Origin of the sequence: Kitasatospora sp. NPDC085879 (assembly GCF_040686255.1) — a bacterium.
In the GTDB taxonomy this organism is placed as follows: domain Bacteria; phylum Actinomycetota; class Actinomycetes; order Streptomycetales; family Streptomycetaceae; genus Kitasatospora.
Window position 1 is genome coordinate 114,110 of sequence record NZ_JBFBJZ010000005.1, and the last position, 55,213, is coordinate 169,322.

General features: G+C 73.6%; 56 protein-coding genes (2 of these 56 cut by a window edge). 16 read left to right on the top strand and 40 right to left on the bottom strand.

The features are described from left to right. On the top strand, window positions 1–1,653 hold the 3' portion of the coding sequence (locus AB0P35_RS06125) for a 5'-nucleotidase C-terminal domain-containing protein (protein WP_363507150.1). Its footprint begins 168 nt before the window's first position; only the last 1,653 of its 1,821 coding nucleotides appear in the window; the start codon falls outside the window, past its left edge; it ends in the stop codon at window positions 1,651–1,653. A 64-nt stretch (window positions 1,654–1,717) separates the two neighbouring features. On the opposite strand, the gene AB0P35_RS06130 is transcribed toward AB0P35_RS06125, so the two are convergent. Further along, window positions 1,718–3,088, bottom strand: a complete 1,371-nt coding sequence (locus AB0P35_RS06130) for an aminotransferase class III-fold pyridoxal phosphate-dependent enzyme (protein ID WP_363507153.1) — start codon at window positions 3,086–3,088, stop codon at window positions 1,718–1,720. Between the two features lie 101 nt (window positions 3,089–3,189). Next, window positions 3,190–3,411, bottom strand: a complete 222-nt coding sequence (locus tag AB0P35_RS06135) for a DUF6296 family protein (protein ID WP_095876848.1) — start codon at window positions 3,409–3,411, stop codon at window positions 3,190–3,192. Between the two features lie 143 nt (window positions 3,412–3,554). Between AB0P35_RS06135 and AB0P35_RS06140 the strand changes: the two genes are divergently transcribed. Continuing rightward, window positions 3,555–4,454 (top strand): hypothetical protein, encoded by a 900-nt coding sequence (locus AB0P35_RS06140; protein ID WP_363507156.1) that lies wholly within the window; start codon window positions 3,555–3,557, stop codon window positions 4,452–4,454. Window positions 4,455–4,727: 273 nt separating this feature from the next. On the opposite strand, the gene AB0P35_RS06145 is transcribed toward AB0P35_RS06140, so the two are convergent. Then, a complete protein-coding gene (locus tag AB0P35_RS06145; protein ID WP_363507159.1) occupies window positions 4,728–6,032 on the bottom strand; it encodes an MFS transporter in 1,305 nt (434 codons plus the stop codon). A gap of 138 nt (window positions 6,033–6,170) precedes the next feature. On the opposite strand from AB0P35_RS06145, the gene AB0P35_RS06150 reads away from it, so the two are divergent. Next, a complete protein-coding gene (locus tag AB0P35_RS06150) occupies window positions 6,171–7,106 on the top strand; it encodes an ArsR family transcriptional regulator (protein WP_363507162.1) in 936 nt (311 codons plus the stop codon). Window positions 7,107–7,340: 234 nt separating this feature from the next. Here the strand turns inward: AB0P35_RS06150 and AB0P35_RS06155 are convergent, their stop codons facing one another. The 19 genes from AB0P35_RS06155 to AB0P35_RS06245 all read right to left on the bottom strand — a co-directional run bounded on the left by AB0P35_RS06155 (window position 7,341) and on the right by AB0P35_RS06245 (window position 28,631). After that, on the bottom strand, window positions 7,341–8,798 hold the full coding sequence (locus AB0P35_RS06155) for an aldehyde dehydrogenase family protein (protein ID WP_363507164.1): 1,458 nt from the start codon (window positions 8,796–8,798) through the stop codon (window positions 7,341–7,343). Between the two features lie 68 nt (window positions 8,799–8,866). Then, window positions 8,867–9,733, bottom strand: a complete 867-nt coding sequence (locus AB0P35_RS06160; protein ID WP_363507167.1) for a helix-turn-helix transcriptional regulator — start codon at window positions 9,731–9,733, stop codon at window positions 8,867–8,869. 298 nt (window positions 9,734–10,031) lie between these two features. Next, a complete protein-coding gene (locus tag AB0P35_RS06165; RefSeq protein WP_363507170.1) occupies window positions 10,032–11,492 on the bottom strand; it encodes a glutamate synthase subunit beta in 1,461 nt (486 codons plus the stop codon). Next, complete coding sequence (gltB, locus tag AB0P35_RS06170) at window positions 11,485–16,107, bottom strand: glutamate synthase large subunit (RefSeq protein ID WP_363507378.1); 4,623 nt, start codon at window positions 16,105–16,107, stop codon at window positions 11,485–11,487. Before gltB ends, AB0P35_RS06165 begins: the two co-directional genes overlap by 8 nt. A 480-nt stretch (window positions 16,108–16,587) precedes the next feature. Then, window positions 16,588–17,328, bottom strand: coding sequence for a VIT1/CCC1 transporter family protein (locus tag AB0P35_RS06175; protein ID WP_363507173.1), 741 nt, complete (start codon window positions 17,326–17,328; stop codon window positions 16,588–16,590). A 213-nt stretch (window positions 17,329–17,541) separates the two neighbouring features. Further along, window positions 17,542–18,474, bottom strand: coding sequence for a prolipoprotein diacylglyceryl transferase (gene lgt, locus AB0P35_RS06180; RefSeq protein ID WP_363507176.1), 933 nt, complete (start codon window positions 18,472–18,474; stop codon window positions 17,542–17,544). 125 nt (window positions 18,475–18,599) lie between these two features. Continuing rightward, window positions 18,600–19,433: a thioredoxin domain-containing protein gene (locus AB0P35_RS06185; protein WP_363507179.1), complete on the bottom strand. Its 834-nt coding sequence runs from the start codon at window positions 19,431–19,433 to the stop codon at window positions 18,600–18,602. Between the two features lie 74 nt (window positions 19,434–19,507). Beyond that, window positions 19,508–20,023 carry a MauE/DoxX family redox-associated membrane protein gene (locus AB0P35_RS06190; protein ID WP_363507182.1) on the bottom strand — a complete coding sequence of 172 codons (516 nt, stop codon included), beginning with the start codon at window positions 20,021–20,023 and terminating at the stop codon, window positions 19,508–19,510. Window positions 20,024–20,171: 148 nt separating this feature from the next. After that, window positions 20,172–20,438, bottom strand: a complete 267-nt coding sequence (locus tag AB0P35_RS06195; protein ID WP_363507185.1) for a hypothetical protein — start codon at window positions 20,436–20,438, stop codon at window positions 20,172–20,174. A gap of 231 nt (window positions 20,439–20,669) precedes the next feature. Then, window positions 20,670–21,479 carry a tryptophan synthase subunit alpha gene (gene trpA, locus AB0P35_RS06200; protein WP_363507187.1) on the bottom strand — a complete coding sequence of 270 codons (810 nt, stop codon included), beginning with the start codon at window positions 21,477–21,479 and terminating at the stop codon, window positions 20,670–20,672. A gap of 2 nt (window positions 21,480–21,481) precedes the next feature. Further along, complete coding sequence (gene trpB, locus AB0P35_RS06205) at window positions 21,482–22,729, bottom strand: tryptophan synthase subunit beta (protein ID WP_095877289.1); 1,248 nt, start codon at window positions 22,727–22,729, stop codon at window positions 21,482–21,484. A 208-nt stretch (window positions 22,730–22,937) separates the two neighbouring features. After that, the gene (trpC, locus tag AB0P35_RS06210) at window positions 22,938–23,744 is read right to left on the bottom strand and encodes an indole-3-glycerol phosphate synthase TrpC (RefSeq protein WP_095876861.1); all 807 of its coding nucleotides are present in this window, start codon (window positions 23,742–23,744) and stop codon (window positions 22,938–22,940) included. Between the two features lie 274 nt (window positions 23,745–24,018). Then, window positions 24,019–24,450, bottom strand: coding sequence for a DUF2752 domain-containing protein (locus AB0P35_RS06215; protein ID WP_363507190.1), 432 nt, complete (start codon window positions 24,448–24,450; stop codon window positions 24,019–24,021). Between the two features lie 126 nt (window positions 24,451–24,576). After that, window positions 24,577–24,834: an HGxxPAAW family protein gene (locus tag AB0P35_RS06220; protein ID WP_363507193.1), complete on the bottom strand. Its 258-nt coding sequence runs from the start codon at window positions 24,832–24,834 to the stop codon at window positions 24,577–24,579. A gap of 111 nt (window positions 24,835–24,945) precedes the next feature. Beyond that, a complete protein-coding gene (locus tag AB0P35_RS06225; RefSeq protein ID WP_363507196.1) occupies window positions 24,946–25,542 on the bottom strand; it encodes a TIGR02234 family membrane protein in 597 nt (198 codons plus the stop codon). Between the two features lie 34 nt (window positions 25,543–25,576). Continuing rightward, window positions 25,577–26,134 carry a Uma2 family endonuclease gene (locus tag AB0P35_RS06230; RefSeq protein WP_363507199.1) on the bottom strand — a complete coding sequence of 186 codons (558 nt, stop codon included), beginning with the start codon at window positions 26,132–26,134 and terminating at the stop codon, window positions 25,577–25,579. A gap of 1 nt (window position 26,135) precedes the next feature. Next, window positions 26,136–27,653 carry an anthranilate synthase component I gene (locus tag AB0P35_RS06235; protein ID WP_363507202.1) on the bottom strand — a complete coding sequence of 506 codons (1,518 nt, stop codon included), beginning with the start codon at window positions 27,651–27,653 and terminating at the stop codon, window positions 26,136–26,138. Window positions 27,654–27,722: 69 nt separating this feature from the next. Further along, window positions 27,723–28,097 carry a phosphoribosyl-AMP cyclohydrolase gene (gene hisI, locus AB0P35_RS06240; RefSeq protein WP_363507205.1) on the bottom strand — a complete coding sequence of 125 codons (375 nt, stop codon included), beginning with the start codon at window positions 28,095–28,097 and terminating at the stop codon, window positions 27,723–27,725. Window positions 28,098–28,151: 54 nt separating this feature from the next. Beyond that, window positions 28,152–28,631 carry a hypothetical protein gene (locus AB0P35_RS06245; protein ID WP_363507207.1) on the bottom strand — a complete coding sequence of 160 codons (480 nt, stop codon included), beginning with the start codon at window positions 28,629–28,631 and terminating at the stop codon, window positions 28,152–28,154. Window positions 28,632–28,754: 123 nt separating this feature from the next. Here AB0P35_RS06245 and AB0P35_RS06250 point away from each other — a divergent pair, with 123 nt between their 5' ends. Together AB0P35_RS06250 and AB0P35_RS06255 are read left to right on the top strand one after the other, a co-directional pair. Then, window positions 28,755–29,075, top strand: coding sequence for an MTH1187 family thiamine-binding protein (locus AB0P35_RS06250; RefSeq protein ID WP_095876866.1), 321 nt, complete (start codon window positions 28,755–28,757; stop codon window positions 29,073–29,075). 57 nt (window positions 29,076–29,132) lie between these two features. Further along, complete coding sequence (locus AB0P35_RS06255) at window positions 29,133–29,651, top strand: hypothetical protein (protein WP_363507210.1); 519 nt, start codon at window positions 29,133–29,135, stop codon at window positions 29,649–29,651. A 60-nt stretch (window positions 29,652–29,711) separates the two neighbouring features. Here AB0P35_RS06255 and AB0P35_RS06260 read toward each other — a convergent pair whose 3' ends face one another. Then, window positions 29,712–30,404, bottom strand: coding sequence for an ester cyclase (locus tag AB0P35_RS06260; protein ID WP_363507213.1), 693 nt, complete (start codon window positions 30,402–30,404; stop codon window positions 29,712–29,714). Window positions 30,405–30,535: 131 nt separating this feature from the next. Between AB0P35_RS06260 and AB0P35_RS06265 the strand changes: the two genes are divergently transcribed. Continuing rightward, window positions 30,536–31,183, top strand: coding sequence for a TIGR03085 family metal-binding protein (locus AB0P35_RS06265; protein ID WP_095876869.1), 648 nt, complete (start codon window positions 30,536–30,538; stop codon window positions 31,181–31,183). 133 nt (window positions 31,184–31,316) lie between these two features. Then, on the top strand, window positions 31,317–32,096 hold the full coding sequence (locus AB0P35_RS06270; protein WP_095876870.1) for a VOC family protein: 780 nt from the start codon (window positions 31,317–31,319) through the stop codon (window positions 32,094–32,096). Window positions 32,097–32,171: 75 nt separating this feature from the next. Here the strand turns inward: AB0P35_RS06270 and hisF are convergent, their stop codons facing one another. From hisF to hisD, 8 genes are read right to left on the bottom strand one after another with little or no spacing between them, the layout of a single operon-like run. After that, entirely contained in the window at window positions 32,172–32,942 is a 771-nt protein-coding gene (gene hisF / locus AB0P35_RS06275) for an imidazole glycerol phosphate synthase subunit HisF (protein WP_095876871.1), read from the bottom strand. Further along, window positions 32,939–33,337 (bottom strand): RidA family protein, encoded by a 399-nt coding sequence (locus AB0P35_RS06280; RefSeq protein WP_257019465.1) that lies wholly within the window; start codon window positions 33,335–33,337, stop codon window positions 32,939–32,941. The genes hisF and AB0P35_RS06280 overlap by 4 nt, the downstream gene beginning before the upstream one ends. 59 nt (window positions 33,338–33,396) lie before the next feature. Continuing rightward, complete coding sequence (gene priA / locus AB0P35_RS06285; RefSeq protein ID WP_095876873.1) at window positions 33,397–34,122, bottom strand: bifunctional 1-(5-phosphoribosyl)-5-((5-phosphoribosylamino)methylideneamino)imidazole-4-carboxamide isomerase/phosphoribosylanthranilate isomerase PriA; 726 nt, start codon at window positions 34,120–34,122, stop codon at window positions 33,397–33,399. 17 nt (window positions 34,123–34,139) lie between these two features. Beyond that, window positions 34,140–34,775, bottom strand: coding sequence for an imidazole glycerol phosphate synthase subunit HisH (hisH, locus tag AB0P35_RS06290; RefSeq protein ID WP_363507217.1), 636 nt, complete (start codon window positions 34,773–34,775; stop codon window positions 34,140–34,142). Window positions 34,776–34,808: 33 nt separating this feature from the next. Then, window positions 34,809–34,961: a hypothetical protein gene (locus tag AB0P35_RS06295; protein WP_218835804.1), complete on the bottom strand. Its 153-nt coding sequence runs from the start codon at window positions 34,959–34,961 to the stop codon at window positions 34,809–34,811. Next, window positions 34,958–35,551, bottom strand: coding sequence for an imidazoleglycerol-phosphate dehydratase HisB (gene hisB, locus AB0P35_RS06300; protein ID WP_095876876.1), 594 nt, complete (start codon window positions 35,549–35,551; stop codon window positions 34,958–34,960). Before hisB ends, AB0P35_RS06295 begins: the two co-directional genes overlap by 4 nt. A 6-nt stretch (window positions 35,552–35,557) precedes the next feature. Beyond that, entirely contained in the window at window positions 35,558–36,655 is a 1,098-nt protein-coding gene (locus AB0P35_RS06305; RefSeq protein WP_363507219.1) for a histidinol-phosphate transaminase, read from the bottom strand. After that, window positions 36,652–37,959 carry a histidinol dehydrogenase gene (gene hisD, locus AB0P35_RS06310; protein ID WP_363507221.1) on the bottom strand — a complete coding sequence of 436 codons (1,308 nt, stop codon included), beginning with the start codon at window positions 37,957–37,959 and terminating at the stop codon, window positions 36,652–36,654. Before hisD ends, AB0P35_RS06305 begins: the two co-directional genes overlap by 4 nt. Window positions 37,960–38,053: 94 nt before the next feature. On the opposite strand from hisD, the gene AB0P35_RS06315 reads away from it, so the two are divergent. The 3 genes from AB0P35_RS06315 to ybaK all read left to right on the top strand — a co-directional run bounded on the left by AB0P35_RS06315 (window position 38,054) and on the right by ybaK (window position 40,947). Next, window positions 38,054–39,631, top strand: a complete 1,578-nt coding sequence (locus AB0P35_RS06315) for an oxidoreductase (RefSeq protein WP_363507223.1) — start codon at window positions 38,054–38,056, stop codon at window positions 39,629–39,631. A 69-nt stretch (window positions 39,632–39,700) separates the two neighbouring features. Continuing rightward, window positions 39,701–40,429, top strand: a complete 729-nt coding sequence (locus AB0P35_RS06320; protein WP_095876879.1) for an LON peptidase substrate-binding domain-containing protein — start codon at window positions 39,701–39,703, stop codon at window positions 40,427–40,429. Window positions 40,430–40,452: 23 nt separating this feature from the next. After that, window positions 40,453–40,947 carry a Cys-tRNA(Pro) deacylase gene (gene ybaK, locus AB0P35_RS06325; protein ID WP_095876880.1) on the top strand — a complete coding sequence of 165 codons (495 nt, stop codon included), beginning with the start codon at window positions 40,453–40,455 and terminating at the stop codon, window positions 40,945–40,947. Between the two features lie 30 nt (window positions 40,948–40,977). Here ybaK and AB0P35_RS06330 read toward each other — a convergent pair whose 3' ends face one another. The 5 genes from AB0P35_RS06330 to AB0P35_RS06350 form a co-directional block, all read right to left on the bottom strand. After that, a complete protein-coding gene (locus AB0P35_RS06330; RefSeq protein ID WP_363507227.1) occupies window positions 40,978–41,685 on the bottom strand; it encodes a hypothetical protein in 708 nt (235 codons plus the stop codon). A 71-nt stretch (window positions 41,686–41,756) separates the two neighbouring features. After that, window positions 41,757–42,554: an ABC transporter permease gene (locus AB0P35_RS06335; protein WP_363507230.1), complete on the bottom strand. Its 798-nt coding sequence runs from the start codon at window positions 42,552–42,554 to the stop codon at window positions 41,757–41,759. After that, entirely contained in the window at window positions 42,551–43,576 is a 1,026-nt protein-coding gene (locus AB0P35_RS06340; protein WP_363507233.1) for an ABC transporter ATP-binding protein, read from the bottom strand. The genes AB0P35_RS06335 and AB0P35_RS06340 overlap by 4 nt, the downstream gene beginning before the upstream one ends. Window positions 43,577–43,655: 79 nt before the next feature. After that, window positions 43,656–44,435, bottom strand: coding sequence for a cache domain-containing protein (locus AB0P35_RS06345; RefSeq protein ID WP_363507234.1), 780 nt, complete (start codon window positions 44,433–44,435; stop codon window positions 43,656–43,658). A 16-nt stretch (window positions 44,436–44,451) separates the two neighbouring features. Next, complete coding sequence (locus tag AB0P35_RS06350; protein WP_363507237.1) at window positions 44,452–45,201, bottom strand: GntR family transcriptional regulator; 750 nt, start codon at window positions 45,199–45,201, stop codon at window positions 44,452–44,454. A gap of 120 nt (window positions 45,202–45,321) precedes the next feature. On the opposite strand from AB0P35_RS06350, the gene AB0P35_RS06355 reads away from it, so the two are divergent. From AB0P35_RS06355 to AB0P35_RS06370, 4 genes are all read left to right on the top strand, one after another. Further along, window positions 45,322–46,359 (top strand): ABC transporter ATP-binding protein, encoded by a 1,038-nt coding sequence (locus AB0P35_RS06355; protein WP_363507240.1) that lies wholly within the window; start codon window positions 45,322–45,324, stop codon window positions 46,357–46,359. A gap of 75 nt (window positions 46,360–46,434) precedes the next feature. Continuing rightward, on the top strand, window positions 46,435–47,622 hold the full coding sequence (locus AB0P35_RS06360; protein WP_363507381.1) for an ABC transporter substrate-binding protein: 1,188 nt from the start codon (window positions 46,435–46,437) through the stop codon (window positions 47,620–47,622). A gap of 8 nt (window positions 47,623–47,630) precedes the next feature. Further along, complete coding sequence (locus tag AB0P35_RS06365) at window positions 47,631–48,515, top strand: ABC transporter permease (RefSeq protein WP_363507243.1); 885 nt, start codon at window positions 47,631–47,633, stop codon at window positions 48,513–48,515. Window positions 48,516–48,539: 24 nt separating this feature from the next. Continuing rightward, window positions 48,540–49,355, top strand: a complete 816-nt coding sequence (locus AB0P35_RS06370) for an ABC transporter permease (protein ID WP_363507246.1) — start codon at window positions 48,540–48,542, stop codon at window positions 49,353–49,355. Window positions 49,356–49,365: 10 nt separating this feature from the next. Here the strand turns inward: AB0P35_RS06370 and AB0P35_RS06375 are convergent, their stop codons facing one another. Continuing rightward, window positions 49,366–50,544: an NYN domain-containing protein gene (locus AB0P35_RS06375; protein WP_363507249.1), complete on the bottom strand. Its 1,179-nt coding sequence runs from the start codon at window positions 50,542–50,544 to the stop codon at window positions 49,366–49,368. Between the two features lie 162 nt (window positions 50,545–50,706). Here AB0P35_RS06375 and AB0P35_RS06380 point away from each other — a divergent pair, with 162 nt between their 5' ends. Next, a complete protein-coding gene (locus AB0P35_RS06380) occupies window positions 50,707–51,468 on the top strand; it encodes a hypothetical protein (protein ID WP_095876890.1) in 762 nt (253 codons plus the stop codon). Between the two features lie 59 nt (window positions 51,469–51,527). Here the strand turns inward: AB0P35_RS06380 and AB0P35_RS06385 are convergent, their stop codons facing one another. Next, window positions 51,528–52,556, bottom strand: a complete 1,029-nt coding sequence (locus AB0P35_RS06385; RefSeq protein WP_363507253.1) for an aspartate-semialdehyde dehydrogenase — start codon at window positions 52,554–52,556, stop codon at window positions 51,528–51,530. Between the two features lie 434 nt (window positions 52,557–52,990). Next, the gene (locus tag AB0P35_RS06390) at window positions 52,991–53,866 is read right to left on the bottom strand and encodes a dihydrodipicolinate synthase family protein (protein ID WP_363507256.1); all 876 of its coding nucleotides are present in this window, start codon (window positions 53,864–53,866) and stop codon (window positions 52,991–52,993) included. Between the two features lie 72 nt (window positions 53,867–53,938). Between AB0P35_RS06390 and AB0P35_RS06395 the strand changes: the two genes are divergently transcribed. Further along, entirely contained in the window at window positions 53,939–54,838 is a 900-nt protein-coding gene (locus tag AB0P35_RS06395) for a LysR family transcriptional regulator (RefSeq protein WP_095876893.1), read from the top strand. Between the two features lie 18 nt (window positions 54,839–54,856). On the opposite strand, the gene AB0P35_RS06400 is transcribed toward AB0P35_RS06395, so the two are convergent. Then, window positions 54,857–55,213: the end of a class I SAM-dependent methyltransferase gene (locus AB0P35_RS06400; protein WP_363507259.1), read on the bottom strand. 405 nt of this gene lie beyond the right edge of the window; only the last 357 of its 762 coding nucleotides appear in the window; its start codon lies beyond the right edge, outside the window — the gene reads right to left on this strand; its stop codon occupies window positions 54,857–54,859.

Below are 55,213 nucleotides of genomic sequence, written 5' to 3' on the forward strand. Positions count from 1 at the left end.
ACCACCGACCTGCACGGCCGGGTGCTCAACTGGGACTACTTCACCGACGCCGAGTACGACGACAAGGCGCACAACGACGTCGGCCTCGCCAAGATCTCCACCCTGGTGAAGCAGGTCCGCGAGGAGAAGGGCTGCCACCGCACCCTGCTGATCGACTCCGGCGACACCATCCAGGGCACCCAGCTCAGCTACTACTACGCCCGCGTCGAGCCGATCACCGCCAAGCGCCCGCCGCGCCACCCGATGGCCGCCGCGATGAACGCCATCGGCTACGACGCCGCCGCCCTCGGCAACCACGAGTTCAACTACGGCATCCCGCTGCTGCGCGCCTACGAGGAGCAGCTGGACTTCCCGCTGCTCGGCGCGAACGCGCTGTACGCCAAGAACGAGCGGCCGGCCTTCGAGCCGTACGTCATCAAGGAGATGCACCTCGGGCACGGCCGCCCGCTGCGGGTCGGCATCCTCGGCCTGACCAACCCGGGCATCGCGATCTGGGACAAGGCGAACGTCTCCGGGAAGATGGTCTTCCCGGGGATCGTCGAGGCGGCGAAGAAGTACGTGCCGCGGATGCGCGCGGCCGGCGCGGACGTGGTCGTGGTCTCCTCGCACTCCGGTGCGGACGGCGCGACCTCGTACGGCGACCAGCTGCCGTGGGGCGAGAACGTGTCGGCGCAGCTCGCCGAGGAGGTGCCGGGGGTCGACGCGGTGCTGGTGGGCCACGCGCACAAGGAGATCCCGCAGCGGCTGGTGGTGAACAAGCAGACCGGGAGGAACGTGGTGCTGTCCGAGCCGCTGTGCTGGGGCCAGCGGCTGACCTGCTTCGACTTCGAGGTGGAGTACGCGCACGGCTCCTGGCAGGTGTCGTCGGTGTCCTCCCGGGTGCTGAACTCCAACACGGTGCCGGAGGACCCGGCGATCGTGAAGCTGATCGCCGGCCAGCACAAGAAGGTGGTGGCCTACGTCAACCAGGTCATCGGCACCTGCAAGACCGAACTGTCCATCGCTGAGGCGCCGTTCAAGGACGTGCCGATCATCGACCTGATCGGCCGGGTGCAGGCGGACACGGTGAAGGCGGCGCTGGCGTCCACCGAGTACGCGAACCTGCCGGTGCTGGCGCAGGCGGCGCCGTTCAACCGCACCGCGGTGATCCCCGCGGGCGACGTGCGGCTGCGGGACGCGGCGGGCCTGTACATCTACGAGAACACCCTGGAGGCGCGCGTCCTCACCGGTGCGCAGATCAAGGACTACCTGGAGTTCTCCGCCCGGTACTTCGCGCAGCTGGCGCCGAGTGCGCCGGTGGACCTGGGCACGCTGACCAACGCCGGGTCCACGCCGGACTACAACTACGACTCGGTGTACGGCGTCTCGTACGACATCGACATCGCGCAGCCGGCGGGCTCGCGGATCGTCGGCCTGTCGTACAACGGCGCGCCGATCGACCCGGCGGCGCAGTTCGTGCTGGCGGTGAACAACTACCGGGCGGGCGGCGGCGGCAACTTCCCGCACGTGGCGGCGGCGAAGCAGGTGTGGGCGAACTCGGAGGAGATCCGCAACACGATGATCTCCTGGGTGAAGGCGAAGGGCGTCATCGACCCGGCCGACTTCGGCGGCGTCTCCTGGCGCCTGGTCCGCGCGGGCGTGCCGCTGTTCTAGGACGCGTCTGCGGCCCCGCCCGTGCCGGCCTGTCCGGTGCGGGCGGGGCCGCTGCCGTACTCCCTCAGCCTGCGCACATCTCGTCGAGGAAGGCGTCGAGGACGCCGAGGTAGGTGTCGATGTCGGCGGTGTCGTGGGCGAAGCCGGCGTGCGGGCCGGAGGAGCCGATGGCGTCCCAGACGCCGCGGTTGGCGAAGTAGACCCGCCGCGTGTCGGTGAACAGCGGGTCGAGGCGGGCGTGTGCCTCGCGGGCGTTGCGGGGCAGCTCCGGTTGCAGGCAGTAGCCGGAGCGAGCGCCGAACCGGTGGGCTCTCCAGGGAAGTTCGCGGCTGCGGGCGGCGGCCTCGATGCCGTCGGCGAGGCGGTCGCCGAGCCGGGCGATCCGCTCGTGCTCGGCAGGTGTCATCAGCTCGGTGAGGACGACCTCGGCGCAGGCCAGGGACAGCGCATTGGCGAACAGTGTGCCGCCGAGCGCGAGCCCGACGGTGTCGCCGAGTTCGTCGGCGACCTGGGCGGCGACCAGGTCGCCGAGGTCGTCGGTCATGCCGAGGGCGCCGATCGGGATGCCGCCGCTGATGCCCTTGCCTCCGGTGACGAGGTCGGGCGCGATGCCGTAGTGGGTGACCGCGCCGCCGTAGCGGTCGAACTGGGTGTGGGTCTCGTCCATCACCAGCAGCGTGCCGTGGCGGGTGCAGGCCTCGCGCAGCCCGGGCAGGAAGTCCGGTTCGGGCAGGACGGTGCCGCAGTTGGTGAGCACGCCCTCGATCAGCACCGCCGCGCAGCTCCGGCGGCTCAGGACCCGCTCGACGGCGGCGAGGTCGTTGAAGTCGACGACGGCGAGGTCCGGCGGTGCGGCCAGTCCGGTGGCCTCCGGCACCAGCCCGGTGCCGTCGTCCGTCCACAGCGTCTCCTGCAGTTGGCCGTGGTACTTGCCGGCGAACAGCAGCACTCCCTGCCGGCCGGTCGCCACCCGGGCGATCCGCAGCGCCTCGGTGTTGGCGTTCGAGGCGGAGAGGCTGAACTGCCACTGCGGGAGGCCGAAGCGCAGCCGCAGCTGCTCGCACACGGCGAACGCGGCCTCGGACGGCAGGAACAGCTGGACGCCGCGGGCCGCCTGGGTGGCGACGGTCTCGGTGAGCCGCGGGTGTGCGTAGCCGAGGACGGTCGACATGTCGCCGACGTTGAAGTCGAGGTAGCCGTTGCCGTCGACGTCGGTGAAGGACGGCCCGCGGCCGTGGGCGACCCACAGCACCGGGGTCCGGTAGAAGCCGGCCATCCACTGCATGGGCACACCGCCGGGCATGCGGGTGCGCGCCCGGGCGGTCAGGGCCAGCGAGCCGGGCACCCGCACACGGAAGGCGGCGTCCTCGCGCTCGCGGATCGCCGCCAGGGCACGGCGCTGCCCGGCGCTGAGGGCGGGGGCTGTGGTGTCCATCGGCGTCCCCTTCGTGCTCCCGGCCGTCCGTGCTCGCGGCCGCGGTGCCCGGCCGGGCCGACCGAGGCGGGCTCGGCGGGCGCCGGCCGGACGGGAGCGGGTCAGGCGCGGCGGCGGACGGTCGAGGGCGGGGTGAGTTCCTGGCGGCCGCCGGTGGCGAGCATGCGGATCTCGTCCCGGTCGCTGATCTCGGCTCGGACGATGCCGCTGTCGTCGGTGTACACCGGGTGGCCGCCGGGGCCGAGGGTGCCGGTGGGGTGCACCACGACGATGTCATCGGTGTCCTGGCCGGGGTGCGGGAAGGAAAGCTCGTACTCGGTCATGGGGCACCTCCTCGGGCCGCGCGGGTGCGGGACCGCTCACCAGTGTCGCGCCGCGGCGCGGTCCGCGCGCTTCGGGAACCCGCGGACGGGGTGCTGCGTCCCACTGCCGTCCGATTGGTTCGTACCGGCAGGGGGTTGCGGGAATGCGCAGAGGTGTGGTCGGGGCGCTGCTGGCGCTGGTGCTGACGGGGTGCGCCAGCACGGTGGTGCCCGCGGGCCCCGGGGGCGGGCCGACCGGCGGCGGGGACGCGGCGCAGCGGCGGGCGGCGGAGGTCTCGGCGGCATGGCCGGGCTCGGCGCAGGAGAAGGTGTGGAGGTCGGGCTACTTCCCGGTGGACGTGCCGGCGGAGTGGCTGCCGAAGGAGGCGTTCCACAGCGGCGAGGACAAGGACGCGTACCAGTCGGGGCGGCTGGTGCTGGCGGGCGGGCTGCCGCAGACGTTCTCGGGGCTGACGCAGGTGCGGTGGGCGGACGGTTCGCAGCTGACGCTGCCGCTGCGGTCGGCGGACGCGGTGTTCCGGTCGCTTACGGAGGGCAGGCCGGGGTGCAACGGCCGGTGCGAGCACCCGCTGAAGGTGACCGGGGCGGAGCCGGGGACGCGGGAGGTGTCGACCAGCCGCGGCCGGGCGGAGATCCCCGTGTGGCGGTTCCGGGTGGCGGGCTACACGGACCCGTTCACGTATCCGGCGGTGGAGGGGCAGCAGCCGCCGTCCGCGCCTGCGAAGGAGGTGCCGGGGGCGCGCGGGGCGGCGTTCCTCTCGGTGTCGGCGGACGGCCGGACCCTGACGGCGACGGTGGCGCACGGCTCCTGCGAGCGGGTGGAGCGCACGGAGGCGTACGAGACGGAGGCGGCGGTGGTGCTGTACGTCCTGGTCCGGTCGACGGCGAAGCCCGGGACGGCGTGCAGCCTGGCGATGCACCTGTCGCCGGAGCAGTTCCGGCTGGCCCGCCCGCTGGACAACCGGGTGGTGCTCGACCTGGCCACCGGCGTCCCCCAACTCCCGAAGGGCGACCTCTCCCGCGGCCAGGACGGCGGCCAGTAGCCACCTCTCGGGGGCTGGCGGATGGGACTCGGGAGGGGCAGGACCGGCATCTCCTCGGCGCCCACCCGGCCGGCGAGGCGAGCGGGCCAGCCCGGAGGCGAGCGGGCGACACCCGCCCCGAGCCGAAGGGCCCGCCGGTGCCGAAAGGGAGGCGCGAGGGAGTGACGAAGGAGCGAGGGAGCGTGGGGGCACCTCCCAGCCGCCGGGCTGGGGGAGACCGTCGGCGCCGGGCCAAGAGGGCCCGGAGGCGAGCGGGCGACGAACCATCCCTGCTCAGGGCGCAGGCGGTGTGAGGGCGGTGCGGTCCTGCGGCCCGGCCGTGCGTTCCAGGAGCACTAGCGCGGGGATGGCGGCGAGGGCCGTGGCGGCGAGGAAGAGCCAGGGCAGGACGGCGCCGTGGCCGAGGAGGAGGGTGAGCAGGGCGGGGGCGGTGACCTGCCCGAGCGTCCAGGAGAGCTGGTACACGGCGAGGTAGCGGCCGCGCATCGCGGGGTGGGCGAGGTGGACGCTGAGGTTCTCGGCGAACGGGGTGGCCATGGTCTCGGCGGTGTTGTAGACGACCATCGCGGCGTACAGGCCGGCCAGGACGGCCCAGCCGGGTGCGGCGGAGAGGGCGGCGAAGAGGCCGAAGGCGATCGCGTTGAGGCCGTGGGCGGCAGCGATGACCCGGGTGGGACGGAAGCGTTCGAGGCGGCGGGTGACGGCGGTCTGGGTGAGGACGACCTGGGCGCTGTTGAGGACGAGCAGGGAGCCGGCGACCCAGGCCTGCTGGTGGAGGCCGTCGGTGAGGTAGACGGCGAGCAGCAGGCTGAGGACGAGCGTCGCGAAGACGTTGGCGAGGTTGACGGTGACGAGGAGCAGGTAGCGGCGGTCGCTCAGGACGGTGCGGTAGCTGCCCGGGGCGGGGGTGCCGGCGGGTGCGGTGCGGGCCGGCGGGTGGGCGGGGCGCCAGGTGGCGAGCAGCGCGGCGGCGGTGAGGAAGCTGGCGGCGTTGAGGAGGGCGGTGGCGCGCAGTCCGGTGGTGCCGCCGACGGCGAGGAGGAGGGCGCCGAGGGCGCCGCCGAGGGCGAGTCCGGCGTTGCGGAGGGTGCTGACGAGGGCGAACCAGCGGGTGCGGCGGGTCTCGTCGGCGGCGAGGACGACGAGGCCGGTGCTGGAGGTCCAGTAGGCGGCGTGGCCGATCTGGGCGAGCAGGATGACGGCGACGATCTGCCAGGACCGGTGGGCGAGCAGGAAGCCGGCGTAGCCGAGGGCCGAGAGCAGGTTGGCGGCGGTGGCGACGGCGCGGGCGCCGTAGCGGTCGAGGACGGGTCCGGTGAGCACGGCGGTGGGCAGGGCGAGGAGCCGGCCGAGGCTGATGGCGGCGCCGACGGCGGTGAGGGTGAGCGAAGTGGTGCGGACGAAGTAGACGACGGTGAAGGTGAGGATGAGGCCGCTGCCGAGGCTGTCGACGAGGTGGGCGCCGAGGAGGGGGCGCTGCCCCGCGGTGTCGGGCAGGCCGAGGCGGCCGGCGAGGGTGTGGCGGCCGGTGCGGCCGGCGACGCGGCTGCGCGGCAGGTCGGGGGTGGTGGTGGGCATGACCCCGATCCTGCGCCGGGTGACGGGGCGGCAGAATTGATTTCGTCCTGGTGGAATCCTGGGGCGGAATCCCGGGGGTGGAGTGGGGCGGGGTGAGGTGCGGTGCTGACGCTGCGGTTCTCGGCGCAGGATCTGGCGGTGACCCGGTTCGCGTGTTCGCCGCTGACCGAACTCACCAACAGCGTGCAGGTGTTGAAGGAGCCGGGCGAGCACGGGGTGCATCTGCCGTGGGTGCGGGAGGCGCGGCGGCGGCTGGCGGGTGTGGAGTTCGCGCTGCTGGCGGAGCTGGTGCCGATCCCGGCGGTGTACACGCCGGACTTCCTGACCCCGGTGCCGGCGTCCTCGGCGCCGGGGATCGAGGAGGAGCTGGCGGGGCTGGCGGCGGTGCCGGCCGCGCAGGTGCGGGCGGACCTGGACCGCTGGGCGGGGCCGATGCCGCCGCTGGTGGCGGCGCTGCGGGCGGATCCGGAGGCGGGGCTGGCCCGGTTGGCGGGTGAGGTGCGGGCGTACTGGGCGGCGGCGGTGGAGCCGTTCTGGGGCCGGATCGCGCGGCTGGTGGAGGGCGAGATCCTGTACCGGGCGCGGCAGATGTCGGCGGGCGGTCCGGCGGCGCTGTTCGCGGACCTGCATCCGCGGGTGTCGTGGGAGCGGGGGACGCTGCGGGTGCGGCACATCTGGTTCCGGGCGGAGCGCCGGCTGGACGGCGAGCGGGGGCTGGTGCTGGTGCCGTCGGTGTTCGCGTGGCCGGGGGTGTACTCGCAGACCGATCCGCCGGGGCGGCCCGGGCTGGTGTATCCGCCGCGCGGGGTGGCGACGCTGTGGGAGGCGCCGGCGGCCGCCCCGGACGGCCTGGCGGGGGTGCTGGGGCGGGCGCGGGCGCAGTTGCTGGTGGAGTTGGCGGCGCCGGCGTCGACGACCGAACTGGCCCTGCGGACGGGCCTGTCGGTGCCGAACGTGTCGCACCATCTGGCGGCGCTGCATGCGGCGGGACTGGTGGCACGGCACCGCAGTGGCCGCAGCGTCCTGTACCTGCGCACGCCGGTGGCGGAGGCCCTCGTGGGGGCAGGCGGCTGAGCGGGCTCGCCGTCAGGGCGGTCGGACGCCCCTGTCGGACATGGCCGGGTGCCTTGGACGGCTAGCGCGGAGCGAGGTCCCGCAGGCGGGCGAGGGCGGCGTCCGAGGGCCCGGTGTCGTAGGACCGCAGGGTGCGGCCGTCGGGCGGGGTGAGGAGGGTCTCCGTCATGGGACGGACGCTACCGGCCGGGACCGACGACGGGCCCCGGCCGACAGTGCGTCAGAACGGCCGCGTCAGAACGGGAAGCGGCTGCGGCCGTGCTGGATGGAGATCCACTTGACGGTGGTGAAGGCCTCCACCGTGGCGTCGCCGTTGAGGCGGCCGACGCCGGAGTTCTTCTCGCCGCCGAAGGGGACGATCGGCTCGTCGGCGATGGTGCCGTCGTTGATGTGGATCATGCCGGTGTCGATCCGCCGGGCGAACCGGACGCCGCGCTCGATGTTGCCGGTGTGGACGGCGCCGCTGAGGCCGAACGGGGTGTCGTTGGCGATCTGGACGGCCTCGTCGTCGCCGTCGAAGGGCACCACGACGACGACCGGGCCGAAGATCTCGCGGCGCAGCACGGGGGCGTCGTGCGGGAGGCCGGTGAGGACGACCGGGTCCATCAGCGTGCCGACGGTGCTGCCGCGGAGCAGGACCTCGGCGCCGCCGGCGACGGCCTCGTCGACCTGGGCGGTGATGGCGTCGGCCTGGGCGGAGTTGATGAGCGGGCCGATGTCGGTGCCCGGGTCCCGGGGGTCTCCGACGGTGAGGGTGCGGATCTTGGCGACGAACCTGGCGGTGAACTCGTCGAGGACGGAGCGGTCGACGAGGACGCGGTTGGCGGCCATGCAGACCTGGCCCTGGTGGGCGAAGCGGCTGAAGACGGCGGCGTCGACGGCGTAGTCGAGGTCGGCGTCGTCGAGGACGACGAGGGCGCTGTTGCCGCCGAGTTCGAGGACGGTCCGCTTGAAGTGCGAGGCGGCGACGGTGGCCACGTGCCGGCCGACGTTGTCGGAGCCGGTGAAGGCGATGACCTTGGGGACGGGGTGCTCGATGAAGGCGTCGCCGATCTCGGCGATGTCGGTGAGGACGACGTTGAGCAGGCCGGCGGGCAGGCCGGCGTCCTCGAAGAGCTTGGCGATCAGGGTGCCGCCGGTGATCGGGGCGTCCTGGTGGGGCTTGAGGACGACGCCGTTGCCGAGGGCGAGGGCGGGGGCGACGGCCTTGAGGGAGAGGAACAGCGGGAAGTTGAACGGGCTGATGACGCCGACGACGCCGACCGGGAGGCGGTAGAGCCGGTTCTCCTTGCCGTCGATCGGCGAGGGCAGGATGCGGCCCTCGGCACGCAGCGAGAGCTGCATGCACTCGCGGAGCATGTCCTTGGAGAGGGAGAGCTCGAAGGCGGCCTTGAGCCGGGTGCCGCCGAGTTCGGCGATGATGGTGTCGGTGATCTCCTGCTCGCGCTCCTCGAGGAGGCGCAGGGCGCGTTCGAAGACGAGGCGGCGGGTGTAGGGGTTGGTCTCGGCCCAGGTGCGCTGGGTGCGCTGGGCGGCGCGGTAGGCCTGGTCGACCTCGCCGGCGGTGGCGACGGTGATGGCGGCGAGCTTCTCCCCGTTGTACGGGTTGATGTCGACGATGTCCCACGAGCCGCTGCCGGGGCACCACCGGCCGTCGATGTACTGCTGCGACAGTTCCGTGAAGTGAGACATCCGCTGCCTTTCGGTGAGGTCCGCCCTCGTGACCGGATTTGACGGAACCTCATCCTACTGACCGTCGATCAGATGTCCTGAAGAACGGAGCGGAGAAGTGCGAGTGAATCCTCCGGGGTCAGGCTCGCCGCGCTGAGCCGGCGCAGCGCCGCGCTGTACTCGGCGACCTCGGACCGCCGGTCGAGGTAGAGGGCGCTGGTGAACTGCTCCAGGTAGACGACGTCGGGCAGCTCCGGTTCGGCGAAGCCGAGGACGGAGAAGGCGCCGGCCTCCGCGCCGGGCAGGTCGGTGCCGAGCGGCACCACCTGCAGGGTGACGTCGGGTCGGTCGGCTGCCTCCAGGAGGTGACGCAGCTGGCCGCGCATGACCTCCGGACCGCCGGAGGGCCGGCGCAGCGCGGCCTCGTCGATGACGGCGTGCAGGGCGGGGGTGCGGCCGCCGGCGAGGATCTGCTGGCGGCGCATCCGGACGGCGACCCGGCGGTCGACCTCCTGCGCGGTGGCGCGGTGCCGGCCGAGCAGGACGACGGCGCGGGCGTAGGCCTCGGTCTGCAGCAGGCCGGGGACGAACTGGATCTCGTAGCTGGAGATGTGGGCGGCGGCCTCCTCCAGGCCGAGGTAGGTCTGGAACCAGGTGGGGACGACGTCCTCGTACCCGTGCCACCAGGAGACGGCGTTGGCCTCGGGGATGAGGCCGAGCAGGGTGGTGCGTTCCTCGCCCTGGTCGACGCCGTAGAGGGTGAGCAGGTCGGCGACGTCGCGCTCCTTGAAGCCGACCCGGCCGAGCTCCATCCGGCTGATCTTGGACTCGGACGCCCGGATCGAGTAGCCGGCCTCCTCGCGGGTCACGCCGCGGGCCTCGCGCAGCCGCCGCAGCTGGGAGCCCAGCAGCAGCCGGTGCGCGGTGACCCCGCCACCCGTGTGGAGCATGCTCATCGCGCCGACCTCCGTGTCCGGTAAGGCAGTTGCCCCGTCGGGCGCAGTCTGCCACCCGGGTCCGACAGTCGGAAGGGCGCGCCGGTCCGCTCCCAGCCGATTGGCAGGAAAGCCGCCGGTTTGCGGCCCCGGTCCGACGCCGGCGGGGCGGTGTACGGGCCGTCGGCGTCCGAACAGCAGGCAGCGCCTGCCCCCAACTGGTCGGGGAGTGGGCAGGCGCTGCAACCGCATGGTCCCGGCGGCTCTGGCGGGTCGCGGTGTACTGCAGCCGGAGGTGCCTCCGGTAGTACGGGGTGTGTCAGACCACCAGCGGGCGGTCGGTGGGGCGGATCGGTGCGGGCAGCGGCGTCTTGCCGCCCAGGAACTTGTCCACCGCGGCGGCGGCGGACCGTCCCTCGGCGATCGCCCAGACGATGAGCGACTGGCCGCGGCCTGCGTCACCGCAAACGTACACGCCCTCGACGTTCGTGGCGAACTTGTCGTCACGGGCCACGTTGCCCCGGTTGTCCAGCTCGACGCCGAGCTGTTCGACCAGGCCGTTCTTGACGTCGGTTCCGGTGAAGCCCATGGCCAGGGTGACGAGCTGGGCCGGGATGGCGCGCTCGCTGCCGGGCACCTGCTCGAACCTGCCGTCCTTGAACTCGACCTCGACGAGGTGGAGCTGCTGGACGTTGCCGTCCTCGTCGCCGCTGAAGTGGGTGGTGGAGACGGAGTAGATCCGCTCGCCGCCCTCCTCGTGCGCGGAGGTGACCTTGTAGGTCATCGGCATGGTCGGCCAGGGCTGGTGGCCGGGGCGCTCGTCGCCGGGCCGCGGCATGATCTCCAGCTGGGTGACGGAGGCCGCGCCCTGGCGGTGGGCGGTGCCGACGCAGTCCGCGCCGGTGTCGCCGCCGCCGATGACGACCACGTGCTTGCCCTTGGCGCTGATCGGGGAGTCGACGTAGTCGCCCTCCTGCACCTTGTTGGCCAGCGGCAGGTACTCCATGGCCTGGTGGATGCCGGTCAGCTCCCGGCCCGGGACGGGCAGGTCGCGGGCGGTGGTGGCGCCGGCCGCGATGACGACGGCGTCGAAGCGCTCGCGCAGCTGCTGGCCGGTGATGTCCTCGCCGACGTGGACGCCGGTGCGGAAGCGGGTGCCCTCCGCGCGCATCTGCTCGATGCGGCGGTTGATGTGGCGCTTCTCCATCTTGAACTCGGGGATGCCGTAGCGCAGCAGGCCGCCGACGCGGTCGGCGCGCTCGTACACGACCACGGTGTGGCCGGCCCGGGTGAGCTGCTGGGCGGCGGCCAGGCCGGCCGGGCCGGAGCCGACGACGGCCACGGTCTTGCCGGAGAGGCGCTCCGGGACCTGCGCGGCGACGCCGCCGCGGTCCCAGGCCTTGTCGATGATGGTGACCTCGACGTTCTTGATGGTCACCGCGTCCTGGTTGATGCCGAGGACGCACGCCGACTCACAGGGCGCCGGGCAGAGGCGGCCGGTGAACTCCGGGAAGTTGTTGGTGGCGTGCAGGCGCTCGATGGCGCCCGCCCAGTCGTCCCGGTAGGCCAGGTCGTTCCACTCGGGGATGAGGTTCCCGAGCGGGCAGCCGTTGTGGCAGAACGGGATGCCGCAGTCCATGCAGCGGCCGGCCTGCTTGGTGATGATCGGCAGGAGGCTGCGCTCGACGTAGACCTCGTTCCAGTCCCGCAGACGGACGTCCACGGGACGGCGCTCGGCCAGCTGCTTGGGCGTGGTCAGGAAGCCCTTGGGGTCAGCCATGTGCCGCCTCCATCATCTTGCGAGTGGTCTCGGACTCGGAGAGCCCGTCGCGCTCAGCGGCGTCCTTGGCGGCGAGCACAGCCTTGTAGTCGGTCGGCATGATCTTGGAGAAGCGGGAGACGCCGCTGCCCCAGTCCGCCAGGAGTTCGGCGGCGACGGTGGAGCCGGTCTCCTCGTAGTGCTGCTGCACGGTCTCGCGCAGCCAGTCGCGGTCCTTCGCGTCCGGGGCCTCGATGCCGACCATGCCGCCGTTGACATTGGCCGGGCGCAGGTCGAGGACGTACGCGATGCCGCCGGACATGCCGGCCGCGAGGTTGCGCCCGGTCTCGCCGAGGACGACGACCCGGCCGCCGGTCATGTACTCGAGGCCGTGGTCGCCCACGCCCTCGACGACCAGGGTGGCACCGGAGTTGCGGACGGCGAAGCGCTCGCCGGCCTTGCCGCGCAGGTGGATGCGGCCGCCGGTGGCGCCGTAGCCGATGGTGTTGCCGGCGATGACGTGGTTCTGGGCGTCGGCGCCGATGGCCGCGGCGTCGCGGGCCGGGCGGACGACGATCACGCCGCCGGACAGGCCCTTGCCGACGTAGTCGTTGGCGTCGCCCTCCAGCCGCAGGGTCACGCCCTGGGGCACGAAGGCGCCGAACGACTGGCCGGCGGAGCCGGTGAAGGTCACGTCGATGGTGCCCTCGGGCAGGCCCTCGCCGCGGTACTTCTTGGTGACCCGGTTGCCGAGCATGGTGCCGACCGTGCGGTTGACGTTGCGGATCGGCAGCTGGATGCGGACGGCCTCGCCGCGCTCCAGGGCGTCCTCGGCCAGCTCGATGAGCTGGTTGTCGAGGGCCTTGTCGAGCGAGTGGTCCTGCACGGTGGTGTTGTGCAGGGCCGCGCCCTCGGGGAGCTCGGGCACGTGGAAGAGCGGCGCCAGGTCGAGGCCGGCGGCCTTCCAGTGGTCGATCGCGGCGGCCGCGTCGATGTGCTCGGCGTGGCCGACGGCCTCCTCGATGGAGCGGAAGCCCAGCTCGGCGAGGATCTCGCGGACCTCCTCGGCGATGAACTCGAAGAAGTTCACCACGAACTCGGGCTTGCCGGAGAAGCGCTCGCGGAGCACCGGGTTCTGGGTGGCGACGCCGACCGGGCAGGTGTCCAGGTGGCAGACGCGCATCATGATGCAGCCGGAGACCACCAGCGGGGCGGTCGCGAAGCCGAACTCCTCGGCGCCCAGCAGGGCGGCGATGACGACGTCGCGGCCGGTCTTCAGCTGGCCGTCGGTCTGCACGACGATGCGGTCGCGCAGGCCGTTCAGCAGCAGGGTCTGCTGGGTCTCGGCGAGGCCGAGCTCCCAGGGTCCGCCCGCGTGCTTGAGCGAGGTCAGCGGCGAGGCGCCGGTGCCGCCGTCGTGGCCGGAGACGAGCACCACGTCGGCGTGCGCCTTGGAGACGCCGGCGGCGACGGTGCCGACGCCGACCTCGGAGACCAGCTTCACGTGGATGCGGGCCTCGGGGTTGGCGTTCTTGAGGTCGTGGATCAGCTGAGCCAGGTCCTCGATGGAGTAGATGTCGTGGTGCGGCGGCGGGGAGATCAGGCCGACACCCGGGGTGGAGTGCCGGGTCTTCGCGACCCACGGGTACACCTTGTGGCCGGGCAGCTGGCCGCCCTCGCCGGGCTTGGCGCCCTGGGCCATCTTGATCTGGATGTCGTCCGCGTTGACCAGGTACTCGCTGGTGACGCCGAAACGGCCGGAGGCGACCTGCTTGATCGCGGAGCGGCGCTCCGGGTCGTACAGGCGCTCCGGGTCCTCGCCGCCCTCACCGGTGTTGGACTTGCCGCCCAGCCGGTTCATGGCGATCGCGAGGGTCTCGTGCGCCTCCATCGAGATGGAGCCGTAGGACATCGCGCCGGTGGAGAAGCGCTTGACGATCTCGGAGACCGGCTCGACCTCGTCGATCGAGATCGGGGTGCGGCCCTTGGCGTCCAGCGCGAACAGGCCGCGCAGCGTCATCAGGCGCTCGGACTGCTCGTTCACCCGGGAGGTGTACTGCTTGAAGATGTCGTACCGCTTGTTGCGGGTGGAGTGCTGCAGGCGGAAGACGGTGTCCGGGTCGAACAGGTGCGGCTCGCCCTCGCGGCGCCACTGGTACTCGCCGCCGATCTCCAGCGCGCGGTGCGCGGCCGGGATGCCGGAGGCCGGGTAGGCCTTGGCGTGGCGGGCGGCGGTCTCCTTGGCGATCTCGTCCAGGCCGATGCCGCCGAGCTTGGTGGTGGTGCCGGCGAAGTAGTTGTCGACCAGCTCCTGGGAGAGGCCGATCGACTCGAAGACCTGGGCGCCGCGGTACGAGGCCACGGTGGAGATGCCCATCTTCGACATGACCTTGAGCACGCCCTTGCCGAGCGCCTTGATCAGGTTCTTGATGGCCTTCTCGGGCTCGACGCCCTCGATGAAGACGCCCTGCGCGACGAGGTCCTCGACGGACTCCATCGCCAGGTACGGGTTGACCGCGCCGGCGCCGTAGCCGACCAGCAGCGCGACGTGGTGCACCTCGCGGACGTCGCCGGCCTCGACGATCAGGGACACCTGGGTGCGCTGCTTGGTGCGGATCAGGTGGTGGTGGATCGCGGAGGTGAGCAGCAGCGAGGGGATCGGCGCGTGCTCGGCGTCCGAGTGGCGGTCGGAGAGGACCACGATGCGGGCGCCGTCGGCGATCGCCGCGTCGGCCTCGGCGGCGATCTCGGCGAGGCGGGTGGCGAGGCCCGCGCCGCCGGTGGAGACCTTGTACAGGCCGGACAGCGTGACGGCCTTCAGGCCGGACTGGTCGCCGTCGGCGTTGATGTGGATGAGCTTGGCCAGCTCGTCGTTGTCGATCACCGGGAAGGTGATGCCGACGGAGCGGCAGTGCGACGGAGAGGCGTCGAGCAGGTTGCCCTCGGGGCCGAGGTTGCTCAGCAGCGAGGTGACGAGCTCCTCGCGGATGGCGTCCAGCGGCGGGTTGGTGACCTGCGCGAAGAGCTGCACGAAGTAGTCGAACAGCAGGCGCGGCTTCTCGGAGAGCGCGGCGATCGGCGAGTCGGTGCCCATCGAGCCGAGCGCCTCGCCGCCGGTCTTGGCCATCGGCGCCAGGATGACGCGCAGCTCCTCCTCGGTGTAGCCGAAGGTCTGCTGACGGCGGGTCACCGAGGCGTGGGTGTGGGCGATGTGCTCGCGCTCGGGGAGCTTGGCGAGCTGGATCTGCCCGGCGGCGACCCACTCCTCGTAGGGGTGCTCGCCGGCGAGGGCGGACTTGATCTCCTCGTCCTCGACGATGCGGCCCTCGGCCGTGTCGACCAGGAACATCTTGCCGGGCTGCAGGCGGCCCTTCTTGGCGACCCGCTCCTGGTCGATGTCGAGCACGCCGACCTCGGAGGAGAGGACGACCAGGCCGTCCTCGGTGATCCAGTAGCGGGCGGGGCGCAGGCCGTTGCGGTCGAGGACGGCGCCGACCTGGGTGCCGTCGGTGAAGGTGACGCAGGCCGGGCCGTCCCAGGGCTCCATCAGGTTGGAGTGGTACTGGTAGAAGGCGCGGCGGGACGGCTCCATGGTGGCGTGGTTCTCCCACGCCTCCGGGATCATCATCAGCACCGCGTGCGGCAGCGAGCGGCCGCCGAGGTGGAGCAGCTCCAGGACCTCGTCGAAGGAGGCCGAGTCGGAGTGGTCCGGGGTGCAGATCGGGAAGATCCGGTCGAGACCGCGCCCGTTCGAGTCGGCCGGGATGAGGTCGGTGGCGAGCTGGGACTCGCGGGCGGTCATCCAGTTCCGGTTGCCCTTGACCGTGTTGATCTCGCCGTTGTGCGCGACGAAGCGGTACGGGTGGGCGAGCGGCCAGCTCGGGAAGGTGTTGGTGGAGAACCGCGAGTGCACCAGGCCGATGGCGGAGGCGTAGAGCCGGTCCGACAGGTCGGGGAAGAAGGGCTCCAGCTGGCCGGTGGTCAGCATGCCCTTGTAGACGATGGTGCGGGCGGACAGCGACGGGAAGTACACGCCGCTCTCGCGCTCGGCGCGCTTGCGGACGACGAAGGCGATCCGGTCGAGCTCGATGCCGGCCTTCTCGGCGTGCGCGACGCTCTGCCCGGCCGGCACGGACGCGAGGAAGAGCTGGCGGAAGCGCGGCATGACCGTGCGGGCGGTGGCGCCCAGCAGGTCGGGGGTGACCGGGACGTCGCGCCAGCCGAGGACGGTCAGGCCCTCCTCGGCGGCGATGGTCTCGACGGCGGCGACCGCCGCGGTGTCGGCGGCGTCCTCGTCGGGGAGGAAGGCGATGCCCACCGCGTACGAGCCGGCGGCCGGCAGCTCGAAGGACACCTTGGAGCGCAGGAAGGCGTCCGGGATCTGGGTCAGGATGCCCGCGCCGTCACCGGAGTCCGGCTCGGCGCCGGTGGCGCCGCGGTGCTCCAGGTTGCGCAGGACGGTCAGCGCCTGGTCGACGACAGTGTGGTCGGCGATGCCGGTCAGCGTGGCGACGAAGCCGACGCCGCAGGCGTCGTGCTCGTTTCGCGGGTCGTACAGGCCCTGAGCAGCAGGTCGTGCATCCGGCACGAGCGCGTACGGGCGGCTGGCCTGCGCGGGCTCGTTGGCGGAGTGCATGGATGCAGACAGCATCGGCTCTCCCGTCGTCGTCTTGTGGCTTGGGAGCACACCTTCCGGCGGGGACCGGAGGGGCTTGGTGCATTAAGGGACGACGTTGGCCCTCTGCGATTTTTCGTGCAGGTTACATGATGCCGGAGATCTTGCGAAGTGGAACAAGGCGTCCATATGGCGGACATAACCCGCAGGTCAGCGGCGGTTACCGGTTAGTAGGACCGGCCCGGATCAACGCGCAGCAGTGCGCGTGTTTCCACCAGTGTGCCCAACGGTCGCACGGGTGAAACAGAGGCGAAACGCCCCGTCCATGCAGGTGTGTGCACCGCTCCTGCGATTCCATCCCACACGACCGATCGGTGGGATGGAATCGAGGGCCGGAAGCCGCCGCGGAGAGCGTAGAACAGGCACAGACCACCGGCCCATGTGTGGAACGTCACGCGCACCTCGGCATATCCATGCGGTGCGCTGTGGCATCGCACGAGGTCAGCCGAGCTGCCCGCCGATCAGGCGGCCCAGCAGGAAGGTCAGACCGGCGGCCGCCCCGCCCAGCGCCAGCTGCCGCAGGCCGCTGAACCACCAGCTGCGCGCGGTCACCCGGGCGACCACCGCGCCGCACAGGAACAGGCCGACCGCCGAGGTGATCAGGGCGGGCCAGAGCGCGGTCGCGCCCAGCAGGTACGGCAGCAGCGGCAGCAGCGCGCCCACCGCGAAGCAGGCGAAGGAGGAGGCGGCGGCGACCAGCGGCGAGGGCAGGTCGTCCGGGTCGACACCGAGCTCCTCGCGGGCGTGCACGGCGAGGGTCTGCTCCGGGTCGCGGGACAGCTGCCGGGCCACCTCGTGCGCCAGCTCGGGCTCGACGCCCTTGGCCACGTACAGCTGGGCGAGCTCGGCGAGCTCACCGTGCGGGTTGCGGTGCAGCTCGATCCGCTCGGCCTCGATCTCGGCCTCGACCAGCTCGCGCTGGGAGGCGACCGAGGTGTACTCCCCCGCCGCCATCGAGAAGGCGCCGGCGGCGAGGCCCGCGAGGCCGGTGAGAATCACCGCGCTGTGGCCGGCGTCGCCGCCGACCACGCCGCTCACCAGGGCGAGGTTGGAGACCAGGCCGTCCATCGCGCCGAAGACCGCGGGCCGCAGCCAGCCGCCGTTCACGTCGCGGTGGTGTCCCTCCTCCGGGATCCGCGGCTTCGGCTCGTCGGTGGCGGTCGGGTGTGTGGCGGTACTCATGCGCGTTCGGCCTCCGGTCGGACGTTCCCCCCCCTGCTCAGCCGGACACGGCGTCGTCACCGTGGGCCTGGGCCGGGCTGCCGGCAGGGCTCTACGCGTTCGAACGTAGCCCTTTGACCTGCGACTTTCCAGCAAAGTAAGGCTGTCCGAACATGCCGGCGGCCGCCCTCCACACGGGGTGGCGAGCGGCCGTCGGACGGGCGTTCGGGCAGGTCAGACCGGCTGCTCCGGGGTGGCGTCGGCCGGCGCGGCGGTGCGCTCGGCGCCGGAGGTGCTGTCCGAGGAGCGGGACGGACCGTCCTCGGAGGCCTCCGCGTGGGCCGCCGGGTCGATGGAGTCCGGCGCCTCCCGGCCCGGGCGCAGCCGGGAGGAGACGACCAGGTAGACCACGGCCCCCACGAAGACGACGATCGACGTCCAGTCGTTGAGGCGCAGGCCCAGGATGTGGTGCGCCTCGTCGATGCGCAGGTACTCGATCCAGAACCGGCCGACGGTGTAGGCGGCGACGTAGAGCGCGAAGGCCCGGCCGTGGCCGAGGGTGAAGCGGCGGTCCGCCCAGATCACCAGCAGCGCCACGCCGACGCACCACAGCGACTCGTACAGGAAGGTCGGGTGGAAGACGCCCTCGACGACGGTGCCGTCCGGCTCCACCTTGTGGATCTCCAGGCCCCAGGGCAGGGTGGTCGGCTTGCCGTACAGCTCCTGGTTGAACCAGTTGCCCCAGCGGCCGAAGGCCTGGGCGAGCGCGATGCCGGGCGCGATGGCGTCGGCGTAGGCGGGCAGCGGTACGCCGCGGCGGCGGCAGCCGATCCACGCGCCGAGCGCGCCGAGCGCGATCGCGCCCCAGATGCCGAGGCCGCCCTCCCAGATCTTGAAGGCGTTCCACGGGTTCTTGCCGTCACCGAAGTACAGCTGGTGGTCGGTGATCACGTGGTACAGCCGGCCGCCGACCAGGCCGAAGGGCACCGCCCAGACGGCGATGTCGCCGACCGTGTGCTTGGCACCGCCCCGGGCGACCCAGCGCTTGCTGCCGAGCCAGACCGCGACGACGACGCCGATGATGATGCAGAACGCGTAGGCGCGCAGCGGGACCGGCCCCAGATAGAGGACGCCCCGCGACGGGCTCGGGATGTATGCGAGATCCATGGCAGGGTCGACGCTACCGTGTCCCGGCCGCGGTACCGGCACCGGCGCGGGTCACAGCTTCCGAACAGTCGCGGGGCGGCGGGGCCGGGCGGCGGCCGGGACGGGTCAGGGGCCGGAACGGACGGTCAGGGGGTGGCCTCCGCGCTCGGCGCCTGGGCGGCCGGTGAGCCGGTGGTGCCGAGCTTCTTGCCCTGGTTGGCCTCGTCGACCCACTTCACGAGGTTGTCCGGGGAGATCTGCTCGTCGCCCTTCTTCGGGTAGATCGGGGTGCCGTTCAGCAGCAGGGTGGGGGTGGACTTGAACCCGGACTTGTCGAAGTCCTGCTGGACGGCGGAGACCCAGCCGCTGTACGTGTTGTCGTTGACGCAGGCCCGGAAGGCGGGGGTGTCGAGGCCCGGGACCTGCTTGGCGAGGTCGAGCAGGGCCGCCTTGTCGCCGTAGGTGTCGGCGGTCTCCGGCGGCTGGTTCTTGTAGAGCACGTCGTGGTAAGCGCGGAACTTGCCCGCGTCCTGCGCGCAGGCGAGCGCGTTGGCGCCGTACTTGGAGCCCTTGCCGCCGAGCGAGCGGTCGATGAACGACACGATGTGGTAGTTCGCGGTGATCTTGCCCGCGTCCTCCAGTTCGTTGACGGTCTGCACGAAGGACTGCTCGAAGCTGCCGCAGGCGGGGCAGCGCGGGTCCTCGTAGACGGTCAGCACGGAGGGGGCGTCGGCGGCGCCGGAGGGGATGACGAGGTTCTTGTCGCCGATGGTGCCGGTGGGGGCGGCGGTCGGCGTCTCCGGCTTGGAGCGCTCGTTCTGCACGAGCACGCCGGTGACGACGGCGGCGGCGATCACCGCGAGCGCCACGCCGCCGACCACGAGCTGCTTCTTGCGGCGGCCGCGCGCCTCGTCGGCGGCGCGCTGCTGGAGCATGCGCTCGCGGGCGGTGCGCTTTCCTTCTCGGTTCTTGTCGCTCATGGGTGCTGTTTCCAAGGCCGTGTCCGGTCGTCGGGGGTCGGATGTCGGGGGGTGTCCCGCGGCGGGGACGGGTGTCAGGCGGCGAGCCAGGAGTCGACGGAGAACTTCGTCCTCGGCCGGACGAGCAGCCAGACGGCGAGGAGCAGGAAGCCGGTGTCGCGGAGGATCTCCTGGAGGTACTCGGTCTTGGAGGCGTCGACCGCGCCGCCGCCGCCGAAGCAGCCGCAGTCGATGGAGATGCCGCGGGCCCAGGCCGAGGCGATGCCGGCGATGAAGGTGAGCAGCAGCAGCGCGGAGACCGCGGCGACCAGCCGGGCGCCGAGGCCGATCAGCAGCAGCAGGGCGAGCGCCAGCTCCAGGAACGGCAGGCCGTAGCCGACCGGCTTGACCAGCGACTCGGGCAGGATCTCGTAGGCCCGGACGGCCTGGGCGGCCTCGGCGGGATCCGAGATCTTGGCGAGCCCCGCCCAGCCCCAGACCAGCGCCAGGCCGAGCCGGGCGGCCAGGCCGATCCACTCCGCGGCCGGCCCGGAGAGCACGCGTCGGAGCCCTCCGTCGGCGTGCGGCCGGATCGTCTGCGGACTGGCCATGGCTCTCCCCCTGGGCGTGTGCGGCTCGGTGCGGCGGGCCGCGGCGGCGGCTCCTGACGGTTGAACCGTAGAGGAAGAAGTACGGTTCCTCCGCATTGACGAATTAAGCCGAAAGGGTGAGATTTTCGACGCTGATGTCCGGCTTGTTCTAACGGGCCTGACGGTCCGTCCGACCACAGCGGCCGACCGGCGTGTCGGAGGTCGCGGGCGGGCGCCCCTGCGGAGCCGACTCCGCGGCGCCGAGCTCGGCGAGGGCCGCGGCCGCGCCGACACAGGCGCGGGTGTCCCGGTCGGCCTGTTCGGCACCGCGTCTGGCCAGTGCCTGTTCGGCCGACGCCTGCACCCCGAGGGCCGCGCCGAGGGCGAGGGCGGCGGCGGCCGCGCGGATCAGGACGGCACGGTGCAGGAACGGCACGGGCGGGCCTCTCGACGGTCGGGCGGTTGCGAGGTGCACGAACCACGGGGCGCGGACGGCACCGTCAACCCGTCCCTCCGCTCAACGCGGGTCAATCGCGCCCGATGCGCCGAGCGCCCACTCTCCACTCGTCCGGGTGAACCCGAAGCCTCCCGGGAACGCCGACGGCCCGCCGCCTCGTACAAGAGGTGGCGGGCCGTCGGGTGGTGCGGGTCGGGCGGTGCGGTCGGGCTACCGGCGCCGGACGCCCGCCGCGAGGTCGGCGGCGAGCGCCCGTACGGCGTCCAGGGCCGCGGCGGTGTCGCCGTCGGCGTCGAGGATGCGCTGGACGAAGGCCGAGCCGACGATCACGCCGTCGGCGAAGCCGGCGACCTCGGCGGCCTGGTCGGCGGTCGAGACGCCGAGGCCGACGCAGACCGGCAGGTCGGTGGTGGCCCGGGTGCGGGCGACCAGGTCCTCGGCGAGGTTGCCGACCCGGGCCCGGGTGCCGGTGACACCCATGACGGCGGCCGCGTAGACGAAGCCGGAGCCGGCCGCGGTGACCTCGGCGAGCCTGGCGTCCTTGCTGCTGGGGGCGACCACGAACACGGTGTCCAGGCCGTGCTCGCCCGCCGCCTTCCGCCACTCCTCGGACTCCTCGACCGGGAGGTCGGGCAGGATGCAGCCCGCTCCCCCGGCGGCGGCCAGGTCGGCGGCGAACCGGGCGACGCCGTACCGGTCGACGGGGTTCCAGTAGGTCATGACCAGGACGGCCGCCCCGGGGTGGGCGGCCGAGACCTCGGCGACGGTGTGCAGCACGTCCTTGATCCGGACGCCGCCGCGCAGCGCGATGTCGTCGGCGGTCTGGATGGTCGGGCCGTCGAGCACCGGGTCGGAGTGCGGCAGACCGACCTCGACGACGTCGCAGCCGCCCTCGATCAGGGCGTTGATCGCGGCGATGCCGCCCTCGACGGTCGGGAAGCCGGCCGGGAGGTAGCCGACCAGTGCGGCGCGGTTCTCCGCCTTGGCCGCGGCCAGGGCGCTGCTGAGCTTGGATGCCATGGTCAGTTGCCCTCGCCGCTCTCGGTGGTCGCCTGGTCGTACAGACCGAAGTACTCGGCCGCGGTGTGCATGTCCTTGTCGCCGCGACCGGAGAGGCTGACCAGGATGGTCGCCTCCGGGCCGAGCTCGCGGCCGAGCTCCAGGGCGCCGGCCAGCGCGTGGGCGCTCTCGATGGCCGGGATGATGCCCTCGGTGCGGGACAGCAGGCGCAGCGCCTGCATGGCGGCGTCGTCGGTGACCGGGCGGTACTCGGCGCGGCCGGTGTCCTTGAGCCAGGCGTGCTCGGGGCCGACGCCCGGGTAGTCGAGGCCGGCCGAGATGGAGTGCGACTCGATGGTCTGGCCGTCCTCGTCCTGCAGGACGTAGGTGCGCGAGCCGTGCAGCACGCCGGGGTCGCCCTTGGTGAGGGTGGCGGCGTGGCGCGGGGTGTCGGCGCCCTCGCCCGCGGCCTCGCAGCCGATCAGGCGGACGCCGGTGTCCGGGATGAACTCGTGGAAGATGCCCATCGCGTTGGAGCCGCCGCCGACGCAGGCGACGACCGCGTCGGGCAGCCGGCCGGTGCGCTCCAGGACCTGCTCGCGGGCCTCGACGCCGATCACCCGGTGGAAGTCGCGGACCATCATCGGGAAGGGGTGCGGGCCGGCGACGGTACCGAACAGGTAGTGGGTGGAGTCGACGTTGGCGACCCAGTCGCGGAACGCCTCGTTGATGGCGTCCTTGAGGGTGCGGCTGCCGGACTTCACCGAGACGACCTCGGCGCCGAGCATCCGCATCCGGGCGACGTTCAGCGCCTGGCGCTGGGTGTCGACCTCGCCCATGTAGATGGTGCAGTCGAAGCCGAACAGCGCGCAGGCGGTGGCGGTGGCCACGCCGTGCTGGCCGGCGCCGGTCTCGGCGATGATCCGGGTCTTGCCCATCCGCCGGGTGAGCAGGGCCTGGCCCAGCACGTTGTTGATCTTGTGCGAGCCGGTGTGGTTGAGGTCCTCGCGCTTGAGCAGGATGCGCGCGCCGCCGGCCTCGGCGGAGAACCGCCGGACGTCGGTGAGCGGGCTGGGCCGGCCGGTGTAGTCCTTGAGCAGCGCGTCGAGCTCGGCGGTGAAGGCCGGGTCGGTCTTGGCCTTCTCGTACTCCTCGGCGACCTGCTCCACGGCGGCGACCAGCGCCTCCGGGATGAAGCGGCCGCCGTAGGCGCCGAAGTAGCCGCGGGCGTCCGGGACGTGGGCGCCCGGCAGGTAGTCCTTCTCGGACATGGTGAAGCGTCCTTCTGGGTCGATGGGATGGCAGGCGGGGCGGCCGGTCAGCGGCCGCGCGTCCTGCGCCATCGACGGCCCGGCACCTGCCCGGGCTCGCAGCCGATCACGTAGCGCACCCGCCGCCCGAGCACCCGGCGCGCGGGCGCGCGGCAGCCGCGCGGGCGGCAGCCGGGGGCGAGGCGGGAGGCGAGTTTCACGTCAGCGGTCAGCCCTTGTGGCGGAGGGCCGGGTGGGCGCCGGCGGCGACCAGGTCGGCCACCGCGGCCTTCGGGTCCTTGCCGGTCACCAGGGACTCGCCGACCAGCACCGCGTCGGCGCCGAGGTTGGCGTACTGGATGACGTCCAGCGGGCCGCGCACGCCGGACTCGGCGACCTTGACGACCCCGGCCGGGATCGCGTCGACCACGTTGCCGAAGGTGTTGCGGTCCACCTCGAGGGTCTTGAGGTTGCGGGCGTTCACTCCGATGATCTTCGCGCCGGCGTCGACCGCGCGGGCGATCTCCTCCTCGTCGTGCACCTCGACCAGCGGGGTGAGCCCGATCGACTCGGCCCGCTCGACGAGCGAGACCAGGGCCGGCTGGTCCAGGGCCGCGACGATCAGCAGCGCGAGGTCGGCGCCGTGCGCACGGGCCTCCCACAGCTGGTACGCGGTGACGATGAAGTCCTTGCGCAGGATCGGGGTGTCGACCGCGGCGCGGACCGCGTCGAGGTCCGCGAGGGAGCCGCCGAAGCGGCGCTGCTCGGTCAGCACGCTGATCGCGGCGGCACCGCCGGCCGCGTAGTCCAGCGCCAGGGCGGCGGGATCGGCGATCGCCGCCAGCGAGCCCTTGGAGGGGCTGGAGCGCTTGACCTCGCAGATCACCCGGACGCCGTCGCCGCGCAGCGCGGCCACACCGTCCTTGGCCACCGGCGCCTTGGCGGCGAGCTCCTTGAGCTCGTCCAGGGACACCCTGGCCTGTCGCTCGGCGAGGTCCTCCCGGACCCCGTCGATGATCTCGTCGAGCACACTCACGCGAGCGCCCCCATGTCGTCTGCTGGCTGGGTGCCGGGACGGGGCCGGATCGCTCCGGCCCGCCCGGCCTGGCTGTGCGGTCAAAACCGTGAGGGCGTTTCGCACGAACCGGTGAGGATGGTGTGCGGACGCGCCCCCGTTGGCCCTTCGATGGTATCGGGCGCGGGGCGCGCGGGGCGCATCCGCCCGGCGCGCGTCTCGCGGAGCGGACCGGGTGGCGGCGGAGCGGCCCAGGTGACGGCGGGTCGGGCCGGTACCGGGGCGCCGGCGGCGGTCAGACCAGCGGTGGTGCCAGCCCCGCTCCGGCCGGCAGGTTGCGCAGCACGGTGAAGACCGCCAGCAGCACGGCCAGCAGCACCGTCTGCGGGAGGGTGACGGCGAATCGCGGCGGCGCGCCGCCGGTGAGGGCGGCCCAGGCCCAGCGGAGCCAGAACACCGCGGCCGCCACGGCCAGCACCATGACCAGCAGGTTGTCGTGGCCGGCCGCGTTGAGGTCGCCGTGCGCCAGCGCGTGCACGCAGCGCAGGCCGCCGCAGCCCGGGCAGAACCAGCCGGTGGCCTGCAGGACCGGGCAGGTCGGGTAGTGGCCGGGCGCGTTGGGGTCGACCGCGGCGACGTACGCGGTGGGCAGCCCGACGGCCACCAGCGCCGCCAGCGGGCGGATCATCCGGCGGCCGAGCGGGGCGGGGAGGACGGGAGCGTTCACGCCGCCGATTCTCCACCCGGGGCGGCCGCCCGCCGCGGAAGGCCGCGCGGCACGGGTGGCGCGGCGGATGCGCGCGCGCCCCCGGTCACGGCGGGTGACCGGGGGCGCGGCGCTGCGGCGCAGGTGTCAGGCGGCGCTGACGGGGGTGCGCTCCGCGGCGGCCGGGGCGACGGCGGGGGCGAAGTGCGGGCTCGGCTGCTTGCCCATGCCGGCCATCGACATCGCCTTGCCGACCACGCCGGCGGCCACCACGATCACGAGGCCGACCACGACGAGCAGCACGTTGGGGATGATCATGGCGACGCCGCTGACCGTGAAACCGATGAAAGCGATGGTCACGCCGGTCCAGGCGGCGGGAGTGTGGCCGTGCGCAGCTGCCGACATCTGTTGGTGCTCCTTGTTCTCCGGATCCCGGCCGGGCACATCGCGGCGCTCGGCGGGTTGACCCTTCCATTGTGCCGGGCGCCCACACCCGTTCCCAAGGCGGGCCCCGGGTCAGTCGGTGGGATCTTCGCCACGGTCGAGGGCCTTCCACAGCTCGGCCGACCGGTCGGTGGGCCGCGGCCTGGCGGCCGCCTTCGCGGTCGGCGCCTCGTAGCGGGCGCCCATCGCGGGCCAGCCGCGGCCGGACCGCACGGTCAGCAGCCCGGCGAGGGCGAGCAGCACACCGCCGGCGGCGGCCACCCAGGGCCAGCCGGTCCGGCTGATCTGCTCGGCCTGGGCTCCGGCCAGCGCCAGCCGGCCGGCGGCCTCGGCGTCCAGTCCCGCGGTGTCGGTGGCGCCGATCACCGCGCCGACGACCACGCCGAGGCCCGCCAGGACGGCGAGCGCGCCGACGGCGGTGCGGGCGGCGCCGCGCACGGCGAACACCGCGACCGCGGCAGCCATGGCCGCCAGGGCCAGCCCGGTGGGCAGCCCGGTCAGCCGGGAGCCGGTGGCGCTGACCGCCAGCCGGCCGCCCGCGGTGCCGGCGACCACGCCCTCGGCCCAGGTCCGGCCGACGGAGGTCAGGACGAGCAGGGCGCCGGCGGCGGTCAGCAGCAGCATCAGGGCGAGCGAGCGGCGGTCGGTCTTCGGTGCGGGAGAACTCACCCGTCCACTATCGCCGACCGGCTCCGCGGACCGGTCAGGCGGGGTCCCTCGGGAACGCACCGGTGGCGACGACCAGCGTCCGCCCGGTCAGCCCCAGGTTCAGGTCCTCGCCGAACGGCACCCGCTCGGCGAGGTGGTAGACGCCCGCGGGATGCGGGTCGGTGTGCACGGTGCTCACGCCCTCGGCCGGGTCGACCACCACGTACACCGGGACGCCGCGCTCGGCGTACCGGCGGAGCCGCTCGACGGCCCAGCCGCCGGGGCCCGCGGCGGGGACCACCTCCAGCACGGCCTCCAGGTCGGGCCAGGCCCAGTGGCCGCGGTCGTCGGGCCGGGCGCCGGGCGCGACCACGACGAGGTCGGGGGCGCCGCCGGTGGCCTCGGCGGCTCCGGCGGGAAGGTCGAGCGGCGCGTCGCGGAGGGCACCGCCGCGCCCGGCCAGCTGGTCCTCGACCTGCCGGACGGTGTCGTGGACGATCGCCCACCGGGCCGCGCCGCGCGGGCTCACGACGGCGCCCCCGTCGGCGGAGCGAGCACAGCGGGCACGGCGGTCGCGGTCATGTCGGCGGCCTCCCTTTGCGGGATCGACCACCTCACGATACCGGCGCCCGCAGGGTGTTGGCGGTGGCCACGGCGCGCAGCACGGCGGCGGCCTTGTTGCGGCACTCGGTGTCCTCGGCGTGCGGGTCGGAGTCCGCGACCACGCCGGCGCCGGCCTGCACGTAGGCGGTGCCGTCGCGGAGCACCGCGGTGCGGATGGCGATCGCGGTGTCGGAGTCGCCGGCGAAGTCCAGGTAGCCGACGCAGCCGCCGTACAGGCCGCGGCGGGTGGGCTCCAGCTCCTCGATGATCTGCATGGCGCGCGGCTTGGGGGCGCCGGAGAGGGTGCCGGCGGGGAAGCAGGCGGTGAGCACGTCGAAGGCCGTACGGCCCTCGGCCACCCGGCCGGTGACGGTGGAGACGATGTGCATGACGTGGCTGTAGCGCTCGATCGCCATGAAGTCGACGACCTCGACGCTGCCCGGCTCGCAGACCCGGCCGAGGTCGTTGCGGCCGAGGTCGACGAGCATCAGGTGCTCGGCGCGCTCCTTGGGGTCGGCGAGCAGCTCGGCGGCGAGCTCGTTGTCCTCGTGCGGGGTGGCGCCGCGGTGCCGGGTGCCGGCGATCGGGTGCACCATCGCCTCGCCCTCGCTGACCTTGACCAGCGCCTCCGGGCTGGAGCCGACCACGTCGAAGCCGCCCTCGGCGGTGCCGTCCGGTCCGGGGAAGCGGAACAGGTACATGTACGGGCTGGGGTTGGTGGTGCGCAGCACCCGGTAGACGTCGAGGGCGGAGGCCGGGCAGGGGGCTTCGAAGCGCTGCGAGGGCACCACCTGGAAGGCCTCGCCGGCCCGGATCCGCTCCTTGACCGTCTCCACCGCGGCCCGGTAGGGCGCGCCGCCGAACGGCGAGTGCGCCTCGGCGGCGGTCGGGGTGAAGGTGGCGAGGCCCGGGTCGACCGGCTTGCGGAGGTCGGCCTCCATCGCGTCGAGGCGGGCGACCGCGTCCGCGTACGCCTCGTCGACGCCGCTCGCCAGGTCGTTGTGGTTGACCGCGTTGGCGATGAGCAGCACGGTGCCGTCGACGTGGTCGAGGACGGCGAGGTCGGTGGCGAGCAGCAGGGTGAGCTCGGGGAGCTTCAGGTCGTCCGGGGTGAGGTCCGGCAGCTTCTCCAGGCGGCGGACGACGTCGTAGCCGAGGTAGCCGACCATGCCGCCGGTGAGCGGGGGCAGGCCGTCGTCGGTGTGCCGCGGGGTGTGCAGGGCGGCGAGGGCGGCGCGCAGCACCTGCAGCGGGTCGCCGGTCGTGGGGATGCCGACCGGCGGGGTGCCCTGCCAGCGGGCGGTGCCGTCCGGGTCCACGGTGAGGGTGGCGGCGCTGCGGACGCCGACGAAGGAGTACCGGGACCAGCTCTGGCCGTGCTCCGCGGACTCCAGCAGGAAGGTGCCGGGGCGCTCGCCGGCGAGGCTGCGGTACAGCCCGATCGGGGTGAGGCCGTCCGCGAGGAGCCTGCGGGTGACGGGGATGACCCGGGTGTCGGCGGCGAGCTTGCGGAAGGCCTCGAGGTCCATGGGAGCGGGCACCGTTCGGAGAAGGAGGGGCGGGCTGGTGTTGGTGCTGGCGTGGAGCCGGTTGAAAGGTTACTGAGCGACGGGCAGGACGTCGGCGTCGAAGCAGGTGCGGTCGCCGGTGTGGCAGGCGGCGCCGGTCTGGTCGACCTTGACCAGCAGGGTGTCCCCGTCGCAGTCCAGGGCGACGGCGACCACCCGCTGGACGTGGCCGGAGGTGTCGCCCTTCACCCAGTACTCGCTGCGGCTGCGGCTCCAGTAGGTGCAGCGGCCGGTGGTCAGGGTGCGGTGCAGCGCCTCGTCGTCCATCCAACCCAGCATCAGCACCTCGCCGGTGTCGTACTGCTGCGCGATGGCGGGGAGCAGGCCGTCGGCGGTGCGCTTGAGGCGGGCGGCGACGGCCTCGTCCAGGGCGGTGCTGCCGGGGGCTGCGGGTGTGGTGGACATGCGGCCCATTCTCGCAGCTCCGGCCCGCCGCGGTGATCGGTGTTCGGGGAGTGGTCACCGCCCGCCGGGGCTCTCGCAGCCGGCCGGCCAGACCACCCGGACCTCCAGGCCGGCGGCGCGGGCGGCTCCGACGATCCGGGCGGGCTCGCTGCCCGGCCGGCCGTCCCAGACGGCGATCAGCTCGTCGACCATGCCGACCAGGACCGGGCCGGTGTCCTCGCCCGGTCCGCCGGTCTCGGCGGAGGCCAGCCGGTGCACCGCGCTGGCCGCGTTGAGCAGCTGCCGGCGGGTCTCGCGGCAGCCGCCGCCGGTGAAGGCCCCGGCACCGGCCTCGGCCGCGGAGAGCACCACCTCGATCCGCCCGCCGTGGTCGAGGACGGACTGCGCGAACCAGCTGTCCGGTCCGGGCCGCAGCCGGCCGACGCCGACCAGGTCGTAGGCCTCGTGTGCGGTGACCAGCTGCCAGAGTTCGCCCCGGACGAGCATCTCGGTGAGGTCCGAGAGGCCTTCGTGCCCGATGATTCCGACTCGCATGAGAAGTTGACCCCTAGTACGGGTCGTGCCGCCCCCAGCGTACCGAGCGGTGCCCGGGGCGGCGACGACGGATGCCGCAGCAGGAGACCTGAGGCTCCGCCAGGAGCCGGAAGCGAGGACGGGATGATCGTTGCCTTCTCCGTCACGCCGCTGGGCGTGGGCGAGGACGTGGGCGAGGCGGTGGCCGCGGCGGTGAAGGTGGTCCGCGACAGCGGGCTGCCGAACCGGACGGACGCCATGTTCACCAGCATCGAGGGCGACTGGGACGAGGTGATGCCCGTGGTGCGGGCGGCGATCGAGGCGGTGAAGGCCTACAGCAACCGGGTCAGCACCGTGATCAAGATCGACGACCGGAGCGGGGTGACCGGCGCTCTGACCGCGAAGGTCGAGAGCGTGGAGCGGCACCTCGCGGCACTGGAGGACGGCGGCGGCGAGTCGCGGTGATCCGCTGACGGCGGCCGCGGCGGCGGGCCAGAATGGCGGGGAGCCGAGGGGGTCGGGGTGGAGCAGGGGCGCAGGCGGGCCGTCGTGGTGGTCGCCGTCGTGGTGGTGCTGGCGGTCGCGGCCGCGGTGTGGCTCTGGCCGGACGGCGGGCGCCGGGCGGCCCCTCCCCCGCCGGCGCCGAGCAGCGCCCCGCCCTCGCCTTCGCCGAGCCCCTCGAAGACCCTGCCGTACCCGTGGTTCACGCCCGGAACGTGCTTCGACCACCCGCAGCTCAGCGAGGTGATCACCCGGGCCGAGGAACGCCCCTGCGAGCAGCCGCACGACGGCGAGGCGATCGCCGACGTGCTGCTGCCCGAGGGGCTCACCAGCGATGTGCAGATCGGACGGGCGATGCGGGAGCTGTGCGCGGCGCCGCTCGCCGAGTGGCAGCAGCGGCAGGGCGGCGGCGGCCCGTACTACGGCTTCCCGCTGGGGCCGTACCTGCAGTACTACAAGCAGGGCCTGCGGGACGCGACCTGCACCCTGACCGCCAGCAACCGCCAGCACGGCCGCAAACTGACGGGCCGTCTGCACTGAACACGCCGTACCGAGGGGCAGCACCGCGCCCGTGAGTGGTCGACCGGTCGGCGTCGGCGCCTACATCCGGACGAGGCCGAGTTGGCGCATCATGGCCATGTTGTCCCAGTTCCACCAGCCCTCGCAGATCATCCCGTCCTCGAAGCGGAAGACGGTCATGCCGGTCATCTCGACCCGTTTGTGGGTGGCGGGCAGGCCCATGAAGTCGCCCTTGTGCAGGCCGCTGAAGCTCCACATGGTGGCGACCCGGTCGCCCTCGGCCATCTGGCTGTCGATCGTGAAGGTCATGTCGAAGGCCTCCAGGTAGCCGGCGCACTTCTCCCTGATGGCGTCCCGTCCGACCATGTCGTTCTCGTCGGCGATGTCGTGGTCGTGGTAGCCCGGGGCGACGAGTTCGTCGAAGACGGTGAGGTCGCCGGCGGACATTCGCTGCATCAGCTGCTGGACGGCGGCCTTGTTGAGCTGCTCGTCGCGGACGATGTCGAGGTCGGTGAAGGTGGGCGGCTCGTCGCAGAGCGCGACCATCTCGTTGAAGATCCGGTCGGTCTCGGGGAGTTTCGAGTTGCGCATCGCCTCCTCGTAGGAGGGGAACTCGACGATCTCGACCACGTGCCGGGCGTCGGCGCGGTCGGCGCCGACCATGGAGTGGGTGGCCGTGCGGCGGCCGCGGGTCTGCTCGATCCAGCTGTCCATCAGCCGGTTGAGGTCGTCGACCTTGTCGGTCCTGCACTCGATGAGCTGGACGAACGTCATGATGTACCTCCGGGTCGCACCGCCCCCTGGCCATGATCGTCCGCCGACCGCCGCACCCTCGGATTCTTACGATCCTCCCGCTCCGCCCCTCGGGCAAGGCGCGGCGGCGGGCCGAGCCTAGGGTGGTGCCCATGACGAAGCATGCGCGGGGGGAACGCGAGCGACTGGCGGATCTGCTGGCCGCGGCCGGACCGCAGGCGCCGACGCTGTGCGCGGGATGGACGACGGCGGACCTGGCGGCGCACCTGGTGCTGCGCGAGCGGCGCCCGGACGCGGCGGCGGGCATCCGGGTCGGGCCGCTCGCGGGGTGGACGGAGAAGGTGCAGCGCGGCTACGCCCGGCGCCCGTACGAGGAGCTGGTCGACCTGTTCCGGTCGGGGCCGCCGGCGCTGTCGCCGTTCGCACTGCCGGGGGCGGACGAGGCCGCGAACCTGGTCGAGTACTTCGTGCACGCGGAGGACGTCCGGCGGGCCGGCGAGGGCTGGCGGCAGGAGGAGGTGTCGGCGCCGCTGGCGGACGCGCTGTGGCAGCGGCTGCCGATGCTGGCCCGGCTGGAGGCGGGCCGCAGGACACCGGTGCGGCTGGTGCTGGAGCGGCCGGACGGGCGGAGCTGCACGGTCGCGCACCGGACGGGGCCGACGGTGCAGCTGACCGGCGAGCCGGGCGAGCTGGTGCTCTTCGCGTACGGGCGGGGGGCGCGGACCTCACTGTCGGTGCGCGGGGCGGAGACCGCGGTTGCGGCGCTGCGCAGAGTGCTTCCGCTGCCGGGGCCGCGCTGACCTGCGGCGACACGGCGGGTCCGGCGAGCGGCGCGCGATTGTCAGTGGCGCCGGTCACACTGGCTGGTGGCCTCGGCGACTCGTCTCCGCGCCAGGCGGGGCGGCCCGGCCACCGACCCTCGAAGGGCACACCATGCTCACCACGGAGTTCCGGACAGGCTCCCCCTGCTGGCTCGACCTCGGGAGCCCGGACATCCCCGCGACCACCGAGTTCTACGGCACGGTCTTCGGCTGGACGTTCCAGTCGCTGGGCGAGGAGGCCGGCAACTACGGCTTCTTCCAGCAGGCCGGCAGGACGGTCGCCGCGGTCGGTCCGCTGACCGAGGAGGGGGCGGCCCCGGCGTGGACGATCTACTTCCGGACGCCCGACGCGGACGCCACCGCGAAGGCCGCCGAGCAGCACGGCGGCACGGTGCGGGCCGCGCCGTTCGACGTGATGTCCAACGGCCGGATGGCGCAGCTGTCGGACCCGGCGGGCGTGCAGTTCGCGATCTGGCAGCCGGGTGAGACGCAGGGCCTGGACGCGGTCAACGACGCCAACACCTTCTGCTGGGCGGAGCTGCACTCGCCGGACCCGGCCGCGGCGACGGCGTTCTACCGGGCGCTGTTCGACTGGCGGACGGAGGACGTGGAGATGCCGGGGATGACGTACACGGTGTACTCCACGGCGGAGGGCGGCGCGCAGCGGGAGACCTCGCTGGGCGGGGTGGCGCCGCTGCAGAGCGAGGACGAGCCGATCCGCTGGGTGCCGTACTTCGAGGTCACCGATGTGGACGCGGTGCTGGGCCGGGCGGAGCACGCCGGCGGCGCCGTCGTCATGCCGGGCATGGACGTGCCGAGCGTCGGCCGGATGGGCTGGGCGACGGATCCGCACGGCGCGGTGTTCGCGATCATCAAGAGCGACATGCCGTAGGGGCGACCTGCCGTCCCCCGCGAGGGCGGAGACGCGGGCCCGCCGCCGAGCGGTCGGCGGCGGGCCCGCGCACGGTCACCGGACGGGGTGGCCGGTCTCCCGCAGCGCGTCCTTGACCTGACCGATGGTCAGGTCGCCGAAGTGGAAGACGGAGGCGGCGAGCACCGCGTCGGCGCCGGCGTCCACGGCGGGCGCGAAGTCGGCGAGCTTGCCGGCGCCGCCGGAGGCGATCACCGGGACGGCGACGTTCTTCCGGACGGCCCGGATCATCTCCAGGTCGTAGCCGTCCTTGGTGCCGTCGGCGTCCATCGAGTTGAGCAGGATCTCGCCGGCGCCCAGCTCGGCCGCGCGGACGGCCCATTCGACGGCGTCCAGGCCGGTGCCGCGGCGGCCGCCGTGGGTGGTGACCTCGAAGCCGGAGGGCGTCGTGGTGCCCTCGGGGGTGCGCCGGGCGTCGACCGAGAGCACCAGCACCTGGCGGCCGAAGCGCTCGGCGATCTCGCGGATCAGCTCGGGTCGGGCGATCGCCGCGGTGTTGACGCCGACCTTGTCGGCGCCGGCCCGCAGCAGCTTGTCGACGTCGTCGACGGTGCGGACGCCGCCGCCGACGGTCAGCGGGATGAAGACCTGCTCGGCGGTGCGGCGCACCACGTCGTAGGTGGTCTCCCGGTCACCGGAGGAGGCGGTGATGTCCAGGAAGGTCAACTCGTCGGCGCCCTGGGCGTCGTAGGCCTTGGCCAGCTCCACCGGGTCGCCGGCGTCGCGCAGGTTCTGGAAGTTGACGCCCTTGACGACCCGGCCGGCGTCGACGTCCAGGCAGGGGATGACACGTACTGCGAGGCTCACTGCTTGCCTTCCAAAAAGGTTGCGAGCCCGGGACGGTGGGCCTCGACCTCGACCTCGACCATCATCCGGGAGTCGATCAGGCCCTGGACCACGACCATGGTCGCCACCGGGCGGATCTCGTCGAAGAGTTTCTTGTGCGCCCGGCCGACCTCGTCGCAGTCCCGGACGTGGGTGATGAACATCCGGGTGCGGACGACGTCGGCGGCGGAGAGCCCGTACTCGGCAAGGGCCTTGAAGGCGACCTCGAACGCCGCGAGGGTCTGGGTGTACGGGTCGCCCTCGTGGTGGACCATGCCGCCCTCGAACGCGGTGGTGCCGGCGACGAGGACGGTGTCCCCGACCGCGATGGCCCGGGAGTAGCCGAACTGGTCCTCCCAGGGGGAGAAGCCGGACACTCGGTGCGGACGTGACGCGGCTGGCCCGGCGGCGGAGCCGCCCGGTAGTGGACCGTCAGTCATCGGGAAACAGCCTCCAGGGCCTCTTCGAGGGTGAACTTCTGCTCGTAGAGGGCCTTGCCCACAATCGCGCCTTCGACACCCTCGCCCGTCAGGGTGGCGATGGCGCGCAGGTCGTCCAGCGAGGAGACGCCGCCGGAGGCGACGACCGGCTTGTCGGTGGCGGCGCAGACGTTGCGCAGCAGCTCCAGGTTGGGGCCGGTGAGGGTGCCGTCGCGGTTGACGTCGGTGACCACGTAGCGGGCGCAGCCCTCGGAGTCGAGGCGGGCGAGGACCTCGTAGAGGTCACCGCCGTCGCGGGTCCAGCCGCGGCCGCGCAGGGTGGTGCCGACGACGTCCAGGCCGACGGCGATCTTGTCGCCGTGCTCGGCGATGACCTTGGCGACCCACTCGGGGGCCTCCAGGGCCGCGGTGCCGAGGTTGACCCGGGTGCAGCCGGTGGCGAGGGCGGCGGCGAGCGACTCGTCGTCGCGGATGCCGCCGGAGAGCTCGACCTTGATGTCGAGGCGGCCGGTGACCTCGGCGAGCAGGTCGCGGTTGCTGCCGGTGCCGAAGGCGGCGTCGAGGTCGACCAGGTGCAGCCACTCGGCGCCGGCGTTCTGCCAGGCGAGGGCGGCGGCGAGGGGCTCGCCGAAGGAGGTCTCGGTGCCGGAGGCGCCCTTGACCAGGCGGACGGCCTGGCCGTCGCGGACGTCGACGGCGGGGAGCAGTTCGAGGCGGCTCATGTACACGACCTTCGGCTTCAGAGGGTGCTGACCCAGTTGGTCAGCAGGGCGGCACCGGCGTCACCGGACTTCTCGGGGTGGAACTGGGTGGCCCAGAGCGGGCCGTTCTCCACGGCGGCGACGAACGGGTGGCCGTGGGTGGTCCAGGTGACCAGCGGGGCGTGCAGCCGGGCGCTGTGGACCTCCAGCTCCCACCGGCGGACGCCGTAGGAGTGGACGAAGTAGTACCGGGTGTCGGCGTCGAGGCCGGCGAACATCCGGCTGTCCGCGGGGGCGTCGACGGTGTTCCAGCCCATGTGCGGGACGACCGGGGCGTCCAGCGGCTCGACGGTGCCGGGCCACTCGTCACAGCCCTCCGTCTCGACGCCGTGTTCGACGCCGCGGGCGAAGAGGATCTGCATGCCGACGCAGATGCCGAGGACGGGGCGGCCGCCGGCCAGGCGGCGGCCGATGATCTGCTCGCCGCGGACGGCCTTGAGTCCGCGCATGCAGGCCTCGAAGGCGCCGACGCCGGGGACGAGCAGGCCGTCCGCGTCCAGGGCGGCCTGGAAGTCCGAGGTGACGGTGACGTTCGCACCGGTGCGTTCGACGGCACGCTGGGCGGAGCGGAGGTTGCCGGAGCCGTAGTCGAGGACGACGACGTTCTTGGCCATGGAAAAAGGGGTCCAGTCTCTCGGGGCGCCGGGCTAGATGCGCATCACGCCGGCGCCGAGGCACATCACGGCGCCGATGGCGAGCACGGCGATGACGCCCTTGGGCAGCTTCTGCTTCCAGAACGAGATCACGCCGCCGGCCAGGAAGAGGCCGACGAAGATCAGTGCGACGGCGGACTTGCTCACAGTGCACCCTTGGTCGAGGGGAGGATGCCGGCCGCGCGCGGGTCGCGCTCGGAGGCGTAGCGCAGCGCCCGGGCGAGCGCCTTGAACTGGCACTCGACGATGTGGTGGGCGTTGCGGCCGTACGGCACGTGGACGTGCAGGGCGATCTGCGCCTGCGCGACGAAGGACTCCAGGATGTGCCGGGTCATGGTGGTGTCGTAGCTGCCGATCATCGGCGCCATGTTCTCCGGCTCGGTGTGCACCAGGTAGGGGCGGCCGGAGAGGTCGACGGTGACCTGGGCGAGCGACTCGTCGAGCGGGACGGTGCAGTTGCCGAAGCGGTAGATGCCGACCTTGTCGCCGAGCGCCTGCTTGAAGGCGGCGCCGAGCGCGAGGGCGGTGTCCTCGATGGTGTGGTGGGTGTCGATGTGCAGGTCGCCGTCGGTCTTGACCGTGAGGTCGAAGAGGCCGTGGCGGCCGAGCTGGTCGAGCATGTGGTCGTAGAACCCGACGCCCGTCGAGATCTCGGTCTTTCCGGTGCCGTCGAGGTCGATCTCGACGAGGACCGAGGTCTCCTTGGTGGTGCGTTCGACGCGGCCGATACGGGACATACGGGGTTACAGCTCCTTGATCACAAAGCGGACGGCGTCCAGGAAGGCGTCGTTCTCGGCGGGGGTGCCGGCGGTCACGCGCAGCCACCCGGGGACGCCGTTGTCGCGGACGAGGACGCCGTGGTCGAGGATCGCCTGCCACACGGCGTGGGTGTCGGCGAAGCGGCCGAACTGGACGAAGTTGGCGTCGGAGTCGGTGACCTCCAGGCCGAGCCCGCGCAGGGCGTCGACCAGGCGGTCCCGTTCGGCCTTGAGCTGCTCGACGTAGCCGAGCAGGGTGTCGGTGTGCTCCAGGCAGGCCAGCGCGGTGGCCTGGGTGACGGCCGACAGGTGGTACGGCAGGCGGACCAGCTGAACGGCGTCGACCACGGCCGGGTGGGCGGCGAGGTAGCCGAGCCGGAGGCCCGCCGCGCCGAAGGCCTTCGACATGGTGCGGGAGACCACCAGGTTGGGGCGGCCCTCGATCAGCGGGAGCAGCGAGGCACGGTGCGAGAACTCGACGTACGCCTCGTCGACGACGACCAGGCTGGGCCGGGCGGCCTGCGCGGCCTCGTACAGGGCGAGGACGGTGTCGGCCTCGACGGCGGTGCCGGTCGGGTTGTTCGGCGAGCAGACGAAGACCACGTGCGGCCGCTTCTCGGCGATCGCCGCGCGGGCGGCGTCGAGGTCGACGGTGAAGTCCGGGTTGCGCGGGCCGGAGATCCATTCGGTGCCGGTGCCGCGGGAGATCAGCGCGTGCATCGAGTACGAGGGCTCGAAGCCGAGTGCGGTGCGGCCGGGGCCGCCGAAGGTCTGCAGCAGCTGCTGGAGCACCTCGTTGGAGCCGTTGGCGGCCCAGACCTGCTGCCGGGTGACGGGGTGGCCGGTGGTGCGGGTGAGGTAGGCGGCGAGGCCCTCGCGCAGCTCGACCGCGTCCCGGTCGGGGTAGCGGTTGAGGTGCCGGGCGGCCTCGGCGACCCGCTCGGCGATCCGGGCGACCAGCGGCTCGGGCAGCGGGTACGGGTTCTCGTTGGTGTTCAGCTGGACGGGCACGTCGAGCTGGGGGGCACCGTACGGGGACTGTCCGCGCAGTTCGTCGCGGATGGGGAGGTCGTCGATCCTCAAGAGTTCGGCACCGTCCAGTCGAAGCGGGCGCGGATGGCGTCGCCGTGGCCGGGCAGGTCCTCGGCGTTCGCGAGGTTGACCACGTGCGCGGCGACGTCGGCCAGCGCCTCGCGGGTGTAGTCCACGACGTGGATGCCGCGCAGGAAGGACTGCACGGACAGCCCGGAGGAGTGGCAGGCGCAGCCGCCGGTGGGCAGCACGTGGTTGGATCCGGCCGCGTAGTCGCCGAGCGACACCGGCGCGAACGGGCCGATGAAGATCGCGCCGGCGTTGCGGACCCGGGCGGCGACGGCGCGGGCGTCCCGGGTCTGGATCTCCAGGTGCTCGGCGGCGTAGGCGTTGACGACCTGCAGGCCCTGCTCGACGTCGTCGACCAGGACGATGCCGGACTGCCGGCCGGCGAGGGCCTCGGTGACGCGCTCGCGGTGCTTGGTGGCCGCGACCTGGGCCTTCAGCTCGGTCTCGACGGCGTCGGCGAGCGCGAGGGAGTCGGTGACCAGCACGGAGGCGGCCATCGGGTCGTGCTCGGCCTGGCTGATCAGGTCGGCGGCGACGTCCCGCGGGGAGGCGGTCTCGTCGGCGAGGATCGCGATCTCGGTGGGACCGGCCTCGGCGTCGATGCCGATCCGGCCCTTGAGCAGGCGCTTGGCGGCGGCGACGTAGATGTTGCCGGGGCCGGTGACCAGGTTGACCGGACGGCACTCCTCGGTGCCGTAGGCGAACATCGCGATCGCCTGGGCGCCGCCGGCCGCGTACACCTCGGTGACGCCGAGCAGGGCGCAGGCCGCAAGGATCGTCGGGTGGACGGAGCCGCCGAACGCCTTCTGCGGCGGGGAGGTGACGGCGATGCCGGGCACACCGGCCTCCTGCGCGGGCACCACGTTCATCACCACGGAGGACGGGTACACCGCCAGGCCGCCGGGCACGTACAGGCCGACCCGGTCGACCGGCACCCAGCGCTCGCCGACGGTGCCGCCGGGCACCACCTCGGTGGTGTGGTCGGTGCGGCGCTGCTCGCGGTGGACGAGACGGGCGCGGCGGATCGACTCCTCCAGCGCGGCGCGGACCTTCGGGTCGAGGGTCTCCAGGGCGGCGGTGATCCGCTCCTCGGGCACCCGGGTGGACTCCAGCGTCACGCCGTCGAAGCGCTCGGTGATCTCGATCAGCGCCGCGACCCCGCGATGGCGTACGTCCTCGCAGATCGGCCGCACCTTCTCCAGGGCGGCTTCCACGTCGAACTCGGCACGGGGCAGCAGGTCGCGCGGGTCCGAGACGGAGCCGCGCAGGTCGATTCGAGAGATCACAGGGCCCAGTGTAAGGAGTGGCCGGAAACGGCGGCCGCGCATTTCAGTCCGTGATACGAAGGCCGAGACGGCCGAAGATCACCAGGGGGGGACGATGGCGGACCGGGCACCGGACGGCTGGACGGGCACCGAGCAGCGCCTGTGGGAGGCCTTCCGGCACGGCGAGGTGCTCGATCTGCGCGCCGGCAAGGAGGAGGACGACGACCCGGCGGGCTCCGGCGACTGGGGCGCGGAGCGGACGGTGCGCGCCGAGGTGCTGGCCCGGCTGCTGATCTCCGGCCCGGACCCGGCCCCCGGGCGCGTCGCGGCGCTGAAGCTGCAGGGCGGCTACGTCACCGGACCGCTGCTGCTGGCCGGCGCGGCCATCACCCACTACATCGAGCTGCACGGCTGCCGCTTCGACAAGCCGGTGCTGCTCTCCGAGGCCCGGGCCGGCACGATCCGGCTGATCGGCTGCCTGATACCCCGGCTGGAGGCCTCCCGGCTGGCCGCCGAGGGCGATGTGCACCTGGCCCGCTGCGTGGTGCCGCAGGGCATCCGGCTCACCGACGCGCGGATCGGCACCGACCTGCTGCTCAACCAGGCCGTCCTCGGCGGCGACCGGCACCACCGGGCGGTGTCCGCCGACGGGCTCACCGTCCACCAGGACCTGGAGGCCGAGCGGCTGGAGGTCTACGGCGAGTTCGGCCTGCGGACCGGCCGGATCGGCGGGCGCCTCTCGCTGCGCGGCGCCCAACTGCGGATGGCCGACGCCGACCGCAACTGCCTGAACCTCGCCCGGACGACCGTCGGCACGCTGTACCTGACCGGCTCGGCCGACAACCGCTGGACGACCTCCCGCACCGAGTACGGCTACGGCTACGGTCCGCCGCACGACCCCGGCGCACCGGTCACCCCGTTCCGTGCCCAAGGCGGCGTCCGGCTGGTCGACGCCCGGTTCGAGCAGGCCTGCCTGATCCACGACGCCGAGTTCCGGCTCTCCGGCCGGCAGGAGCTGTCGCTGCGCCGGATCCAGACCCCGGAGCTGCGGTTCGCCTGCCGGACGGCCCCCGACGGCCGGGTGTCGCTCTCCCGCGCCCGGGTCGGCAACCTGGTCGACACCCCGCAGGCCTGGCCCGGCGCCGGCCTGGTGCGGCTCACCGGCTTCACCTACGAGTCGCTGCGGCCCGCGGAGCCCTTCGGCGTCGCGGAGCGGATCGCCTGGCTGGAGAACTCGCTCGGCGAGTACCAGCCGGAGCCGTACGAGCAGCTGGCCGCGGCGCTGCGCCGGGACGGCCGGGACGAGGACGCCCGCGAGGTGCTCTACGCCAAGCAGCGCCGACGGCGGGCCGCCCTGCCGGTGCACGCCCGGCTGTGGGGGCTGCTGCAGGACGTCACCGTCGGCTACGGCTACCGGCCCGGGCGGGCCGCGCTCTGGCTGCTGCTGGCCTGGCTGCTCGGCACGGTGTACTTCACCGGGCACCCGCCGGCGCCGCTGAAGGCCGACGAGATGCCGACCTGGAACGCGCCGCTGTACACGCTGAGCAAGCTGCTGCCGGTGGTCGACCTCGGCCAGGAGGGGTGGAACCCGGGGCACACCGGCCAGTGGGTCGCCGCGGCCCTGGTGCTGACCGGCTGGGTGCTGGCCACCACCGTCGTCACCGGCGCGACCCGGCTGCTGCAGCGCGGCTGAGGCCGTCCGGGCCGCTTCTGCGGCAAAAGGGCGAGGTCGCCGGGCCCGGCGGCAACTACGCTGTGCGCCGTGACAGAACGGCTGCCGCTCTTCCCGCTCAACACGGTCCTCTACCCGGGGCTGGTGATGCCCCTGCACGTCTTCGAGGAGCGCTACCGCCGACTCGTCTCCGATCTGCTGGAACGGCCCGAGGAGGAGCCGCGCCGGTTCGGCGTGGTCGCGATCCGGGACGGGCGGGAGGTCGCCCCCGTCCGCGAGAACGAGGGCCCGGCCGGGCCGCTGGACGGCCTCGGCACCGTCACCGGGGACCCGCGGGAGGCGCTCTACCGGGTCGGCTGCGTCGCGGACGTCACCAGCGCCCGGCGGCAGGCCGACGGCCGGTACGAGCTGCTGGTCACCGGCACCACCCGGTTCACCGTGGAGTCCGTCGACGCGAGCGGCCCCTACCTGGTGGCCGAGACCCAGCCGCTGGACGAGCCGTCCGGCCAGGGCACCGGGGCGCTCGGCGCCGCGGTCGAGCGGGCCTTCCAGGAGTACCGCAAGCGGCTCGCCGGCGCCCGGGAGGCCAGCCTGGCCGGCGACCAGGACCTGCCGCTCGACCCCCAGGTGCTCTCCTACCTGGTCGCGGCCGCGACCGTGCTGCCCGCACCCGTCAAGCAGGAGCTGCTGGCCTGCCCGGACACCGCCCAGCGGCTCACCGCCGAGCTGGAGCTGCTGCGCCGGGAGACCGCCCTGCTGGCCTGGCTGCCGTCGCTGCCCGCGGCGGACCTGACCCGCCAGGCCTTCAGCCCCAACTGACCGCACCCCGAGAAGGGCCGCCGATGGCGAAGAAGACGAAGAAGGGCGGCCAGGGCACCCCGGCCACGGTCGCGCTGGAGGCCGCCGGCGTCGCCTACACCGTGCACGCCTACGACCACGACCCGGCCGCGGCCTCGTACGGCGGCGAGGCCGCCGAGCTGCTCGGCATCCCGGCCGGCCGGGTGTTCAAGACCCTGGTCGCCGACGTGGACGGCGCCCTGACCGTGGGCATCGTCCCGGTCTCCGGGCAGCTCGACCTGAAGGCGCTGGCCGCCGCGGTGGGCGGCAAGCGGGCGGCGATGGCCGACCCGTCGGCCGCCGAGCGCAGCAGCGGCTACGTCCTCGGCGGCATCTCCCCGCTCGGGCAGCGGCGTCCACTGCGCACGGTGCTGGACGACAGCGCGCTCGGCCACCCCACGGTGTTCGTCTCCGCGGGGCGGCGCGGACTGGAGGTCGAGCTGGCCCCGGCCGACCTGGTCGCGCTGACCGGGGCCCGCACGGCCGCGATCGGGCGCTAGGCCCTCTCCACAGGAGCGTGGCTTGCCAGGTCATTCCCCGCGGTGCGGCTCCGGGTGCTCCTGCGGGTGGCCGTCGTGCGCGTGGCCGTCCTGGGGCTGCGCCCAGGGCTGCGGCGAGGCCCAGTAGGGCGGCGGGTCCTCCTCGCGCTTGCCGAAGGCGGCGGACAGCACCAGCAGCATCACCATGGCGGTCATCGGCCAGACCAGCAGGGCGCCGTGCGCGCCGAGTTCCAGCGGGGCGCTGAACCGGCCGCCGTCGCCGACCTGCCGGGCGTGCGCGACCAGGTCCGAGGTGGGGCCGAGCTTCATGCCCAGCTGCCAGCCGATCACCGAGCCGGCCAGGCCGCCGACCGCGAGGCCCACCGCGACCGCGACGCCGCCGCCCCGGCGGCGGGTGAACAGGAAGGCGGTCAGCGCGGTGACCAGGCCCGCGCCGAGGCCCAGCAGGGCGAAGACGCTGTCCGCGCCGGCCCGCTGCTCGCCCTCCGGGTCGGCGTACAGCAGCTGCTCGCCCTTGACGACCAGGCCGACCTGGGGCGCCAGCCAGAGCCAGAGCAGGCCGAGCACCACACCGAGCAGCGCGCCCGCAACCGCGATCAGCGCACCGGTCCGCACCTCCGGGAGCAGGGCGCGCTTCGGCCGCTTCGGCCGGTCGGCCGCCGGCGGTGGCGGGGCGAACGGGTCGTGCGGGGCGTACGGGTCGGCGCCCGGGCCCGTCGGTGTGTTCGGTGCGGTCACCCGGCCATCGTTTCACGACCGCGCCCCGGGCGGACGGGGCGGGCGGCTCCGGTGCGGTCGGGGCCCGCCCGTCAGCGGGTGGCCCGCCGGTACGCCCAGGTGGCCGCGGTCAGCGAGCAGAGGCCGACGGCGGCGCAGACACCCAGGTCGCCGAGGACGGCGGCCCAGTCCGGCGCCGGGGCGAACGTCCGGGCGAAGGCCTCAACGCCGTAGGTGGAGGGCAGCAGGTCGCGCAGCCAGCGGACGGGCTCCGGCAGGTTGCCGGCCGGCAGCACGCCGAGCAGCAGCGCGGCGGACATGCCGAGCTGGCCGAGCAGGGTGGCGATCTCCTGGCGCTTGGCGAGCAGGCCGCAGGCGGCGCCGAGGCCGGAGAGGGCCGCCCCGGCGAGCGGGACGACCGCGAGCAGCACCCAGAGGTTCCGGGCCGGCAGGTCGAACAGCCAGGCGCCGGCCGCGGCGGTGACCAGGGTGCCGGGCAGGGTGAAGGAGGCGTAGGCGCCGGCCGCGCCGAGCACCACGGCGGCCGGCGGCACGGGCAGCGTCGCGTAGTGGTCGAGGCCGCCGGTGGCGCGGAGCTTCCCGAAGTACTGGGCGAGCAGGTTGAGCGCGACGAAGGCGACCACGAGGACGGCCGAGCCCGCGACGACGGCGTGCGCGGCCGGGTTGTCGCCGCCGTCGACGACGCCGCGCATCATCACCAGGATGCCGAGCGACTGGAAGGTGGCCACGAACAGCAGCGGGATGCGGGCGACCTTGGCCCGGGCGAGCTGCGCGCGGTAGACGGCCGCCAGCGAGGGCAGCAGCCGGGCGGCGGGGGCCAGCTCGGCGGGGGCGACGGCGGTGGTGGCCGGGGTGTCGAGGAGCGTCACTTGGCGAGTCCTTTGTGCCGGCCGCCGAGCTTGAGGTAGGCGTCCTCCAGGCTGGGGGTGGCCAGGGTGAAGTCGTCGAGCGCGGCGAAGGCGGCGCCGCCGGTGACCGCGGCGACCAGTTCGCGGGCCTGTTCGGGGGTGGTGCGGACGGTCCAGCGGCGGCCGGTGCGTTCGGCGCGGGCGGCGAGCTCGGCGACCGCGGGGACGTCCAGCGGGGCGTCGGTGCGCCACACCAGGTCGAGCCGGACGTCGCCGTCGACCAGCGCCTTGAGGCCGCCGGGGGTGTCGCAGGCGATGACCCGGCCCTCGTCGACGACGGCGACCCGGTCGAGCACCGTCTCGGCCTCGATCACGTTGTGGGTGACCAGCAGCACGGTGGTGCCGCGCTCGGCGCGGCGGCGGTCCACGGCGGACCAGACGGCGCGCCGGGCGACCGGGTCCATGCCGGTGGTGGGCTCGTCCAGGACGAGCAGCGGGCGCTCGCCGACCAGGGCGGCGGCGAAGCAGGCGAGGCGGCGCTGGCCGCCGGAGAGCTTGGCGAGCGGGCGGCCGGCGAGCGGCTCAAGGCCGAGTTCGGCGAGCACCTCTTCGGTCTCGGCGCGGGCCCGGGCACGGCCGAGTCCGCGCAGCCGGCCGGTGGTCTCGGCGGCGAGGGAGACGGTGAGCTCGTCCAGCGCGGTGGACTCCTGGCCGAGGTAGGCCAGCAGCCGGGAGGCCCGCTCGGGGTGGCGGACGATGTCGTGGCCGAGGATGTCGATGCTGCCCGCGTCCGGGCGGAGCAGCCCGGTGAGCTGGCGGACGAGGGTGGACTTGCCGGCGCCGTTCGGGCCGAGCAGGCCGAAGATCTCGCCGCGGTGCACGGTCAGGTCGATCCCGGTGTTGGCCGGCACCTCGGCGGCCTTGGCGCCGCTGCCGGTGCGGTAGGTCTTGGCAAGGCCGCGGACGGTGCAGCAGGCCGGACCCGGGAGGCCGTCCCGTGCCCGCGTCGGGGCCGGGGGTGCCTGCCGGTCGGTGTCGCTCACGCGAGAAGACTTTACGCTCCGCGGCGGCCGAACCGGGCACGGGGGCCGGTCGGGGGCGGTTCAGGTCGCGGCGGCGCGGTCAGGGCGCCGGCGGGGTGGCCAGGATGAGCGGGACGCTGCCGCAGGGGCGCAGCCGGGCGCCGTGGTGGACGGTGCCCGCGGCGGGGCCGGTGAGCACGGCGGCGAAGTCGGGGCCGCGCAGCAGCGAGCCGGCCAGGTAGCGAGCGTCGGTGGAGACGGCGACCCGGCCGCGGGCGTTGACCAGGCAGGCCGGGCCGGGCAGCTCCTGGAGGACGGGCATGACGGCCGCCTCGAAGTGCGAGAGGTAGACGTCGGCGGCGGCGACCCCGGCGAAGGCTCCGCCGACGGTGACGGGCGCGGAGAGGGTGAGGCTGTACTCGTCGGAGCAGAGGTAGTCGACGTAGGGGCCGGCGACGGCGCGGCGGCCGGTGTCGCGGGGCAGCGCGTACCAGTCCCAGTGGGTGTAGTCGGAGTACGCGGAGTGGCCGGGGTCGAGGTCGAGCAGCAGGGGCCGGACGGTCCGGTCGGCGCCGCTCTGCCACCACTCCAGCCAGGCGGGGACGTCGGCGAGCAGGCCGGGGGCGGCGACGAAGCCGAGGCCGGAGACGAGGTCGAGCCGGTTCAGCCGGTCGTGCAGGCCGGGGCGGAGGGCGGCGAGGTCCTCGGTGGTGGGCGGGCGGCCGTGGTCGGCCGCGGCGGCGAGGACGGCGGTGGTGTCGGCGAGGGTCTCGGCGACCGTGTCGAAGACGATCTCCAGGGTGTCGCGGACGCGGGCCGCCACGTCGGCTGCGGTCGCCTCGGCCAGGGCGTCTGCCGTGGGCGGGTGACTGCTCGCCATGCGTGTTCTCCTCCGGTCAGCGAAGGCCGGCGCCGCCCGGGGTGCCGAGCCGGAGGCCGATCAGGCGGGCCACGGCCTCCTCGGCGCACTGCTCGGCCAGGGTGCGCGCCTGCTCGTGCGCCCCATCCTGCACGGCCGAGATCACGGCGCGGTGACGATTTCGCACATCGTCGAGGCCGGTGTCGAGGACGAGGCAGAGCAGGGCGCCGACGTCGGTCTGGATACCGACGGCCTCGCGGGTGAGCCGGGCGGACTGGGCGGCGGCGGCGAGTTCGACGTGGAAGCGGCCGAGGGTGCGGCTGCGGGCCGGCGGGTCGGCGGCCTCGCCGAGTTCGTCGAGGGTGCGGTGCAGCGGGCGGAGGTCGTCCGGTTCGGTGCGGCGGGCGGCGAGCCGGGCGGCGGCACCGGAGACGGCGGCCCAGTGGTCGCCGAGGTCGCGGAGTTCGTCGGTGCTCCAGGCGGCGAGCAGGGAGTGCAGGCGGTCGGCGGCGGGGCCGGCCGGGAGGGTGACGAAGCTGCCGCCGCCGCGGCCGCGGCGGGTGGTGACGAGCCCCTGCTGGCGCAGGGCCATGAGCGCCTCGCGCAGGGTGACGGTGGAGACGCCGAGCTGGGCGGCGAGGTCGGTCTCGCCGGGCAGCTGCTCGCCGTCGGCGAGGAGTCCGAGCTCGATGGCGTCGGAGAGCCGCCGGACGACCGTGTCCACCCGGGCCCGGGTGTCGACGGGCGCGAACACGGCGCGCCGGGCCCCGCCCTGGTCCTGTCTCAACTGTCACCGCCTTGTCGTTGGCTCAAGCTTTACCTTAATGGGGTCTTGAACTTAGAACTATGACTTCATATCTTTCATCTCCAGTTCCACCTCCGACTACCCCCTGCAGAAAGGGCCCCCATGGACGGGACAGCCATCCGGCTGCGCGGCCTGCGCAAGTCCTTCGGCCGGACCGAGGTCGTGGCGGGCGTCGACCTGGACATCGCCGACGGCGAGTTCTTCTCGATGCTCGGGCCCTCCGGCTCGGGCAAGACCACCGTGCTGCGGATGGTCGCCGGCTTCGAAGCCCCGAGCGCGGGCACCGTCGAGCTGGCCGGCCGGGACGTCACCCGGCTCGCCCCCTTCGAGCGGGACGTCCACACCGTTTTCCAGGACTACGCGCTCTTCCCGCACATGACGGTCGAGCAGAACGTCGCCTACGGCCTCAAGGTCCGCAAGGTGCCCCGCGCCGAGCGGACGGCCCGGGCCCGCGAGGCCCTGGCGGGCGTGCGGCTCGACGGCCTCGGCGACCGCCGCCCCGCCCGGCTCTCCGGCGGCCAGCGCCAACGGGTCGCGCTGGCCCGCGCCCTGGTCAACCGGCCCCGGGTGCTGCTGCTCGACGAGCCGCTCGGCGCCCTCGACCTCAAGCTCCGCGAGGAGATGCAGGTCGAGCTGAAGGCCCTGCAGCGCGAGGTCGGCATCACCTTCGTCTTCGTCACCCACGACCAGGACGAGGCGCTCACCATGAGCGATCGCATCGCCGTCTTCAACCGGGGCCGGATCGAGCAGGTCGGCACCCCCGCCGAGATCTACGAGCGGCCCGCCACCCCCTTCGTGGCCGGCTTCGTCGGCGCCTCCAACCTGCTCACCGGGCAGGCCGCCGAGCAGGTCCTCGGCCGCGCCGGCACCTGGAGCATCCGCCCGGAGAAGATCCGGGTCCTCACCGAGAGCGCGACCGCCGGCGAGCAGGCCCACCCGACCGTCGCCGGCACGGTCGCCGAGGTCGTCTACCTCGGCGACGCCACCCGCTTCCTGGTCGACCTGGACGCCGGCGGCCGGCTCACCGCCGTCCAGCAGAACCTCGACACCTCCTCCGAGGACGTCGCCGCCTACCGCGGCTCCCGGGTGCGGCTGCAGTGGCACCCCCGCCACAACGTCGCCGTCCCGGACGCCGGCTGACCGCCGCACCCCCCGCACTCGCAGCACTCCCCCGCTCCGCTCCCGTCCCCCTCACCCGTGGAGAACACCGTGCGCATGCCCCGCCCGCTGAAGGCGGCCGCCGCCGCCGGCGCCCTCGTCCTCGCCGCCGCCTGCGGCTCGGCCGGCACCGGCACCACCGCCGGCGGCGTCAAGCCCCCGAAGATCGCCGCCCAGCAGTCCCTCGGCCCCGGCGAGGGCTCGGTCAACCTGATCGCCTGGGCCGGCTACGTCGAGGACGGCAGCAACGACCCCAAGACCGACTGGGTCACCGACTTCGAGAAGCAGACCGGCTGCCAGGTCAACAGCAAGATCGCGGCCTCCTCCGACGAGATGGTCAGCCTGATGAAGACCGGCCAGTACGACGCGGTCTCCGCCTCCGGCGACGCCTCGCTGCGGCTGATCGCCGGCGGCGACGCCGCCCCGGTCAACACCGCCCTCGTCCCGAACTACGCGGACGTCTTCGCCGGACTGAAGAACCAGCCCTGGAACTCCGTCGACGGCGTCTCCTACGGCATCCCGCACGGCCGCGGCGCCAACCTGCTCATGTACAACACCGAGAAGGTCTCCCCCGCCCCCGACTCCTGGGCGGCCGTCTTCGACAAGGCCTCGGCGTACAAGGGCAAGGTCACCGCGTACGACTCCCCCATCTACATCGCCGACGCCGCGCTCTACCTGATGAAGACCAGGCCCGAGCTCGGCATCACCAACCCCTACGCGCTGGACCGGGCCCAGTTCGACGCCTCCGTCGCGCTGCTCAAGGAGCAGAACGCCAACATCGGCGAGTACTGGAGCGACTACCTCAAGGAGATCTCCGCCTTCAAGAGCGGCGACTCCGTCGTCGGCACCAGCTGGCAGGTGATCGTCAACACCGCCCAGGCCGAGAAGGCCCCGGTCGCCGCCGTGCTGCCCAAGGAGGGCGCCACCGGCTGGTCGGACACCTGGATGGTCTCCGCCAAGGCCAAGCACCCGAACTGCGCCTACAAGTGGCTGGACTGGATCATCTCGCCGAAGGTGAACGCCCAGGTCGCCGAGTACTTCGGCGAGGCACCCGCCAACGCGAGGTCCTGCGCGCGGACCGCCGACACGAACCACTGCGCCACCTACCACGCGGCCGACGAGCCCTACTGGAAGAACGTCCACTTCTGGACCACCCCGGTGGCGAACTGCGTCGACGGCCGCAAGGACGCGAAGTGCGTGCCCTACCAGGAGTGGGTCCAGGCCTGGACCGGGATCAAGGGCTGAGCCGCACCATGACCACCACCGCGCCGGCCGCCGGATCCGTCCGGCGGCTCGCCGGGGCCCTGCACCGCCGCCCCCGGCTGCAGCTGTCCCTGCTGCTCTCCGCCCCGCTGGCCTGGCTCGCCCTGGCCTACCTCGGATCCCTCGCCGTCCTGCTGATGTCGGCTTTCTGGACCACCGACACCTTCACCTCCAGCGTCGTGAAGGTCTGGAACACCGACAACTTCGCCGCCCTGTTCACCACCGACGTCTACCGGCAGGTCGCCCTGCGCAGCATCGGCACCGCCCTCGCGGTGACGGCGCTGTGCGCCGTCGTCGCCCTGCCGATCGCCTTCTTCACCGCCCGGGTCGCCAAGCCCCGCTGGCGTCCGCTGCTGGTGGTCGCCATCCTCACCCCGCTGTGGGCCAGCTACCTGGTCAAGGCGTACGCCTGGCGGCTCATCCTCGCCGAGGGCGGCCTGCTGGACTGGCTGCTCGCCCCGTTCGGCCTGCACGGGCCCGGCTACGGGCTCGGCGCCACGATCACGGTGCTGACCTACCTGTGGCTGCCGTACATGATCCTGCCGATCCACACCGGCCTGGAGAACCTGCCGGACAACCTGCTGGAGGCCTCCGCCGACCTCGGCGCCGGCACCGGCCGCACCCTGCGCTCCGTGGTCCTGCCGATGCTGCTGCCCTCGATCGCCGCCGGCTCCGTCTTCACCTTCTCGCTCAGCCTCGGCGACTACATCGCCGTGCAGATCGTCGGCGGCAAGACCCAGCTCATCGGCAACCTCATCTACTCGAACATCACCCTGGACCTGCCGATGGCCGCGGCGCTCGGCACCGTCCCGGTCGCGATCATCGTCCTCTACCTGCTCGCGGTGCGCCGCACCGGAGCCCTCAGCAGCCTCTGACGGCCCGCACAGCGAAGGCCCCCCATGAACTTCTCCCGCCCCGCACGGATCGCCCTGCGGATCGCCGCCGGGCTCGGCTTCGCGGCGATCTACCTCCCGCTGCTGCTCGTCCTGGTCAACTCGCTCAACCCCGACCGCAGCGCCGGCTGGCCACCGCCCGGCCTCACCCTGCACTGGTGGGCGGAGGCGTGGCGCAGCACCGGCGCCCGCGACGCCCTGTGGACCTCGGTCAAGGCCGGGGCCGGCGCCACCGCGATCGCCCTCGTCCTCGGCACCCTGATCGCCTTCGCCGTCCAGCGGTACCGCTTCTTCGGCCGGGAGGCGGTCTCCTTCGCCGTGGTGCTGCCGATCGCGCTGCCCGGCATCATCACCGGCGTCGCCCTCAACACCGCCTTCCGCACCGTGCTGGAGCCGCTCGGCGTCGGCCTCGGCATGTTCACCGTGATCGTCGGCCACGCCACCTTCTGCATCGTGGTGGTCTTCAACAACGTGGTGGCCCGGCTGCGCCGCACCTCCGGCACGTACGAGGAGGCGGCCATGGACCTGGGCGCGCACGGCTTCCGGGTCTTCGTGGACGTGACCTTCCCGCTGATCCGCACCGCGCTGCTGGCCGGCGGGCTGCTCGCCTTCGCGCTCTCCTTCGACGAGATCGTGGTGACCACCTTCACCGCCGGGCCCGGGGTGCGGACCCTGCCGGTGTGGATCTTCTCCAACATGGCCCGGCCGCAGCAGGCGCCGGTGGTCAACGTGGTCGCCGCGGTGCTGGTGCTGCTCTCGGTGGTGCCGATCTACCTGGCGCAGCGGCTGTCCGCCGACACCGCGGGCGGCGGGCGGCTGTGAGCCGGCGCGGTCAGTCGTCGGCCATCGCCGCCCGGCCGCCGGGGACGCGGGAGGCGAGCTCCTTCCAGAAGCCGTCCCGGATCGCGTAGCGGTCCGCCTCGTCTATCTGGTCGTCCTTGTGGGCGAGCAGGCCGAAGCGGGCCGCGTAGCGCAGCAGCTCGCCGTCGAGGCGGTGCGGGATGCGCGGGTAGTCCGTCCACAGCACGGTGAGGCGCTCGGTCGCGCCGAGCCGGTCGATCCAGCGGCGGGCGAAGACCTGGCCCACCTCCTGCGCGTCGCCGCCGACGCTGGTGATGTCCTCCTCGCGGTCCGCCCAGCGCTGGGCGGAGGTGGTGAGCTGGGCCAGTGTGGGCAGGCCGTCGCCGGCCGCGGCCGCGGTGTCGGCCGGCGGCCGATCGACCCAGCCGCGGTCGGAGGTCCAGCGCAGCACCGGGCCGCCGTGCGCGGCGGCCGCACGGTCGGCCGGGATGCGCTCGGCGGCCGAGCGCACCGCGAGGTCCTTGGGGGTGGGCACCACCTTGAGGGCGGCGGCAGGCTGCGGGCGGCCGGCCGCGGGCGGGTCCTGCGGCGCCCCGGGCGCGGCGGCGAGCAGGCCCGCGATCCGGGGCGGGGCGGAGGGCGCCGGAAAGGCCGCGGGCAGCTCGCGCAGCCGCACCCACCGCTCCATCCAGGCGCGGTCCAGGACGCGGCGCTCGTCCGCCTCGGCGACCAGGTCCTCGGACTGGTTGAAGTCCCCGTCGGCGGCCTGCAGCGCCCACAGGTGGACGGCCACCCCGTGCTCCTTGGCGGACATCACACCCGGCAGCAGGTCCCCGTCGCCGGTGACCAGCACCACGTCGGTGCAGGCGTGGTTGCGGGCGAGCTCGGTCAGCTCGGCGTGCATCGCCGCGTCCACGCCCTTCTGCACCCAGCGGCCCTCCGCCCGGGTCAGCGCACCCAGCCGGACGGTGACCCGCGGCAGCACCCGCAGCCGCCGGTGCTCGGGCAGCGGACGGCGGTCGGGGGCGGCGTCGAACCAGTAGACCCGCAGCAGCGGCAGCCCGGTCTCGGCCTCGGCGCGCTCGCGCAGCGCGGTGATCAGCACGGTGTGGTCGACCGTCACCCGGGACCGGGCCGGCTCGCCGACCAGCAGGCTGGCGGCGGCTCCCAGCAGGTAGCCGGCATCGACGAGGACTACGCAGCGGTCCACGTCCGCTCCTCTCCTCCGGGGACCCCCGGTGGGGCGGGGGCTGGCCACCCCTCGCGGGGCGGGGGATTGGGCTGTCCTTACCCTCCGATCCGGCGTCGAACCGCCGCCGGCCCCCCGGGCCGTGCCGGAGCACCCCCGGCCTGCGGCGATACTGGGGGGATCATGCGGAAGACTTCCTGGGCGCTGTGCGCGGTGGCGGCCGGTGCGGCGGTGGCCGTGCTGGCGGTACCCACCATCACCACCGACCGTTCGCGCGGTGACACCGCGATCACCTCGATCAGCGTCAACAACGGGCGCCCGATCCTGCTGGGGCCGCAGAAGGCGACGACCTTCCCGGTGGTGGTGGCGGCCCGCGACGACTCCGGCATCCGCGCGGTCGACCCGGTCGGCGTGTGGGGGCCGAACTACGGCGTGCTCACGGTGGGCCCGATGCGCTGCACCGCCTCCTCGGCCACCGAGTCGGTGTGCCGCGGCACGGTGACCGTCGACCCGGTGAAGAAGCAGATCTTCAACGACGAGGCCGGCACCTGGTTCGTCGACCTGCAGGTGCGGGCCAACGACGGCGACCGCTACGTGGCCAAGACCGCCGGCGGCTTCTCGCTGAAGCGGGCGGCCAAGCTGTCCGGCTCCGGCGTGCCGGCGAAGGCGGCGGCCGGGCAGCGGATCACCGTGCAGGGCTGGCTCGCCCGCTCGTTCTGGTCCGACAACCGCTTCCACGGCTACGCGGACGGCGTGGCGTACCTGCAGTTCCGCCCGGAGGGCTCGCACCGGTGGCGCACCGTCGCCGAGGCGGTCTCCACCGGCTCCGGCACGGTCAGGGCCACCGTCCCGGTCACCGGTCCCGGCGACTTCCAGTGGTACGCGCCGGGCGACAAGTGGACGGGCGACGCCGTCTCCGCGGAGATGCCGGTCGCCGTCCGCTGACCTGACGCGGACGGCCCCGCCCCCGTCGGAACGGGAGCGGGGCCGCGGGGCGTGCCCGGTCAGCCGCGGAGCTCGGCGGCGACCAGCTCGGCGATCTGCACCGCGTTCAGCGCGGCGCCCTTGCGCAGGTTGTCGTTGGAGAGGAACAGCGACAGGCCGTTGTCGACCGTCTCGTCCGCCCGGATCCGGCCGACGTAGGTCGGGTCCTGGCCCGCCGCCTGCAGCGGGGTCGGGATGTCGGTGAGCTCGACGCCGGGCGCGCCGGCCAGCAGCTCCACCGCGCGGCCCGGGGCCAGCGGCGCCGCGAAGCGGGCGTTCACCTGCAGCGAGTGGCCGGTGAACACCGGCACGCGGACACAGGTGCCGGAGACCTTGAGCTCGGGGATGCCGAGGATCTTGCGGCTCTCGTGACGGAGCTTCTGCTCCTCGTCGGTCTCGTTGGAGCCGTCCTCGACGATCGAGCCGGCCAGCGGGACGACGTTGAAGGCGATCGGACGCTTGTACACGCCGGGCGCCGGGTACTCGACCGCGGAACCGTCGTGGACCAGCGCGGTCGCGCCGTCCACCACCTTCGCCGCCTGGTCGTGCAGCTCGGACACACCGGCCAGACCGCTGCCGGACACCGCCTGGTAGGTGGAGACCACCAGGGAGACCAGGCCGGCCTCCTCGTGCAGCGGGCGCAGCACCGGCATGGCGGCCATGGTGGTGCAGTTCGGGTTGGCGATGATGCCCCTGGGGCGGTCGGCGATCGCCTCCGGGTTGACCTCGGCGACGACCAGCGGCACCTCGGGGTCGCGGCGCCAGGCGGAGGAGTTGTCGATGACGACCGCGCCCGCCGCGGCGACCTTGGGGGCGAGCGCCTTGGAGGTGGAACCGCCGGCCGAGAAGATCACGATGTCCAGGCCGCTGTAGTCGGCGGTGGCCGCGTCCTCCACGGTGATCTCGGTGTCCTGCCACGGCAGCGTGCGCCCGGCGGACCGCGCCGAGGCGAACAGCCGCAGCTGCTCGACCGGGAAGTCCCGTTCCGCCAGGATCTCGCGGACGACGCCGCCGACCTGGCCGGTGGCCCCAACGATGCCGATCCTCATTGCGTTTCCTCCATGTCGTGCTCGATCGGGTTGTGCTTGATCGCCGTCCGCACCCTGCCATCATGCCTTGTCACGGGCCCGGCCCGTCACGGCGTCCCACGGTGTGGGCGGGCGGAGCGGGCGGGCGGCCGCCCACGGCCGGGAGCCCCTCCGGGTTCGGTGCACGGGCTCCGCAAGATGTCCGGGTGTGGTCGACGCGGACGGGGATTCGTCCGAAAACAATTCGCCACCGAACGGATGAGGGTCTCCCAGGGGCGGGTGGGGCAGGGCCCCGGGGGCGGGTGGGGGCAGGACCTCAGGGGCGCGGGGAACCGCGCGATTCGGATGGGGCAGGCCCTACAGATCCGGGGAAGGCCGGATCCGCCCTGTGCACCGCCCTCGGACTGCGCAGTTCCCCGCGCCCCTGAGTCCTGTGAGTCCTGCCGCTGGATCCGTCACTCCGTGACTGCGGCGAGCCGGTCGAGGGCGGTGGCGACGGCGGCGGGGGTGGCGGGGAGCAGTGGCAGCCGGACGTCCGGGGTGGGGATCCGGCCCTGGGCGTGCAGGACGCCCTTGACCACGGCGGGGTTGGGTTCGGCGAACGCGGCGCGGGCGAGGGCGGCCAGCCGGTGGCCCAGCTCCCGGGCGCGGGCCGCGTCGCCCTTGCGCCAGGCGTCGGCGAGTTCGGCGTACTGCCCGGTGGCGAGGTGGGCGGAGGCGAGGATGCCGCCCTCGGCGCCGATCGCCATCAGCGCGGACAGGTGGGCGTCGTCGCCCGCCAGCACGCCCCGGTGCCCCCGCCCGAGCAGCTCGACCGCCGTGTCGTCGACGCCGCCGGCCGCGTACTTCACCCCGGCGACGCCCGGCAGCCGCAGCACCTCGTCGAGCGTGCCGGCGTCGAGCTGCTGCCCGGTGCGGTACGGGATGTGGTAGACGATCAGCGGTACGGGGCTGTGCTCGGCGAGGTGCCGGAAGTGCGCCAGCACCCCGGCCCGGCCCGGGCGGACGAAGGCGGGCACCGTCACCAGCGCGGCGTCGGCGGTGCCGTCCAGGGCGGCCAGCGCCTCGGCGGTACGGCGGGTGTCGCCGCCGCCGACGCCGACCACCAGTGGTGCGCCGTGCGCCCGGCAGACCGGGGCCGCGGCGGCGAGGACGGTGCGCTTCTCGGCCTCGTCCAGGGAGCCGGGCTCGCCGGTGGTGCCGAGCGCGACCAGGCCGGCGGCGCCGGCGGCGAGCAGCTCGTCGGCGAGGCGCTCCAGGGCGTCGGCGGCGACGGTGCCGTCCGCGGCGAAGGGGGTGACGAGCGGTACGTGAATCCCGTGCAGGTCCATGCGGTCGAGCCTGACGCCCCGGCATCGTGCAGGTCCAGTTCACATTTCCGAGGCTTCTCGTAAGCTGAGCCGATGCTCGACGTCCGCCGCCTGCGCCTGCTCCGCGAACTCGCCCACCACGGCACGATCGCCGCGGTCGCCGAGGCGCTCGCGTTCAGCCCGTCCGCCGTCTCGCAGCAGCTGTCGGTGCTGGAGCGGGAGGCCGGGGTGCCGCTGCTGGAGCGGACCGGGCGGCGGGTGGCACTGACCCCGGCGGGGCTGAACCTGGTGCGGCACGCGGAGGCGGTGCTGGAGCGGCTGGAGCAGGCCTCGGCCGAGCTCGCGCACGCCCGCCGGGGGCTGGCCGGGCCGCTGCGGATCGGCACCTACCCGTCGGCGGCGCGGGCGATCGTGCCGGCCGCGCTGGCCGGGCTGGCGGCCCGTCACCCGGGGCTGGAGCCGATGGTGACGGAGGTCGACCCGGCGGCGGTGGCGGCGGCGCTGCGGGCCGGCGAGCTGGACGTGGCGCTGGTCCACGAGTACGACCTGGTGCCGGCCGAGCCGGAGCCAGGCCTGGCGTTCACCCAGCCGGTGTTCACCGAGCCGATGTACCTGGCCGCGGCGGGCGCGGGCACGGTCGCCGAACACCGCGGCTCGCCGTGGATCATGGCGCCGGCGGGCACGCTCTGCCACACGATGACCCTGCGGGCCTGCCAGAGCGCCGGGTTCACCCCGCGGGTGCGGCACCACGTGGACGACTTCACCACCGTGCTGGCGCTGGTGGCGGTGGGCCAGGGCGTCGCCCTGGTGCCGCACCTGGGCACGGTGCCGGCCCCGCCGCCGGGCGTGGTGCTCACCCGGCTGCCGATGTACCGACGGACCAGGACGGCCTTCCGCGCCGGTGCCGCCGCCCACCCGGCGGTCGCCGCGTTCACCGCCGCCCTGCACTCCGCCGTCCCGCCGGAGCTCGGCGGCGGCGTCCCGCAGGTCTGAGGGCCGGGCGGCCGGGCGTCAGCCGGGCTTGCGGGCGTCGACCAGGGTGCGGGCGGAGTGGGCGACGAACGGGCCGTCGGACTCGATCAGCGCGTGCAGCTCGCGCAGGCGGTCGCGGTACTGCCCGACGGTGAAGCCGGGCACCATCCAGATCACCTTGCGCAGGAACCAGACCACCGCCCCGATGTCGTGGAACTCGATCCGCAGCCGCTCGGTGCGCAGGTCGACGACCTCCAGCCCGGCGGCCTCGGCGGCGGCCCGCTCGTCCTCGGGGTGACGGCCGCGGAGGACGGACTCCGGCAGCGGGCCGAGGAAGAACTCGACGAGTTCGAAGACGCTCGCCGGGCCGACGTGCTGGGCGAAGTAGGTGCCGCC

Excerpts from the sequence above, each read along its gene's own strand:
- AB0P35_RS06395 (WP_095876893.1), top strand. The coding sequence starts at position 53,939 with ATGCTCGACGTCCGCCGCCTGCGCCTGCTCCGCGAACTCGCCCACCAC.
- AB0P35_RS06160 (WP_363507167.1), bottom strand. The coding sequence starts at position 9,733 with ATGAGCATGCTCCACACGGGTGGCGGGGTCACCGCGCACCGGCTGCTG.
- priA (WP_095876873.1), bottom strand. The coding sequence starts at position 34,122 with ATGAGCCGCCTCGAACTGCTCCCCGCCGTCGACGTCCGCGACGGCCAG.
- trpB (WP_095877289.1), bottom strand. The coding sequence starts at position 22,729 with ATGTCCGAGAAGGACTACCTGCCGGGCGCCCACGTCCCGGACGCCCGC.
- hisI (WP_363507205.1), bottom strand. The coding sequence starts at position 28,097 with ATGTCCACCACACCCGCAGCCCCCGGCAGCACCGCCCTGGACGAGGCC.
- AB0P35_RS06390 (WP_363507256.1), bottom strand. The coding sequence starts at position 53,866 with ATGGACCTGCACGGGATTCACGTACCGCTCGTCACCCCCTTCGCCGCG.
- AB0P35_RS06345 (WP_363507234.1), bottom strand. The coding sequence starts at position 44,435 with ATGGCGAGCAGTCACCCGCCCACGGCAGACGCCCTGGCCGAGGCGACC.
- hisH (WP_363507217.1), bottom strand. The coding sequence starts at position 34,775 with ATGGCCAAGAACGTCGTCGTCCTCGACTACGGCTCCGGCAACCTCCGC.
- trpA (WP_363507187.1), bottom strand. The coding sequence starts at position 21,479 with ATGGCATCCAAGCTCAGCAGCGCCCTGGCCGCGGCCAAGGCGGAGAAC.
- AB0P35_RS06145 (WP_363507159.1), bottom strand. The coding sequence starts at position 6,032 with ATGCCCACCACCACCCCCGACCTGCCGCGCAGCCGCGTCGCCGGCCGC.
- AB0P35_RS06135 (WP_095876848.1), bottom strand. The coding sequence starts at position 3,411 with ATGACCGAGTACGAGCTTTCCTTCCCGCACCCCGGCCAGGACACCGAT.
- AB0P35_RS06260 (WP_363507213.1), bottom strand. The coding sequence starts at position 30,404 with ATGACGTTCGTCCAGCTCATCGAGTGCAGGACCGACAAGGTCGACGAC.
- AB0P35_RS06155 (WP_363507164.1), bottom strand. The coding sequence starts at position 8,798 with ATGTCTCACTTCACGGAACTGTCGCAGCAGTACATCGACGGCCGGTGG.
- AB0P35_RS06220 (WP_363507193.1), bottom strand. The coding sequence starts at position 24,834 with ATGTCGGCAGCTGCGCACGGCCACACTCCCGCCGCCTGGACCGGCGTG.
- AB0P35_RS06370 (WP_363507246.1), top strand. The coding sequence starts at position 48,540 with ATGAACTTCTCCCGCCCCGCACGGATCGCCCTGCGGATCGCCGCCGGG.
- AB0P35_RS06250 (WP_095876866.1), top strand. The coding sequence starts at position 28,755 with ATGATCGTTGCCTTCTCCGTCACGCCGCTGGGCGTGGGCGAGGACGTG.
- AB0P35_RS06380 (WP_095876890.1), top strand. The coding sequence starts at position 50,707 with ATGCGGAAGACTTCCTGGGCGCTGTGCGCGGTGGCGGCCGGTGCGGCG.
- AB0P35_RS06270 (WP_095876870.1), top strand. The coding sequence starts at position 31,317 with ATGCTCACCACGGAGTTCCGGACAGGCTCCCCCTGCTGGCTCGACCTC.
- gltB (WP_363507378.1), bottom strand. The coding sequence starts at position 16,107 with ATGCACTCCGCCAACGAGCCCGCGCAGGCCAGCCGCCCGTACGCGCTC.
- AB0P35_RS06190 (WP_363507182.1), bottom strand. The coding sequence starts at position 20,023 with ATGGCCAGTCCGCAGACGATCCGGCCGCACGCCGACGGAGGGCTCCGA.
- AB0P35_RS06315 (WP_363507223.1), top strand. The coding sequence starts at position 38,054 with ATGGCGGACCGGGCACCGGACGGCTGGACGGGCACCGAGCAGCGCCTG.
- AB0P35_RS06385 (WP_363507253.1), bottom strand. The coding sequence starts at position 52,556 with ATGAGGATCGGCATCGTTGGGGCCACCGGCCAGGTCGGCGGCGTCGTC.
- lgt (WP_363507176.1), bottom strand. The coding sequence starts at position 18,474 with ATGGATCTCGCATACATCCCGAGCCCGTCGCGGGGCGTCCTCTATCTG.
- hisB (WP_095876876.1), bottom strand. The coding sequence starts at position 35,551 with ATGTCCCGTATCGGCCGCGTCGAACGCACCACCAAGGAGACCTCGGTC.
- AB0P35_RS06265 (WP_095876869.1), top strand. The coding sequence starts at position 30,536 with ATGACGAAGCATGCGCGGGGGGAACGCGAGCGACTGGCGGATCTGCTG.
- AB0P35_RS06175 (WP_363507173.1), bottom strand. The coding sequence starts at position 17,328 with ATGAGTACCGCCACACACCCGACCGCCACCGACGAGCCGAAGCCGCGG.
- AB0P35_RS06235 (WP_363507202.1), bottom strand. The coding sequence starts at position 27,653 with ATGGACCTCGAGGCCTTCCGCAAGCTCGCCGCCGACACCCGGGTCATC.
- AB0P35_RS06360 (WP_363507381.1), top strand. The coding sequence starts at position 46,435 with ATGCCCCGCCCGCTGAAGGCGGCCGCCGCCGCCGGCGCCCTCGTCCTC.
- AB0P35_RS06140 (WP_363507156.1), top strand. The coding sequence starts at position 3,555 with ATGCGCAGAGGTGTGGTCGGGGCGCTGCTGGCGCTGGTGCTGACGGGG.
- AB0P35_RS06245 (WP_363507207.1), bottom strand. The coding sequence starts at position 28,631 with ATGCGAGTCGGAATCATCGGGCACGAAGGCCTCTCGGACCTCACCGAG.
- AB0P35_RS06355 (WP_363507240.1), top strand. The coding sequence starts at position 45,322 with ATGGACGGGACAGCCATCCGGCTGCGCGGCCTGCGCAAGTCCTTCGGC.
- AB0P35_RS06185 (WP_363507179.1), bottom strand. The coding sequence starts at position 19,433 with ATGAGCGACAAGAACCGAGAAGGAAAGCGCACCGCCCGCGAGCGCATG.
- AB0P35_RS06130 (WP_363507153.1), bottom strand. The coding sequence starts at position 3,088 with ATGGACACCACAGCCCCCGCCCTCAGCGCCGGGCAGCGCCGTGCCCTG.
- ybaK (WP_095876880.1), top strand. The coding sequence starts at position 40,453 with ATGGCGAAGAAGACGAAGAAGGGCGGCCAGGGCACCCCGGCCACGGTC.
- AB0P35_RS06165 (WP_363507170.1), bottom strand. The coding sequence starts at position 11,492 with ATGGCTGACCCCAAGGGCTTCCTGACCACGCCCAAGCAGCTGGCCGAG.
- AB0P35_RS06365 (WP_363507243.1), top strand. The coding sequence starts at position 47,631 with ATGACCACCACCGCGCCGGCCGCCGGATCCGTCCGGCGGCTCGCCGGG.